Genomic DNA, 57,671 nt, shown 5'->3' with positions numbered 1-57,671 from the left:
CCATGGGCGCTGCAATTTGATGAGTGGCTGGAAACCCACTTAAAAACTTGGGATACAGACTCTTTATTCCAATATGAAAAGCTTGCTCCTTCTGCACAGTTGGCAGTTCCACCATATGGAAGTGAGCATTTTATCCCGATTTTTTATGCAATGGGGGCAGCGGATGATGAGCAGACAGCCACTTTGCTGCACCGCAGTTATCGATATGGAAGTTTAAGTCATAGCATTTGGCAATTTGGTTGATAAAAAAATGATGAAAAAATAGTTGGAGGTAATGAAGAATGAAAAACAAATTAGCATGGAGCACATTGATTTTACGAGTGGTACTAGGGATTACCTTTTTCCTACACGGGTTAGATAAATTTTCTGCAGGTATCGGAAACACAGTAAGGTGGTTTGAAAGCATTGGACTCCCAGGAAGCTTAGCGTACGCAGTGGCCGTGATTGAGTTAGTTGGTGGATTATTAGTAGTCGTTGGTTTAGGTTCAAAAATTGTATCGGCACTTTTAGCAGTGATCATGCTTGGTGCAATCTTTACCGCTAAATTGTCCATGGGCTTCTTAAATGGCTATGAGTTTGATATCGCATTATTGGCAATGGCTGTATTTATCGCCGTTAACGGAAGTCAAATGTTAGCAATCGATTCTGTGATAAAAGGCAAAAAAGAACAAAACCATTCACAAGCAGCGTAATATAGAGAAAGCATCCAAAATTTGGGTGCTTTTTTATGTTGTAAAATAAAAAATGGGACAAGGGGACAGGTCTATTGTCCTAGTTCAATTTAAGCATGGGATGATGTACCCTTTCCCTGTTTCCTACCAATTGGAAGTCTTAAGTTAATTCGTTACAAAACAAGTAACTTCCGATTATTTGAATGTATCACTATTGCTCCAGCCCAATGCAGACTATAATAGTAGAGTATTATACATACAATTTTCCATTAGGAGGAATACAGGATGAAAATGGAACATGTGGGGATTATGGTCAAAAACATGGACGAGTCTTTGGCGTTCTATCAGAATATTCTCGGGTTAGAATTAAGGGATCGAGAGTGGTTAAACGATAAAGTTGAGCTGGCCTTCCTATTCTTCCCAGAGCAGCCAAGTGCCGAGGTGGAATTGGTATACGGCGGTCCAGTTGAAAACGAAGGAATTGTGAATCACCTGGCCTTTAGGGTTGAAAACATCGAAAGTGAACTATTGCGATTGAAGGAAGCAGGTGTCAAGTTAGTAGACGAAGAACCTCGAACCATTTTAAACGGTACCGTTAAAATTGCATTCTTCCAAGGTCCGAATGGGGAGAAGCTAGAATTGGTGGAAAGATAAGGGGTCCAAGCGGTCTACATTTGAACACAAACAACTTCATCACTACAGGAAAAGACGTTGGAGCCAACGTCTTTTTGTAGTTGAGAAGCCTTTGCTTGTGAAAATCTTTTTTATTACAACAAGATCGTTCATCAAAAAGCATATATCCAGTCGATTTCTACGTATACTAAAAATAATGACGGAGACAAGGGTTGAGGGTAATTAGATAGAAAAAGGTAGCGGTAAAATCCGCTGCCTTTTTCTATCTAATGATCTACCGCCGACCGAAATAACTGATTTAAATCATCTTTGTTATAAATCATGTCTTCTAATGTATATCCATTGAGGACGTTTAAAAATGCGAGAAAGGCTTCATAGAGTGCGTGCTTTAGTTTGCAAGCCGGAGAAATGGCACAATAGCCGCCTTCCTGAAAACAATCAACAATATGGAAATCTTCTTCGGTTTTAGAAACAACCTCTCCAATATTGATCTCCTTTGGCTTCTTGGCGAGCTTGATGCCGCCGTTCCGACCGCGAATCGTCTCAATATAACCTAGTTGGCCGAGCTGGTGAATAATCTTCATTAGGTGGTTTTTCGATATATTGTAAGCTTCCGAAATCTCTTTTATCGTACTTAATTCTTCTTCCTTTTTTAATGCTAAGAAGATTAATACCCGTAAGGAATAATCGGTATAGTTCGTTAGCCTCATGCTAAATATCCCCTTAATTGACCTTGAAATGTCTAGTTGGTTCTATTATATCACTTTTAAAAAAATGTGGTGATAGTGATTGAAATCTCTGATTCTGCTCTATTTGTGACAATTTTATGAAAGATGTATTTGAAATGTATCTTTTGTTGGCACTGTTATTATATTATAAACATGTAAATGAAATATATCTTTTAACCAATAAACGATTCTTTGAAAAAAGGGGACATAATCATGCTAAATGAGAAAACGATTGCAATTATTAAGAGTACAGTGCCAGTTTTAGAAAAACACGGAAAAGACATCACAAGCCATTTCTATCAGCGGATGTTCAGTAATCACTCGGAACTTCTGAATATTTTTAACCATGCGAATCAAAGACAAGGACGTCAGCAAACGGCATTGGCGAACGCTGTTTATGCAGCTGCAGCGAATATTGACAATTTAGGAGCCATCATTCCGGTTGTGAAACAAATTGGTCAGAAACACCGTGCATTAGGAATTCTACCAGAGCATTATCCAATCGTTGGCGAGAATCTTTTAGGTGCCATCAAGGAAGTATTAGGGGATGCAGCGACAGATGAGATTATCGATGCTTGGGCAGAAGCATACGGGGTAATCGCAGATGCATTCATTGGCGTTGAAGCGGAGATGTATAAAGAAGCGAAAGAGCAAAAAGGTGGTTGGGAAGGATTTAGAACCTTTGTGGTAGATAAAAAGATTGAAGAAAGCGATGTTATCACTTCTTTCTACTTAAAACCTGAAGATGGAAAAGTGATTGCTTCTTATCAACCAGGACAATATCTCACTGTAAAAGTTCAGCCAGAAGGAGAAAATTATACACATATTCGCCACTACAGCTTATCAGATGCGCCAGGAAAAGAGTTTTATCGCATCAGTGTCAAACGCGAAGACAAGGGCGTTGTTTCAAACTACCTACATCAATCTCTTCAAGAAGGCGATAAAATTCTGGCGAGTGCGCCTGCTGGTGATTTTGTTCTTGAAACAAAAGAAGCTCCAGCTGTTTTAATCAGTGGTGGAGTTGGATTAACGCCGATGGTTAGCATGGCGAAAACGATCGTTGAACAGCAGCCAGAGCGTGAAGTAACGTTCATTCACGGTGCATTAAACAGCAATGTGCATGCACTAAAAGAAGAAATCGCGCAAGTAGCGTCTGAAAATAAAAATGTCACCAGCTTTGTCGCGTATTCTGAACCAACGGCAGAAGACCGTGCTGCGAAGAATTTCGATAAAGAAGGATTCATTGATTTAGAGTGGTTAAAATCCATTGTTCCTAGCAATCAAGCAGACTTCTATTTCTGCGGACCACTGCCATTTATGCAAGTCGTTTACCGTGCGCTTAATGAATGGGGGGTACCAGCAGAAAACATTCATTTCGAATTCTTTGGCCCTGCAAGTCAATTAGAAGCAGAACCTGTTTCTGCATCATCTGCTAAATAAGATCGCCTTATCTCTAGCTCGCCTTATGGCGGGCTTTTTTTAGTCTTACTCTTGTGCGGTACCTGTTTGGAATACTAGGCAGCGTTATTCATTTTTTTATTGGGAGTTGTTCAGTAATCTTGTTTTCTCTTTTGCTATGATTTCGTTCATGAAGTATGATGGTTTTATAGGAAATGGAAGTGAAGGAAATATTTTCATACTTTCATGGTTTGTAAAGGAGGATTTTTATGTTGACTAAATCTGTTTATTTAGATGCAAAAAATCGTACTCTCGAGCTATTAAATATTGCCGGTATCGCTTTAACCAATGCCGAAAAGGACGCAATTGAGGTAGCTGATTTTGGGTTAAAACAAGTAGAAATTCAAGGCTTACAATTAATCACATATATCAACAATGACCATTATTGTGCGAAGGAATTAGTTTTGTTTCCTCATCAAACTTGTCCAGAGCATAAGCACCCACCCATTAATCAGTTTGATGGAAAAACAGAAACCTTTCGCTGCCGTCTTGGCAAAGTGTTTTTATATGTAGAAGGGAGCGCGACAGAAAAAATCAGCGCGACCATTCCTGAGTCAAGCAAAGAGTATTATACCGTTTTCCACGAAATTGAATTGAATCCAGGTGACCAATACACCATCCCTCCTAACACCCTTCATTGGTTTCAGGCAGGTGAAGAAGGGGCCATCGTATCTGAATTTTCAACAACCAGTAGCGATGAATATGACATTTTTACAGATCCAAATATTAATAGAATTTCGGAAATAGAAGAATGAAGAGGGGAATTTAAAAAAACAGCTTCAGCTCCTGTCTTGTGGGTAGCGAGATGGGAAGGAAGTTCTAAATCTTTTAATATTTCTTGAATTCCTTTCTGTTCCGTGCTATCATCTTTTTGTTCTATAAAACTATATATCTGTTTGTAAATATCCGTGGGACAATGGACCTGTCCCCTTGTCCCACGGTGGAGGTTCTAGCACCCCTCTTGAAAAAAACTAGATGAAGCGGTACTTCCATCTGGGGGTACCGCTTTTTCGATTTGAAGGGAGATTTTTTTACAAATGTTAAAAGATGAAAAAGCGATTGTGGTGTTTAGTGGTGGTCAAGATAGTACAACGTGTTTACTTTGGGCGTTGAAACAGTTTAAAGAAGTTGAAGCTGTGACATTTGACTATAACCAGAGGCATAGTCTAGAGATTGAGTGCGCGAAAAATATCGCAAACGAACTTGGGGTGAAGCACCACATTTTAGACATGTCGTTATTAAACCAACTAGCGCCTAACGCTTTAACGCGTTCAGATATTGAAGTGACAGATGGGGGGGAAGGAGAGCTTCCGTCCACATTTGTTCCGGGTCGAAATCTGTTATTTCTTACCTTTGCCGGGGTACTGGCAAACCAGGTAGGAGCGAAACATTTAGTGACCGGTGTATGTGAAACCGACTTTAGCGGCTATCCTGACTGCCGCGATGTTTTTATAAAATCCTTAAATGTTACCTTAAATCTATCGATGGATTATAACTTTGTCATCCATACTCCTCTTATGTGGTTAAACAAGGCAGAAACATGGAAATTAGCGGATGAATTAGATGCCTTTGACTTTGTTCGGGAAAAGACCCTTACCTGTTATAACGGTGTGATTTCCGATGGGTGTGGTGAATGTCCTGCTTGTAAACTTAGACAAAATGGTCTCGACGACTACATGAAGGAGAGAATCTAATGACTGAGTTTCGCATTGTAGATAAACTTCAAAAAATCGATGTTGATATTGATCGCAATCAATTAAAATATCATTCAAAACGTGTGCTTGTCAGCAAGGAGTTCACCTTTGACGCCTCCCATCATCTTCACAATTATGAAGGCAAATGTAAAAATCTTCACGGCCATACGTACCGAGTGATTTTTGGAATTAGCGGCTATGTCGATGACCGTGGATTAATGATTGACTTCGGGGATATCAAAGAGATCTGGAAATCGGATATTGAAATCTATTTGGATCATCGATATTTAAATGAAACGCTCCCACCTATGAATACAACAGCTGAAAATATGGTGGTTTGGATTTATGAGAAAATGGTAGCAGCTCTTACTACAGAAGAGAATCTGAAAAAATATAAAGGAGCAAGAGTTGAATTTGTTCGACTCTACGAAACTCCAACAAGCTATGCTGAAGCAAGACGGGAGTGGATGATCCTTGACTAAAATCCCGGTAATGGAGATTTTCGGCCCAACGATTCAAGGGGAAGGAATGGTCATTGGCCAAAAAACCATGTTTGTGCGAACAGCAGGATGTGATTATTCTTGTTCATGGTGTGACTCAGCGTTCACGTGGGATGGCTCTGGTAAACATTTAATCAAACAAATGGATGCGGAAGAGATATGGAAAGAGCTAACAACGCTAGGTGGAGACCGGTTTTCCTTTGTCACCATTTCAGGAGGAAATCCAGCCTTATTAAAAAATCTAGACTCATTGATCTCGTTGTTGAGTGAAAAAGGAATCAAGATTGGCTTGGAAACACAGGGAAGCAAGTGGCAAGACTGGTTTTATCACATTGATGAACTAACCTTGTCACCCAAACCTCCTAGTTCAGGCATGGTCACGAATTTTGAGATGCTGGACACCATTACTCAGAGGTTAGAATCCTTCAAGAACTTCAGCTTAAAAATTGTTGTTTTTAATGATAAGGATTTTGATTATGCAAAAGAGATGCATAAAAGATATCCTAATGTGCCTTTCTTTTTACAGGTAGGCAATCCTGATAGCACGACAGTTGATCAAGATACATTAGTTCAAGACCTGATTCAGCAATATGAATGGCTCATCAATCTGGTGGTCGAAGATTCAGAGCTGAATGATGTGAAGGTCCTTCCTCAACTCCATACATATGTATGGGGGAACAAAAGAGGAGTCTAGGTAGGACGCGGGAGCGAAGGGAGGTACCCTTTGCTTCTTCTTTTTATAAGTAATTTTTAATGGAAGCATTTAGGCACGTCCTCATGCTTGTCTTTATGCTAAAATGTGTAAGGATGAGATTTAAGGGAGAGGAGCTGGGGATATTTGATACATAACCCGACAGGTAAGGAACGTTTGGGGTTGGCGTTTCTTCTCAGCATGCTGGGAATTCTAGGGCCTCTTAATATTGATATGTATTTGCCGAGTTTCCCTGAGATTGCCGATGATCTAGGAGTTCGTGCTTCGCTTGTGCAACTAAGTTTAACGACTTGTTTGATTGGCCTTGCGGTAGGTCAGATTGTCGTTGGACCAATTAGTGATGCCAGGGGGAGAAGGCAACCATTATTGGTTTGTATTTCTTTGTTTGCTGTATCTTCACTATTTTGTGCGCTTGCACCGAATATCGCGACCTTGGTTGTCGCAAGGTTTTTACAAGGGTTTACGGCTTCAGCGGGGATCGTGCTTTCACGTGCGGTAGTCCGTGATGTTTTTAGTGGCCGAGAATTAACGAAATTCTTTGCGCTCTTAATGGTCATCAATGCAACTGCGCCGTTAATCGCACCCATGGCTGGAGGAGCCATCTTGCTTCTGCCATTTGCAAAATGGAATACGATTTTTTACTTTTTAACGTTAATCGGAGTACTAATCGTTTTGACGACTGCCTTGAAGTTAAAAGAAACCTTGCCACCTGAAAAGCGGACACCGAGCTCGGTTTCGCATTCAGTTCGCACAATGGGAAGTTTGATCAAGGATCGCTCGTTTATCGGGTATGCGTTGACCGTTGGATTCATTCATGGCGGAAGCTTTGCGTATGTAGCGGGTACCCCGTTTGTGTATCAGGGGATTTATGAAGTTTCTCCACAGATGTTTAGTATTTTATTTGGAATAAATGGTCTAGCGATTATCACAGGGAGTTTTATGATTGGACGCTTTAGTGCGTTCGTCCATGAAAGAAGCTTGCTAAGAATTGCGGTTATTGTAGCCGTAAGTGCAACTTCTGTACTCCTAATTATGACGATGATTAAAGGACCACTTGCGTCGCTTGTCATCCCTATTTTTATCTACATGACCACCATGGGAATGATCCTTACAAGTTCCTTTACACTGGCCATGGAGAAACAAGGTCACCGAGCAGGAAGTGCGAGCGCCTTATTAGGTTTGCTGCCTCTGTTAATCGGTTCATTTGTCTCACCACTCGTTGGAATCAACGAAACCACCGCCGTACCGATGGGGGCAACGATGTTTATCACCTCATGTATCGGGGCAATCTCCTTTTTCACATTAACAAAACCGGAGAAGGTAAAATCTATCCTAAAATTAAAGATGGAGAACTGATGCAAGCAAAGGGGATGTGTACCCTTTGCTTCTTCTTTGTTTTTCATTCAATAAGGAGTTTTGTATGTATTGAGCAAAGTGGTTTTCGGTTTTCTTATTACTCCTTTGGATAGTTATATAATGTGTTTGTTTTTTTATATTCAAAATGATAGAGAATAAAGAAATTAGTAAGTGAATTGATTTAATGGTAACTGTGAGGCGAATTTAAGGTGAGGGAATATAGGTGGGAAATTGGATTAATTATGTAGTCGTTCCACCCCGACGAATTCTTCTCTGATATTTTGTATATTCTACTAGTACTCTGTTAAAATCGAAGTCTTCTAATTTTCCTCTAGGAGTTACATCTCCAGTAAAACGAATCGGGATTTCTGAATCAATTTCTACAAAAGATTCATTATCAAGACCCGCTTTAGCCCATTCCCAAATAGGAATTCTTAAAGGGAAAATTTTGCTTGGTCCCGAGCTGGTGATTTTAATAGCCACTGCAGTGGCAGTTCCATCTTCAGATACTGACAAAATAAGAGCCGGGCGATATTTACCAGGTTGTTGTCCAGGCAATATCGGCGGCTTAAAAGGAAACCATATGTCGTAAATTTGTCCTGCCTTTATCATATGTTAATCCTCCAACCATTTTAAGTGTTGAGGATTGTTATAATCTAAGTCGATGGCCACTCCATCTTTAACTTTTATGACTGGATATTGATCTAGAATTTTTTGAGGGTCTACTTGCTTTGACAGAATCTGGTTAATGTTTGAAGTGTTTTTTCTTGTTATTCTTCCCCGATTTCCGCGACCAGACGATAATACCATTCTTTTGCTTTTAGTTGGCATTTTACATCTCCTTTTTCTATTCATTTGCTCACCATCCCGTTTTATTTATTTGAGTTGATGCTAGTATATGCAAATGAAGGTTCCATATATAATCATAATACCCAAATAAAGAGAACCCAGTCAATATGGATTACTTACCTCATCAGCGTAGCAAAGGGGACTTCCCCTTTGCTTTTTTGTTTTGGATAAAAAACGGAGCATAGGGTCGTCCCCACGCTCCCGCTTCCATCTAATTCGTCTCACTTACTCTAACTCTCTTTCTATAAAAACTGAATACGATACCAGCCAAAATAATCACAAAGGAAAAGCAGAGGTAAATACTTCGATAAAGCATTTCGAAAGGTAGAGCTTCATTGATGGTTAGAAGTAAAGCTGAAATGGTTACTCCGAGTCCAGCTCCGAAAAATTGCATTAATTGCAGCACTCCTATTCCTGATCCAATTTGACTCAGTGGCAGGATTCTTGTAATCTCGTTTGAAACACTCGATGAAAGTGCTGTGAAGCCAACGCTTGCAAACATATAGATGAAAAGGATGAAATACGGACTTACCGTAGAAAACCATGCAAACAGCAGGGTGGCACATAAAAAGAAAAACTGTCCAAATAGAATTAAAGGTGCATTCCCAAAGCGATCAATCAGTCGCCCAATAAATTGACCCGCCACCACGGCGATAATCGCTCCAGGAAAGATCATCATCCCGACCTCTATCGGTTCTTTTCCGAAAACGGTTGTGAGAATGATTGGCAATAAAAACAGGTTTGAAAAGTTCATGAAAAAGGCGATACACCCAATAAAAAGAAGCTTGGTGAATTGTGAATTCTTGAGGAGGATGGGTGGAATAAACGGTTCTTTGGTTCTACTTAGATATTTCCACCAAATCGTAAAAAGAACCACTGTAGCAAGGAACATCCAATACGAAAAGGTCGTTAAATACAGTAACAATCCTGTGACACTAAGTCCTGTAAGGATTGCACCTGATAAATCGAATTTCCCTTTTTTGATTTCTTCAGGAGGCAATAGCTTTTGGAAAAAAGGAATAGATAAGACAGGAATGATTGTGACAACGAAAAGATAATTCCAGCCTAAGTATTGAGTAATCACTCCGCCTAATACAGGCCCTAATCCAAAAGCCAATGAGGCAGCCGACGCAATCACAGCCATCGCTTTCCCACGCCTTGATAGAGGGATATACCGTCCGGCCATGATCATGCTTAAGCCCATAACCGCTCCTGCACCAGCTGCTTGAAGGATTCGAGCTCCTAAAAGAACAATAAAGTGTGTTGAAAAGAACCCGATTGCTGATGATAGTCCAAATAAGATCAGTCCATAAAGTATCAGTCTGGAGAGGGGAACAAAATCGGATAATCGCCCAAAAGTTAACGATGAAATCGCAAAGATAATCGAATAACCAGAAACCAGCCAAGAAGCCATAGATGAGTTTAAGCTAAGGTCTTCAATGATAAACGGCAAAGCAACATTAAACATGGTTGTATTCATGACCACCAGCAACGTGGTGATACTCCAAACTAAGATGAGTTTATTCTCTTGAAAGGGCACAGTACTTTCCGGCTTAGAATGCGCCGTTAGGATCGAAGGCATTTCATCCCACCTTCCTTTAAATTATTAATAGAATCGCAATTTTACTATTCAGGTATTTTAATTGTATGGAAAACCATAAAAGACTATTTCTTCCCGCAGCCCCCTATAAAAAAACTAAACTAAAATCGCTAAGTGGCCTCTCATAATCTATCTCCGATTCCCCAATAAATAAATTGAGTTACTCTAACTAAATCAAGTTTATCGGATAACCCTTTTAAAAATCTTACCATTATTAGAACAAATGTTAAAGAATATTCTGAATAATAAAGCGAGAGGGGGTGTTTCCTTTAATCAAAGGGATGCACCCTTGGCTTCCTTTACGCGTTCATGGAAGTGTGCTCGTTACACAACGAAAAGACACAGTATCGTTACTGTGCCTTGGAAGTATTTTTATAAAATGCAGAACACATAAATCAAACTAGTTAATAGACTACACCAAAGTGTTCAGTCGCACACCCATGGCATGTTTTTTTATTAAAAAGATGCTCAGGAGAAACCTTTTCCCCGCAAAACTGACACGTTTGGTATTGTCTTTTTCGGGAAGTAATTGTTTTTAACAATACCTCCACTACTTGTTCTTCTTGCTGTTCATGTGGTAAAGAGGCAAGAGATTCCCAGGATAGAAGCTGTTTCTTCATTAAAGTAGGGATAGGCTCATGTCCTTCCCAATAGATGCTATGATAGCCGAACTGAATACCATCCATAGTCGGTTGTACATAAATGGATGGTTCATCCGCAAAACCCATTAAAGGAAAAGAAAATAAGTTTTGATCATCAAATTCAAAGAGAGTGAGTTGCTCGTAATCGATGACCTTATGCTTTTCCAGTAAATCGGCATTTGCGATTAACTCTTTTATCCAGAGAGTGGCTCGCTCCTTTGTGCTGTGCTCAGCGGGCTCATCCTTTTTTTCCAACAAATGCTTAAGGTGGTGGATTAGCTTTAACGTTTCTACTAAACGAATTCCCCACCCTTCCTGATCGTGAAAAGATTGATAGGTTTGAAACACCATACCAGCTGTGAACAGAGAATTTTCTTCCTCAGAAATAAGGTTAAATTTAGCATTTTTATTAAAAATAAAGCAGATATTCTCCTGGATTTGTTGGACTTTTTTCTCGTAGTGCGGCATATTTACGAACCATGTCCTTGGAAATGGTTCGTATGCTTCGTCTTCTGTCCTATTTAGATGAAGATTGATCCCTTTAGGCAACTGTGTTGCGATTGTATAGAGTTCAGAAAGAATGGTTGATAGTTTGGATAAGCATTCTTCCACGTCTTGATACTCAACAGGGATTGAACAAAAACGGGCTAGGTAAGCCAAGTTCTCTTCTAAAACGCGAATAACTTGATTATGTAAAAACTCGTTTTCTTTCGAATCAATGATCAAAGAATAAAGGTACTTTGCGGCTTCGAGCTGTGCTATCGGAACTTTTATACATAACTGAGCTACGTATTTATTGTCAGATTGTAGAATCTTCTCTTCCCCAACAATCCAATTTATTTGCGGAGCTTTGTATTTTAACTCTTGAGCGATATGATATAAGTCGTCAAATAGGTTGAGTTGATTACCTAAAGTAAGAATTGCGTATGTTTCCACGTTGTGAATAAACCTCCAAAATAAACAAGGATCTGTGATTATTATAGCAGTAGAGGATTGAAAAATCGTATAAAAGTTTTCATTTTTACTAGTTTTCTTTTAATCACTTAAAGTCTTACTAGGCTGTACACACCTTTCTTTCACGTAAAGTACCCACTTCCTATCTCCAAAAATGTTAAAATAGTGATGGATGTAATGTTAGAAAAAAAGCCGAATTTATTCTTGCAGACTAGATGAAATGTAAAAGGAGATAAGATGCTACCTGAAATAAAGCTCTCTGTACGCTCATTAGTTGAATATGTGTTCAAAAGTGGAAGTATTGATAATAAATTTCGAACGGCGACCACGATGACCGAGGGAACGAAAGTGCATAAGGCGATTCAAAACACATATGCCGAAACCGATCAGAAGGAAGTTTTCCTTAAAACAGAGATTGAGTTTGATTCAATGAATTTCGTCATTGAGGGACGCTGTGACGGGTTGATTTTTCATGGTGATGAAATTCTAATTGATGAAATTAAGTCGACTTCGAGAAACTTGGATATGATTCAAGAGGACAGTTATCCTGTGCACTGGGCTCAGGCGAAGGTGTATGCCTATATTTATGCAAAAGATCATGACCAGCAAAACATGAGTGTGCTAGTAACGTACGTGCAGGTTGTGACCGATGAGCAAAAGAAATTTAAAAAAGAATTTACTTTTCAGGAACTAGAACAATTTGTGAATGAGTTGGTAGGGAAGTATTCGCCATATGCATCGTTGTTAACGAGGCATCGGTTGCGTAGAGATCAAAGTATTCAAGAATTAGCGTTTCCTTTTGAGAGCTATCGAGAAGGGCAACGCAAGCTTGCGGGTGCTATATACAAAACGATTAATGATGAAAAGAATATCTTTGCCAATGCACCGACAGGAATTGGAAAAACCATTTCCACCATCTTTCCAACGATAAAGGCGATGGGGGAAGGAAAGCTTGAACGCTTGTTTTATTTAACAGCTAAGACGATTACAAGACAAAGCGCAGAAGATGCTTTCTCTCATATGAAAAAGAAAGGCTTATGTATGAGCGCAGTCACGATAACGGCGAAGGAAAAAGCTTGTTTCAAGGAAGAAACCATTTGCCAGAAAGAATATTGTGAGTTTGCCAATGGCTATTATGACCGCATCAATGATGCAGTTTTGGATATTTTCTCTCATGAAACGTTTATTAATCGAAGTACGATTGAAGAATACGCAAGAAAGCATACACTTTGTCCATTTGAGTTTTCATTGGATTTAGCGTTTATCGCCGATGCGATTATTTGCGATTATAACTATATTTTTGACCCAAAGGTATCGTTGAAACGGTTTTTCGATGAGCATAAAAAACAATCGGTTATATTAATCGACGAAGCGCATAACCTAGTTGATCGAGCTCGAGAGATGTTTTCAGCAGATTTGTCTAAGTCAAACTTTCTTATCCTGAAACGGGAATTTAAAGGGTCTCCCATCTACGACTCTGTAACGAAACTGAATAAATATTTTATTGAACTAAAGAAAAAGTGTTCGGAAAAAGGGCAACTTGTGCGAAGGGAATTACAAGTGGATCTGGTAGAGATGCTTGAGGAGTTTATTCGTCATGCCGAGATTCAATTATTACAACAAACGCAGTCCGACCATCAGCAAGAGCTAGTAGATACGTATTATGCCGCAACAGGTTTTGTTCGAATCTCTAAACTCTATGATGAACGGTATGTGACCTATGTGGAAGCAGCGAAAAATGAGGTTTCTCTAAAAATGTTTTGTTTAGATCCGTCTTACTTGCTGCAGCAGGTTCGGAAAAAGTTTCGCAGCACTGTCTATTTTTCGGCCACTCTGTTGCCTCTTCCGTATTTTGCGGATATGCTTGGCGGCACAGGGGAGGATTATTCGATAAAAATTCCTTCGTTATTTTCAAAAGAACAAGCAGACGTATTCATTCAACCATTATCTACGCGTTATCATGACCGAGATCATACGAAAAAACCATTGGTTGAGATGCTTTCAAAGCTCGTTCAGGAGCGAAGCGGAAATTACCTCATTTTCTTTCCTTCCTACCATTATATGAAAACTGTCTATGAAGAACTTTCAACACACTACCCAGATCTTCCTACCATCATCCAAAATAAAAAAATGGATGAGGAGGAAAGGGAGCAATTCTTGGAGAATTTTAAAGAAGGAAAGAACCAAACTCTCCTCGGTTTTGCTGTTTTAGGTGGAATATTCTCTGAAGGGATTGACTTAAAAGGAGACAGGCTAAACGGCGTGGTTGTAGTAGGGGTTGGACTTCCACAAGTTTGTCTAGAACGGAACATTATGAAGGATTATTTTCAATCAACTGGAAAGAATGGATATGATTACGCCTATACCTACCCAGGAATCAATAAGGTGATTCAAGCTGGAGGAAGATTAATTCGGTCTGAGACCGATTCAGGCACGATTGTCCTAGTCGATGACCGGTTTCTTACCCCAAATTACAAACAACTTTTACCAGTAGAATGGGAAGATTTTAAGACGATATGAAGGGAAGTGGAGGCGAAGTCATCTTTAAGCAAAAAGGCACGCCCCCACGCTTCCAATTAGGAGGAATAGTATGACGTATGAAGAAATCATGCAGAAGCTTGAAGAATTAGGTTCTGAGCAAACAAAGAAAATTTATCACAATCATGGGGTAAAGGAACCTTATTTCGGCGTGAAGATCGGCGATTTGAAAAAGCTTGTGAAATACGTGAAAAAGGATCATGAATTGGCGCTGAAATTATATGATTCTGGTAATCATGATGCGATGTATTTAGCTGGACTTTCTGTTAAACCAAAAGTAATTTCAAAAGAGACGCTACAAGATTGGGTAAAAAAGGCTTACTGGTATATGATTGCTGAATATACGGTTGCCCAAGTTGCAGCGGAGAGTGAGTATGCCCTTGAATTGGCAAGAGAATGGATGAATGCAGAAGACGAAATGGTTGCAGTCGCAGGCTGGAGTGCGTATGCTAACTATTTATCTATTACCCCTGATGATGAGATGGACATCGACGAAATTAGGAGCTTGTTGGAGAAAGTGAAGAATACAATCCATACGGAGCGTAATCGCGTTCGCTATGTAATGAATTCGTTTGTGATTTCGGTAGGTTCTTATGTACCTGTTTTAACAGAAGAAGCAAAACAAGTAGGAGAAGAGATTGGAAAGGTGCATGTAGACGTTGGAAACACCGCATGTAAGGTTCCCGTAGCGAAGGATTATATTAACAAGGTAGAGAAGATGAACCGTGTTGGGCTAAAGCGGAAGACATGTATTTGTTAGCACAGAAGGAAGCAAAGGGAATCCCCTTTGCTTCTTTTCATGTCGCAAGGGTACGTCCCCACGCTTCCATTCTGCATTTAAACGTTCACTAAATCAGGTTTCTTCTTGTAATGATAAAACCCTTCGCCAGTTGCAATTCCGAGTTTTCCTTTGTCGATATACTCCGTTTTTAATAACTCTGCTACTTTTACAAATTGTGGATTTCCTGTTTCTGCTTTTGCTTTTGCGATGTTATAAGCAGTTGTAATCCCAATGATATCTAAAGTCGCAAAAGGTCCTTTTGGTGCACCTGTGGCAATCTGCCATGTTTTATCGATGGATTCCACATCGGAAATTTCGTTTACTAGAAGGAGCTCGGCGGCTTCTAACAACGGCACCAATAGGGAGTTTAAAATATACCCTGGTTGTTCTTTATGTAACGGTAAAGCAACCATGCCGATTGCCTTGGCAAACTCTAGCATATCGTCAAACACTTCTGGATCTGTTCCAGGGTGTTTCATGACTTCAGCTGTGTTGCTTACCCAAATTTGGTTGGCAAAATGTAAGGCCAAGAACTTTTCAGGACGGCCGGTATCTTCCGCAAATTGACTAGGCAGTAAGGTAGAAGAATTAGTCGCAAAAATGGTTTTTTCAGGCGCAACTTGTCCTAGTTTCTTGTAAAAATCAGATTTAATTTGAACAACTTCTGGAACGGCTTCGATCACAAGGTCTGCTTCTGCGACCGCAAGTGATAAGTCGTTGTAGAAAGAAAGGCGGTTAAAAGCTTGATCGACTTCTTCCTCGGAAACCTTGAAATGTTTTTGGTAGCGCGGCTTTAGTTTTGAAATTCGTTCTTGTGCTTTCGCCACTGCTACCTCGTTCACATCGTATACTGCTACATCAAATCCTTTGAACGCAATTTGGAAAGCGATTTGACTCCCTAAAACGCCACATCCAGCAACAGTAATATTTTTGTAATTCATATCCATTCTCCCCCTTTGAAAACGATTACTTTCGTAAAATATTATTGCATTAAATTGGAAAAAAATGAAGAGGTTTACAGAAATCTATTTTACTATTTTGAAATTTATCTATTTTTGGGGTTGCTTTGGTTTGAGGTTGAGAAAAGATTTTACCATTGTTTCACAATCTGAATTTGAAAATAGACCGAAAAAGAGACAGTTCACACTTTTAAAGAATGAACTATCTCAATTTCTTTACCTCCAATATCCATTTGGTCTAAGTGAAATAGGAACAGTGGGATTTGAATAGGGAAAAGCTTGCGGAAAAGTTTGGCCTAACGGTTGGATGTTGTAGTGAGTGCCTCCGATATTATAATACTGAGGATTCCCTGGGTAAATTGGTTGACCCCACGCCCCAACTGAAGCCGGCGGATACCCTTGATACGTAACGGTCCCATTCACTCCAGTAATAATTGTGTACATGATCTCCTCCTCCTTCTCATCACTCCCATATTTTATGCGAGAGAGACAAGGAAAAGAGTTTGTCCCCAGCGAAAATAGTCGATTGAACTAATGGAAGAAAAATACATCATTTTGAGGTTGAGGCTTTATTTGATTCTATCTGTTCCTTTAGAATAGAAGTATCTAACTTTAAGGGAGAGAAGAAGCATGAAAAGAATGACGTTTTGGGGTAGAGATGAGAATGATGAAAGGCTGTTGGTAGAGTGTTTGTTAGAAGTGAAAACCGCTACATGTACGCCTAAGGTATGGTACGATGCTCTCCCAGAGGAAGAAGAAGGTGGGGTAGGAACTCAGTTTGAGGTACATACCAAAAAAGGCGTTCCTGCCTGCACAATTGAAATCACTGAAACATTGGAAATTCCTTTCGGGGAGATCAAAGGAGAAATCGGAGAAAAAATTGCCGCTGCGGAAAACTCGACATTGGATCAATTTATCAAGGACCATATCTTTTCCTGGAAAGAAGCACTTTCAGCAGAAGGCATTGAATTAAACCAAGATACAGTCATTGTTGTTGAATACTTTAAACTAGTAAACACCAAAATAGACTTTAAGGAGCTAGGTCATAAAATTGAGGTACTGCTTTAGGGGGAGAGGACCTCTTCCTAGTTTATTTTTTCGATTTTGTAATGAGTGAGTGTAATAGATATGCTGATCTCGCACCCCGCGGACCGCTTTGATGAAACGATGGTGTTGTGGCTAGGGGAAATTAGTAGGTTAGGAGCAAGTTTGGTAAGATTACTTGGTACCGTTGGGGGTATATATTCTTACTTTGGGAATATATATTCCCATTTTAGGAAATATAACGTCTCTAACGGGGAATATAATGTCCCGCCACAGGGAATATATTTTCTCCCACGGGGAATATAGCGACGATACTGAATAAAAAACCCCCCCAGCAGGCTTTTAAACCGTTCCTTAAGATAAAAATACCCCTCTAATAAGCGCGAAAAAGCCTCGTTTAGTTAAAAACGGGGCTTTTTTAACGCTGTTTATACGTAATTCGCTCTTTAATTCCTACATTTGAACACAACAACCATTGCTGTGCACCAAGTTTGCGGTAGGAGACCAGCCTCAGCCACTCATATCCTAAAAGTCGATAAATACCGCAAAAACTCTTGTTGATTCGTATGCTCGTATTTCATAATCGCGTAGGTGGAAGCATCAGGCAAGGCAATGTGCTGGCAAGGGATTTCGACGAGCCTCCCTTCCAGCAATTCACGACGGACGGTCGAGATAGGAAGAAACGAGACGCCTAACCCCTCGGCAATAAACCGTTTGGTGATATGCACTTGTGACACCTTCATCATTCGAACGCTCGGATACTTTCTTTTGATGACAGTACTCAGCGAGTCCCAGTAGGCAGGGTGGTTATGTGTGAGTAAGTAAGAAGAGGTTAATATTTCTTCTTCATCATAAGGCGGAGCGGTTTCTTCGTCTCGTCCATCATGAGGGGCAACAAAGATAACACGGTCCTTATATAAAAGTTCAGAAACCAGCTGTTCATGGTGACTCGGCAAACAAGACAAGCCAATATCCACTTCTTCCTTCCACACAGCGTCCTCAATTTTATCTGACTCAAGAATTTTCACTTCGATTTCTACTTCTGGATGTTGATCTAAGTAGGTTTTCAATACATAAGGCAAGATAGTATCGGCAATCAGTGGGGAGATGGCAATCGAAAATTTGGTGGAGTAGCCTTGCGTATAAGCATTTAAATCTTCTAGCCCCTTTTCATATGCGGTTATCACGCGCCGGGCATGAAGCAGAAACTTTCTTCCTTCTTCCGTCAATTTCACCCGCTTTCCTTCTCTCAGAAAAAGCTCCACCCCTAATTCTTTTTCTAGTAGTTTAATATGAACCGAAACAGAAGGCTGTGAGATGTATAATTGCTCGGCCGATTTACGAAAGTTTCCTAGTTCGGCAGCGGTAATAAAGGTGGTTAACCAACTAAACTCCATATAGATCACCCTAATTAAAATAATGAATGATTTCGTTTAAAATCATTTAATGTTCTTAATTATCTTAATTGTATATGATAATAACAAAAGATGGAAGGAGAGGAGTTATATGATCCAACCAGGGTTAAAAGGGGTCGTTGCAACTGAAACCAAGATTAGTCATATTGACGGAGAGAAAGGGAGATTAATCTATCGAGGGTACGACGTGAAGGAACTAACGGAACACGATTCATTCGAAGAAGTCGCCTATTTATTATGGTTTGGCGTACTACCTACAGCAAAGGAACTCACCAAATTTAATGAGGAACTAAAAAGCCATCGTACACTATCATCCTATTTAAAAACTATTCTTGATTCCCTGCCGAGGGAGATGGATATGATGAGTGTCCTGCGAACCGTTGTCTCTGCGGAAGGCAGTTTACACTATACATCGAAACCAACCATTCAACAATGTATGAAACTCACATCGATGATGCCGACGATGATTGCCTATCGAAATCACTCTCTTCAAGGAACACCGTTTGTAGAACCACGTCAGGATTTGGGGCATGTTGAAAATTATCTTTACATGCTACATGGGGTATTGCCAACAAAAGCTCAAACCAATGCGTTAGAAACCTATATGATTTTAACGATGGAGCATGGCATGAATGCTTCTACCTTTTCGGCAAGAGTCACGGCTTCGACCGAGTCTGATCTCATCTCTGCTGTGACCTCTGCAATCGGCACCATGAAGGGGCCACTCCATGGCGGAGCACCGTCAGAGGTGATTCACTTATTAGAGGAAATTGGCTGTACCGCAAATACAGAACAAGTTCTTAGACGTAAGTTAGAAAATCGGGAGAAATTGATGGGTTTCGGTCACCGTGTGTATAAAACTCATGACCCGCGTGCCGTTGCATTGAAAAGTACCTTGCTAAAGCAAGTAGGGGAAGATGAATGGCTGGACCTTGCACTATATGTAGAAAACACCGCAGTCGAACTATTAGAAGAGTATAAACCTGGTAGAAGTCTTTATACGAATGTTGAATTCTATGCAGCAGCGATTATGAAGGCAATCCACATGGACCCTAGCCTTTTCACGCCAACCTTCACAGCAAGTCGAATCGTAGGGTGGACTGCCCACATTCTCGAACAATCGCAAAACAATACAATCTATCGACCTGAATCGAAATATACTGGCAGGATCCTCTAGAGCATCCAATATTGTCTTTTCGTTTTATCTGTGATATGATTCCTTTTGTACTAAATGACTAAATTTATCATCCGGTCAGTTTTAGGGAAAAGGGGTGAAGAAATTGGCGATTGATCGTAGGCAGTTGATAGTAGAAGCCGCTCATAAATCATTTTCTTTATTTGGATACAAAGCCACGACCATGGATCAAGTTGCGAAAGTAGCCAATGTCGGCAAAGGGACGATTTACACCTTCTTTAAAAATAAAGAAGAGTTGTTTGACGAAATCATTTCTTCGCTCATTCGGGAAATGAGGGCCGCTGCTGAAGAAGTCATGGATGAGCAGAATACGTTCCATGAGAACGCCAACCATGTGCTTTTTACCTTGTTGGAGTATCAAAAAGAGCATCAACTAACCATCAAGCTCCTTCAAGAAGGAAGAGAAATGGGTACACGTGAAGTGGTCGATGTGTTGAATCGACTTGAAGAAATGATTGTTCAATATGTGAAAGAAATCGTGCAAAAAGCGGTCGATAAAGGGGAAATTGAACGGTGTAATCCTGAACTAACAGCGTTTGTGATGTTGAAATTATATGTAGCGCTGATTTTTGATTGGGAAAAATCCCACAAGCCACTAAATCAGGATGAGATTTTCAAGGTGTTTCAGCAATATTTAATCAATGGATTGTCCACCTAGTACAATCCCATTTTTTCACCTAGCAATGACCACTTGGCTAAAATGGTCACTTTGAACCCTTCATGATGGAAAAGGTGCTAGCTCTTTTTTTTACATTTAAAATGACTAGTTGGCTAAAACGGTCACTTTTCATCCTTACGATGGAAGAGAAACCAACTCTTTTTTCACACCAAAAATGACTAGTTGGCTAAAACAGTCACTTTTTCATTCGAAACGATCGAAAAGACGCCAACACTTATTCATCAAAAATTGACCAATTGATTCTAATAGTCAAACAGTAAAAGGTGGGAGAATAAAAAATGAAGAACTCATTATTTGTATCAGAATGGAAACAGATTTTTAGCAACCGCAAAGTGTTGATTCCCATTCTTGCTGTGATTTGCGTTCCAATTTTATATGCGGGGATGTTTCTTTGGGCCTTTTGGGATCCGTACGCACAGCTAGAAGATTTACCGGTAGCGGTCATTAATCAGGACCAAGGCGCTGATTTTGAAGGAGAACAGTTGGCTTTAGGGGATCGACTCGTTGATAATTTGAGAGAGAATGATAGTTTTCAATTTCATTTTGTGTCAAAAGAAGAAGGCTATCAGGATTTAGAAAACAATGAGTATTATATGGTGATTGAAATTCCAGATAACTTTTCAGAAAATGCAACAACCTTACTGGATCAAGAGCCAGAGAAATTATCATTAAAATACGTACCAAACGAAAGCCACAATTTCTTATCTGCCCAAATCGGCGAAACAGCTATTAGCGAGATCAAAAGTGTCATCTCGAAGGAAGTAACCGCAACTTATGCGGAGACGATTTTTGACAAAGTCACAGAAATGGCAGATGGCTTTGCTCAAGCAAGTGATGGAGCAGGAGAACTGAATGATGGTGTGTCAAAGCTGAATGATGGCGCAAATACGCTAACGGAAAACCTCGAAACGCTTGCCTCCAAGTCGATTGAGTTTAATGAAGGATTAGGAAAAGTAAAAACAGGTTCAGGCGATGTTGCAAATGGGGTAGATGAGCTAGCTACAGGAGTAAATCAATTATCACAAGGCAGCAACAAGCTGTTAGCGGCATCAAAACAATTGCAAACTGGATCTGACCAGTTGGTTTCAGGGCTTGCCGAGGCGAATGCTGGAATAAGTGAAATGGATTCGAAACTTCCAGAACTAGTTGCTGGAACGAACCAAGTGCAATCAGGGCTTAAAGAGTTTCAAAAAGAGCTACCAGGGCAACTAGCTACAGCCATTGGTGGACAAATGGAGGATAGTGTAAATCAGATGAGTGCTGGGCTGGATCAGCTTGAAACAGAATTAAGTTCCCAGTTATCTGCCGGAATTGCTGCGCAAATTTCAAGTCAACAAACCGCACAAATGACCCAACTGTTTGAAGCGCTCCAAAAGGCGAATGTTGACCCAGCTACGCTTCAAGCAATTCAACAGCAACTTGCAGCAAGTGCACCTTCACAAGCAGAGTTGGAAAAACAGCTGAAGACTGGGATCTCACAAGGTTTAAATCAAGGTTTTAGTCAATATAAAACAGCGGTTGGTGAACAGTTTGAAGGATCCACAAGCACAATCGAAACAAAAATTAAAGCTGCCGTTGACCCGACTTTTAACAAATTAGTACAGGGTGTTACAACGATTAATGAAAATCAAGTGAAGCTCCAAGACGGTGTTCATCAGCTTGCGTCTGGCTCTAGTCAGTTAAGTGAGGGAGCATCGAAACTAGCAGCAGGACAAAATGAATATGTAAGCAACTTTGCACAATTCGATGGAAAACTAGCTTCCGCCAATGCCGGGGCAACAAAATTGGCGACGGGAGCAAATGACTTGAACAGTGGTATGAACCAACTAGCAGACGGTTCAAGTAAAATCAGTGATGGAACGAATCAGCTTGCGGATGGGTCCAAACAGCTAGTAGACGGAACGTCACAAGTAGAAGATGGAACGAATGAGTTAAAAGATAAACTAGCTGATGCTGCAGGACAGGCAGGTTCAGTAAAAGCCGATGAAAAGACGTACGACATGATGGGTGAACCTGTAAAGGTCGAGAAGGAAGCCATCAATGAAGTACCAAACTATGGAACTGGGTTTGCTCCTTACTTCCTATCATTAGGCTTGTTTGTTGGGGCATTATTGATTTCGATTGTGTATCAATTGAAAATGCCATCTGTTCAACCTAAAAATGGCTTTGCCTGGTTTATCGGCAAATTCGGTGTCCTTGCGATCATCGGAGCGATTCAAGCGGTGATTGCGGATATCATCTTGTTGCTAGGATTAGGATTGGAAGTACAAAGCATTCCACTCTTTATCCTAACGTCGATGATCATTAGTTTTACCTTTATGGCATTGGTTCAATTCTTTGTTACATTGTTTGGGGACCCAGGACGTTTCATGGCAATCCTCGTTTTGATTTTCCAATTAACCACAAGTGCTGGAACTTTCCCACTTGAGTTAATTCCTAGAGCATTACAACCAATTAATGCGCTGTTACCAATGACGTATTCCGTTCAAGCCTTAAAAGCAGTCGTATCAAGTGGAGATTATGCCTACATGTGGCAAAATAACGCCATTCTCCTTGCGTTCATGCTCGGATTCGCCGTTCTAACAACAATTTATTTTATGATCCAACATAAAAGCAAACGTGACCTACTTCCAGAACAAAACGCAGCGGCATGAGACAGAGGGACAGGCACTTTGTCCCAGGGCAAATTGAATAAGGTGCCCAACTCCTAGTGCGTCCATTCTTTAGTGGACGGGTGGAATAGCATCAAACAACATAAAAAGCTTCCGGTAAAAACCGGAAGCTTTTATCATTTTCTCTTTATTAAAGCACCAACTGAACAGTTTCAGCTTCTTTCTCCAACTTGAAGCTTCCTTTTTTATCCTCACAAACCAGATCATACTCCCCAAGGAATCCTTCAAAGGTAACCATTCCGTTGTCGTCTGTTTTAGCACTCACATTGGTATTCCAGTCACCTTTAATCAGTTTCTTTAAAGTTTCGTAAGCTGGTTTTGGACTATTATCGGCTCTGATAAAACCAGCAGGTGCACCTAGCCATGCACCATCATCACTGAAGGACCAGCTCGTAATGGCTTCAACCAAAGGATGTTTAAACAGAATCGAATACATTTCTTCGACTTCCTTCGCCTGGCGTTCTTCGAATTCAGGAGTCGATGGCCATTCAGCTAACTGATAGTCATTTAGATCTTCAATATCAGCTGGCATCAGATGACCAGACGTCAAGGTGTTTTCTGTAAAATGAATCGGGAGACCAAATTGTGAGAAGCGCTCTAACACTTCTTCTAATTTCTCTCGTCCCCAATAGCCTTGATGTTGATGGGACTGAATGCCAATCGCGTCAATTGAAACACCTGCATTCAAACAGCCGTCAATTAGAATTTCATAGTTAATGGACGTATTAAAGTCATTTAATAATAGAGTTGCGCCAGGGTTTGCTTCGCGTGTTTTCGCAAACATTTCTTTGACCATCCCGACACGGCCAAGGTCTTTCGAAATTCTAGTAATGCCGTTGTCATATTTATCAAAGATTGGCATGATGACCACTTCGTTGATCACATCCCACATATCGATCAATCCTTTAAAATCAGAAACTTCACGTTCAATTCTAGCAAACTGTGTTTTCAGAATTTCTTCATTGCTCATGTCTAGTAGCCATGGAGCCGTTACGGTGTGCCAGCAAAGAGGATGGCCTTTCACGGCAATGTTTCGGTCTTTTAACCATTGTGCTGCCGCTTTTAATTCTTTAGTCTGTGGTTTGCCTTTTTCAGGCTCGAAACGACCCCAGTAGAAAGGGAGAGTACCAAAGTTAAACACTTCTAAAAATCGATCCATTTTCTCTTCTAAAAAAACCAGTCTGTCTGCAGGTACACTCTTGTTTGCAACCTCAACTGCATCAAATGCACCACAACCAAATAAGAATTGATGGTTCGTCTGATTGAACGTTACTTCCTTGCCTGCAAGAGGATGTCCAGATGCATCGACAAGTTTCATTTTCTTGCTCCCGATACGATGGTTTAACTCATTTGTCTGTTTCATTTTATAACCTCCAGAATAAAATGATTGCAAAACTTCTATTATAGAAAACGCTTTCTTTTCCCTACCTTCATTTTACTAAACTTTGTTCGTCTAGGGAACTAACTAACTAGAAAATAAAGGAATTTTTGGACTCAAATATTTTTTATAAAATAATATAATGGAAAGTTCTACCAAGAGTGTCGCCTCTTTGTTACTATAAAAGAGTCTGTATGTAAAAAAGGAAAATAAAAGAGGTTCTGATATGAGCGTATTTGAGGGGAATAAAGCGAGTAAAACAATCAATGGAAGTGTGATTCTAGAGGATCTTACTCTGACCATTTCTCAAGGTGAGAGGGTAGCAATTACCGGTGAAAATGGTTCAGGGAAAAGCACGCTCCTCAAGCTGATTGCTGGAATCTATGAGAATACATCAGGCGAAGTGAAGCGTGCACACTTAGAAAAAGGGTATGTACCTGAACACTTTCCAGAAACTATAAAACTTAAACTTCAAGAGTACTTGATGCTGGTAGGAAAAATGAGTGGGAAATCTAAAGAAGAGTTAACAAGCGAGATCAGCGAATATGCCAAACTGTTCAATGTTACGGAATTCCTCCACACCCCTTTAAAAAATTGTTCAAAAGGGACAAAGCAGAAAGCAGGCATTATCCAGGCATTGTTAAAGGAACCTGATGTGTTACTTATGGACGAGCCACTGACGGGGTTAGATGACAAAGCACAAACAGAGTTGTTAACGCAGTTACAATCCCTTCAAAAGAACCAAACGGTCATTTTTACAGCCCACGAATCCTATCTGATCGACGCATTTGCAGAGAGGGTTTTACAAATAAAGAGTGGCAGATTAGTCTATGATTCTACTAAACTTAACCAAGAGAAAGTAAGAATCATAAAAGCAACGGTCCCCACTAGAGAATACATTTCCGGTATCCAAGCCATGAGCAAAAAATGGCACGGGGAAAGTCTCGTTGAACTAACGGTTTCCGCTAATGAATCCGATCGCGTGTTAACTTTGTTGCTCAAACAAGGCTGTTCCATTATTGAAGTTTCAGAGAAGAGGTAGTTCTGTGTTACCATTTGTTGTTTACCAATTAAAAAGCTTTGGATTATCGTTAAAATTCATTCCACCAGCCACTCTTTATTTCGCATGGGTGTTCATTTCCTATGCTTATAAAAATGTCCCCATTCTTAGTAGCTACGGGGGCACGGCCATGGTGTTGTACCCAATTATGGTATGGATGACAATGGCGCTCTTTCACTTAGAAGAGGAAAGTGAAAAGCATATTCTATTTTCGCATCTTGGGAATAAAAGAAGATATTTGCTTGGGAAGTGGCTCACCCTCATAATAACGATGACTCCTTTATTGTTGTTTTCCATCTTTTATCCGATTGTCACCTCTAGCTTTAAAGGCACGATGAGCTTTGAATTGTTTTTCATTGGAGTGTATGTCCACGTTGTTTTCGCTGCCTTTGGAATGGTAGTCGGAACTTTGTTTTCAACCACGAATCTTGCAAGTAAAAAGTATAGTTGGCTAAGTGCAGCTTTGGTGGTAGTGGTTTCATTTTCAGCCAAATCGATGATTGAAGCTGCAGCATTTCTAAAATGGATGTTGTGGATTTTTCCACCTGTGTTTGATGTGTTGAGTTTAGTAGGAAACGGAGAGGGAATATTCTTAAACACAAGCTCAATCATGAACGATGTTTGGGTGATCTTTTATCTGATGATCGGATTTACATTATTGGTTCCTCTTTTTAGAAAAAAAGAGAGTTAAGTGAGCCTAGAGCTGTAACAAGATCGACTAGGCTTCACCGTGCTAGCTGGCCTTGCTGCTTTTCAAAAGGATTATCGATATGTAGGTGTAAAAAAGGGAGAGAACTCTAAATCCATTGTCATGGTCAAGGCCAGGCAAGTTCTAACTTGAAACTGAAATTGAGCGATTTCCTCTCTATCAGGATCGAACCTATATTAGATTGATATTGACTATCGAAACCAGACAGATTTATGATGGGGTAAAATATGGAGTATGATTGTAAATGTCATTCAGATGAAGTATAAACTAGACCATTTTATGGGCTATCGTTTTCGTTATTTACCTATGCAGAAACAACAACGGTTGGATTCGTAGATTGTGATTATTTTAGAGTGAAGAGGAAATACATCTGGCATAAACTTACTTGTCTAGAAATTATCAAACGAAGGAAGCAGGGGAGGATAACCTGCTTCCTTTGCTTTCTTCTCCAAAATGGTCTTGAGACTCGCTCTCAAGGACAAAACCAGCTGCCACCCCCAGCAAAATGTCTATGAGCCGCTTCCTCAAGGACAAAACCTACTGCCACCATCATTAAAATGTCTATGAGCCCCGCGCTCAAGGACAAAACTAGCTGTCACCCCCAGCAAAATGTCTATGAGCCGCGCGTTCAAGGACAAAACCAGCTGCCACCCTCAGCAAAATGTCTATGAGCCGCTTCCTCAAAGACAAAACCAGCTGCCACCCTCAGCAAAATGTCTATGAGCCGCTCCCTCAAAGACAAAACATGCTGCCAACCTCAGCAAAATGTCTATGAGCCGCACCCTCAAGGACAAAACATGCTGCTAACCTCAGCAAAATGTCTATGAGACCCTCCCTCAAGGACAAAACATGCTGCCACCTCAGCAAAATGTCTATGAGCCGCACCCTCAAGGACAAAACATGCTGCCAACCTCAGCAAAATGTCTATGAGGCGCTTCCTCAAAGACAAAACATGCTGCTAACCTCAGCAAAATGTCCATGAGAAGTTCCCTCAAAGACAAAACAGACTGCCACCACAGCAAAATGTCTTTGAGTGTTTATCTATCATGCACTGAACTTCACTAATTCATGGGAGAAGTTAGAAATAGAAGACTCTCAATAAGAAGTGTATAATTCAGAATAGAAAAAGATTTATAGAAAAGGGATGGAAAATGACATTACAACAATTAAAATATGTGATTGAAGTAGCAAGAAGCCGGTCAATTAATAAAGCTGCACAAAGTTTGTTTATTAGTCAGCCTAGTCTTTCAAACGCTCTAAAAGAACTGGAAGAGGAAATCGGGATTACGATTTTTCTGAGAACCAATAAGGGAATCGTGATTACCCAAGAAGGCTCGGAATTTTTAGGATACGCCAGGCAGGTCGTGGAACAGGCGGAACTTCTTGAAAATCGTTACACCAAAACCCGGTCGCTGCAACAGAATTTCTCTGTATCTGGTCAGCATTACGCGTTTGCGGTCAGTGCTTTTGTTCGTTTATTAAAAGAGTATGACCGTGAGGAATACGAGTTTACTCTTCGCGAAACCAGGACCTATGAAATCATTGATGATGTGAAAAACCTGCGTAGTGAGATTGGGATCTTATATATGAATGATTTTAATAAACATGTGATTTCCAAGTTTCTAAGAGAAGGAAATTTAAAGTTTCATGAGTTATTTGAAGCGAAACCACATATTTTTATTAGCTCAAGCAATCCTCTCGCGAAACAAGACTATGTCACCTTAGATGATTTAGATCCTTATCCATACTTGTCCTACGAGCAGGGGGAGTATAACTCTTTTTACTTTTCAGAGGAAATTCTGAGCACATTGACGCGCCCAAAGAATATCAAGGTGAGTGACCGGGCAACCTTATTTAACTTATTGATCGGTTTAAATGGGTATACGATTTCAACCGGGGTGATCAGCCATAAGTTAAACAGCAAAGACATTATTGCCGTACCGTTAAAGGTGGATGAGCGGATTCATGTTGGCTATATTACCCATAAAAATGTTACGACCAGTAAGTTAGGCAATATCTACATCCAATATTTAAAAGAGTCCATCGATGAGGAATTACGATAGTTATAGCTTAAGACTATAACAAGGAATAGATTTTATGTGTTACGTTATAATGATTTCCTATGCTACACTTACGTTATACCAAATCAACAATATTCTTAATTTTTATTAAAAGGGTAAGAGCAAATAAAAAGGATAGAAAGTAGGAGATTCATAATGACAAAGACACTTGTAAAAGCACCTTTTAAAGCCGACCATGTAGGAAGTTTATTGCGTCCAGAAAGAATTCATCAAGCAAGAAAGGACTTCCAAGCAGGAAATCTTACAGCTGAAGAACTTTATAGTATTGAAACAGAAGAAATTACGAAAGTCGTCGATAAGCAGATCGAAGTTGGGCTACAAGCTGTTACAGATGGCGAATTCCGTCGTCGTTTCTGGCACACTGATTTCCTAGAACACCTTACTGGAGTAGAAGGATATGTTCCAGAATCTGGATTTTCTTTTAAAGGAGAAGAAACAGAGCGCTATGATGTACGTGTGACTGGCAAAATCTCGTTTAACCAAGATCACCCACATATTAAAGATTTTAAACTTTTTAAAGAAATAGTTGGTGATCGTGCGGTTGCAAAGCAAACCATTCCAAGTCCAAACCAAATGTTTAATGCGGGTATTCGCAATCTAGAAATTTATCCGGATCTTGAAGAATACGCAAACGATGTCATCCAAACTTACAGAGATGCAATCAAAGCGTTTTATGATGCTGGTTGCCGTTATTTACAATTAGATGATGTGTATATTGCTGGATTGAATGCACCAGAAATTCCATTTAACGATAGTGGTTCTACTCGTGAACAACTAATCGATTTGGCCCTTCGTGTGGCAAATGGCGTTCTAGAAGATAAGCCTGAAGATCTTGTGATTACAACGCACCTTTGCCGTGGGAACTACCGTTCAAAATGGGCATTCGAAGGCAGCTACGCAAAAATTGCGCCAACTCTATTTGCCAAAGAAAAGGTTAACGGCTTTTTCCTAGAATACGATGATGACCGTTCTGGTGATTTCGGACCATTAGAATACATTCCAAATGGAGGCGCACAAGTCGTGCTAGGTGTGTTCACATCAAAACATGGAACACTAGAAGACAAGGAAAATATCAAAGCGCGTGTAGAAGAAGCAACAAAATACGTGCCATTAGAGCAATTATGCATCAGCCCACAATGCGGCTTCGCTTCCACTCACCATGGAAATATCTTAACGGAAGATGAGCAATGGGCGAAATTGAAATATATCGTAGATATCTCAAAAGAGATTTGGGGATAAGAAAGAAAGTAAGCGAACAGCTAGAGATGGCTGTTCGCTTTTAATGTGTAAAAATAGATGATATTAGATCCCGAGAGCGTTTATATAGATGCGAAAAAAAGACACCCGATAATTATTCGGATGCATACTTCATGATTCCATGTATAAAAACGGAGCCTTCTCGCTGGACACATTCTCTTATCTTGATTTTCCCTTCACGTTCTAACTCTCCCAGCCATTCATTGATCTTATTTTCTTCCTCTTTTGACGCTTTCGAAATCTCTGTAGAAAATAAATTACTTCGACTTGCATTACGCAGACTTTTAAATAGTTCAATTTTATTCATTCGACACCCCTTTTCTTTTTTATTTCGACATAAGGGGGCTATTCTCCTTTCAATCCCCATCATTTCTTCGTGGGACAAGGGGACAGGTACCTTGTCTCACATTTTTGCGAGGAAAAGTGGGAAGGGGGACTATGGCTACCGGAAATCCTTATTTTTCTTCTGCAAAGCAAGGTATCGGGGAAAGCAGTTTTTATTAATATAAAGGTTAATTTTAAATGAAGGTTTAGGAAAAAGGTATTGTTCAATTTATCTGTCACTGAACTTATGAAATAACCATGGTACCCCAACAAAAACGATTATTCCCGAAATGATTGAGAACAAAATAAACTCATCAATAACATTTGCTAGATAGAGGGTAAATAACAAGACGAAAAAGATTATTCTCCAATACAACACGAGCCTTCGCATAGTAGTCCCTCCTATTCTATTTAAATTTTTTGGATAAAATAAATGACCTTACCAAATGTTACCTTATTGAATAATTCAGTACAATGGGATATGGGAGTAGGTCCGATGACTTATTTCTGATTGATCTTTTTTTTCATTTTGGCCAGTATCATTGACAAGCACATAGAAAAAAAGGGAATATCCCCCAAAAAGTGAGAGCACTTTTTGGGGGATAATTCCTTATGTAAGAGGGACAAGGAGAAGAATTTGTCCCACTTTTATTTCATCAAGAATGATTATACCTGTCCTAAAATTCGTCTTTATATCTGCTTTTAGTGATTGAAGTTATTTAATTTTGCAACAACATTTTGAATCAGCGCTTTCACGCTTTGTTTTTTAGCTAGCCGTGGACTTTGCCCAGACCAAAGCGACATAGAATCACGATTTTGTTGTGAAGAAGCCGCTCTTCTCAGGTTTTGTGTTAACGTGTTTTGTACCGGAAAGGGTGGAAATGAGTCTTCAAAAGGCTCCATGTCTGAAATGAATTTGTTTTTAATTCCTCTTGCATACTTTCCTGAAAAAGAACGAGTGAGAACAATCTGATCTTCCTTAGCGTGCAGAATTTCTTCTTTATGTCGCTCATTTGCGCCACTTTCCAGACAGGTTAGAAAGGCCGTACCCATTTGGACGCCTTGTGCGCCTAAGTATAGGGAAGCAGTTAAGCCTCTCCCGTCCATAATTCCACCAGCAGACACAACAGGAATTGTCACCTGATCCGCCACTTGAGGAATGAGGGACATGAGGCCGACTAAACTTTCTTGATGGCCATCTAAAAAGTTTCCGCGATGCCCACCAGCTTCACTGCCCTGAACGACGACAAGGTCCATTCCACTTTTCTCAACTTCAATCGCTTCTTGAACGGTTGTTGCTGTGCCAAGCAAAATGACGTCATGTTGTTTTAAAGTCTCAATAATCTCTTTAGAAGGAATCCCAAAGGTAAAAGAACAAATAGGAACCTGTTCGTCGATCACTACTTTTAGCTGTTCGTGGAAGGTTGCTTGTACTTCATTATAGTCAGGGATTTTTACGGGTTCTTCTTGAATATGCAATTCCTCTCGTATAGGCTCTAAGAGCTGGTTGGCACGTTCAATCTCCTTTTCTTTTACATCAAATGGTGCTGGAACAAACAAATTGATTCCGAACGAGTTGGATGTTAACTCTTTCATTTCGCTAATTTGTTTCCGCATTTGCATTGGCGTCATATACCCTGCACCAATCATGCCTAAAGCTCCACTATTCGAAACCTCCGCGACCAACTTTGAAGTGGTTATCCCACCTGCCATTGGTGCTTGAATTATCGGATACTGTATCATCAATCGTTCAGTCATCTCATTCTTAAACATTTTTACACCTCTATTTTTTTTGCTTGTATTCCTACATTAATTCTTTGCTTTTTCTTAAATTCCTCTATTGGGCTAGGGGAGAGGCTCCGCAAATCAACGGTTGAAACGAAAAATAAGTTTTACTAGAGTAAAGATATAAAAATAGCGAAAAGAGGAGCTAATTTCCAAACTAATAGTTCAACCATGCTGGATGCGTTCGGTCTTTTCCCATCTGCAATGATCTTATTGGTGACGGCTTTTATCATTGGATTCATTCTTACGGTTTTGAGGGTTTATTATCGAATAAGGGGGAGGGGACACACTTAATACGAAAAACGCCTCGTTTATTTATGAACGAGGCGTTTTTTGCATTCCTAATCCTATAGCTCCTTTGTCATAAAAACGCTGTTTGAATCTTTCACGTAATCTGCAAAAGGCAAACAATAGGTAAAGCTGAATGTTTCATATAGTTTTCTTGCTGGTTCAAAAGAAGCCATCGAGCCAGTCTCCAAACTGAGCCGTCTATAGCCTCGCGCTTTTGCTTCTTCAAGAATGTACTGAAGCATTGTTCTAGCAACGCCTTTTCTCAGGTAGGAGGAGGAAGTTCTCATCGATTTAATCTCTCCATGAGCGGGATCAAGTTCTTTTAGTGCGCCCATGCCAGCTAATTCAGTGCCTTCCCAAGCAGTCCAAAAGGTGATGTTTGGTTGCCTTAATTCTTCTACATTTAGGGCATGTATGCTCTCAGGAGGAGAACTCAAAGTCATCCCATGAAGATGTTCTTTTATTAATTCGGCCACTTCTATTCCAGATAAATCATCTTTTTTGATTTCCATAATTAAACCTCCCATTTATCTACCATTAAAATAAAAAGGGGCAAAAAATGCCCCTCTGTGTTTTTCCTATTTTAATAAATCTCTAAGCTCGGGGTCTCTGATTTCAACAGCATAATCGTAAGCTGTTTTCCCTTCAGAGTCTTCTAGCGTTTTATCCGCTCCGTTTGTTAGCAATAGTTCGACAAGTTCAACGTCTGCTACGTTATAAACGGCATTCATTAAAGGAGTGGAGCCCCAATTGTCGGTGGAATTGACATTCGAACCATTTTCAATTAACCACTTTGCAGTCTCGATATCTCCCCAACTTACCGCATATTGAAGGGCTGTATAGCCTTCTGCATCTTTTTCATCAATATCTGCTCCTTCAGCAACAAGTTGTTCAAGCTTTTTCTTGTCTTCTTCCATCACAGCTTGAATAACAGGAGGGGAGTCCACCAAATCCTCTTCATATATATACTCGTCATCCTCATAAGAATAGCTGTCTTCGTATAAATATGGATCTTCTAAAAAAGAGGTGAGAGCTTTGGATCCTTGTACAAGGAGGACCATAGCACCTGTAAGGGAAGCGGCTATTACAATAGAAGCAATCGATCCTAACACAATGATCCCTGTTTTCTTTTCACGAACAAGCGGATAAAGCTCTGGATTCACCCAATGCTCCAATGCATTGATTCGCTTCGGTAAATCGGGGTGACTTGAAAGCTTTTCACTCATCCAAGCAAAAAACCCTGATTCCTCCCTTAATTGTTGAACATAAGCCTCTTTATTCATTTTTCCTGAAAGCTTCTTGCCGATTGCCAGCATTGACAAAGTCTCTTTGGCTGTATTGACGTTGCCAACATAATAAGCCGCATAGCGGTCACAGGTATATTCACAAGCACGTAAATAGGCTTCTCCTAGAAAAGGAACAAACATTGCCGGAAGAAGGAGAAGATGAATCAACACATGACGGCGTTTCAAATGAGCAAACTCATGGGCTAAAACAAACAGTACTTCCTCTTCACGGTTCTCTTCTACTAAATCAAAAATTTCGGAATAGACAACCACCATATTTTTACCAAAAAAGCGGGTCGCAAAGGCATTCAACATTCCCATTGATTCCATGACATAAATGGCGGGCATTTTCACTAATTCCATGTCCTCGGCAAGCTTTACCGCTTTCTGATAAAGGTAAGGAAATTGCTGTTCACTTATGCGAACTCCATTTCGACGAATCGATGCCATAGATAAGGCATGAAAAAAATAAGAAACCAACATCAAACCCAAAATAATGAGGATCCCAACAAGCGAAAAAACGAGAACCACATATGCCAAAATACTAAAGAGTAAGGTTATGGCAAAATAAATATTCTCCTTACGATAAACCAACCTATTTTTCAAACTTTCCTCAAGCACCCAATTTCCCCCTGTAGCTATATTCTATTTTCAAAATATATATAACAATAAGATTATAGGGGAAATGTGTAGGAATAGGAATAAGTATTTTTTTCAAAATGGTAGGAAGATTTAACTAGAGTATGAGGAATGAGTACCAATTGATTAATAAAGTAGGAAGGGGCAGGGACGGAGACAAAACTCCTGTTTGATAGGATGATACATAAAAAGCAACCATCGCAATGACGATTGCCTTCATTTGGGCCTATCTTCTGTTATTTCAATAGTGCTTTTTTAGTGGCAGGTCCGACGATCCCGTCGGCCTTAAGTTTATTGGCTTTTTGGAACTTTTTGACGGCTGCTTCTGTGTTTGATCCGAAGATTCCGTCCGTTCCTTTTGTACTATAGCCTTTATTTGTAAGGATTTGCTGAAGTTTCTTTACATCAGCACCTTTCATTCCTTTTTTTAGCAGAGTGCTTGAAAAGGATGTATCCACAGAAACCGATTTTGTAGCTGTTTTCGCGGTGGTAGTGGATTTTTTGGCTGTAGATTTAGGTGCCGGAGTATTGCTACTTAATGCCTTTTTAGTAGACTCTCCGACAACACCGTCCGCCTTAATATTATGAGCTTTCTGGAATTTCTTAACGGCAGCTTCTGTATTTGAACCGAAGATTCCGTCAATTCCTTTTGTACTATATCCCTTGTTGGTAAGGGTTTGTTGAAGTTTTTTAACTTCTGTCCCTTTCATGCCCTTTTTCAGGGGCTTACTTGAAAAGGTAGGGTTATCTTTTACAGTCTTCTTAGATGTTTCTTTTTTGGCAGGTGTCTTAGAAACAGAGGTTTTCTTTGCGAGTGCCTTTTTAGTAGACTCTCCAACAACACCATCGGCCTTAATATTATGGGCTTTCTGGAACTTCTTAACAGCGGCTTCTGTATTAGAACCGAAGACTCCATCAATCCCTTTTGTGCTGTAACCCTTGTTAGTGAGATCCTGTTGTAACTTCCTAACTTCTGCCCCTTTCATGCCCTTTTTAAGGACCGAGCTTTTAGGAGCGGTAGTTACAGGAACCGCATCTCCGCCAGAAACTTTATACCCATTGGCTGCTGCAATCGCTTGGAATGATTTCTTTGAAGATGTGATAATAACAGGGGTGTTCACCTTCACCTTGCTATACAGCCATTCTACTTCGTCATCGTACATCCGCACACAGCCGGCACTAACATATCCGCCAATCGAACTAGGATTATTGTTGCCATGGATGGCGTAAGTAGTTCCCCAAGTTCCTCGAGCATTTATGCCTAGCCATCTGTTCCCAAGTGGATTCCTTGGGTCACCGCCAGGGATGTTCCCGCTATAATAAGGGCGATTCTTAATTTTATTGACGATTTTAAACTTGCCCTCCGGCGTATAAGAAGGCTGTCGACCGGTTCCCACCTTAAAGGTTCTAACCAGTTTACTATTACTATAATAAGCCAGTTGATTATTCGACTTATTGATAATAATAAAATCGCTGCCTGCAGCCTGAGCTGGTACCTCAAAGAACACGATGGATACAAGCAGCATCAATCCAATAAAGATTTTCTTCATTCCCATCCTCCCCTAAGTCCAAAAACAATTCTCCTACATAAAGCCCATTCACTAGAATTTTATTCTTGAACTTTACTAGATTTTATCTACTCTAATCGTTACATATCTCACCCTTATTTGGTAATATTTTCTTTCAACTTTTTGCGACAAAAGAACTATATAAATGTCGAATTTTAGAATTTTTACTTATTTCTAGTTAAATAGTGCTAGTTATTAATGTTGGATCAGGTGCCGGTATTAGGAGAGGATTTGGAAAAGGATTGTTATGTTAGAGAATCCAGCGTGCCCGAAAAGAGGAGAGAATCATCAAAAAGGGAACGTTGGAGAATCCAGCGTGCCCGAAAAGAGGAGAGAATCATGCAAAAGGGAACGGTGGAAATTCCAGGTGCCCAAAAAGAGGAGAGAATCAACCAAAAAGGAACGGTGGAGAATCCAGCGTGCCCGAAAAGAGGAGAGGATCATCAAAAAGGAACGGTGGAGTAGCCAGCGTGCCCAAAGTGAGGAGAGTATCATCCAAAAGGGAACGGTGGGAAGTCTAGCGTGCCCGAAATAAGGGGAGAACGTCAAAAAGGGTACGCTGGAAATTTCAACGTGCCCAAAGGAGGTTTATTTACTAGAATACAGGAATAGTGCCTGACCACATTTAACAAACGCATTACCGCACCCAGAAGGACAGGCACCATCAATCCCAATTCCTACTGTTTTGGCATGCCAGGGGGATAGTAGTAGGGAGGGACTTTGATCCACCCTCGTTTTCTCATTGTCTCGCGTAAAGAGACGCCAAATTTCATTTTTTCTAGCAAACAATGTGTAAAATGAGCGCCGATGTCGGCTCTGATTGCTTCACTAGCAGCAGTTGCACAATGGACCACGGCTGTTGCCGTTTTCAAACTTAATCCGTTCATAATTTCTTCATCTGTTAGTTTCACTCCTAATGGTACGGCATTAGGATCTGAATTTGGCCGATTCTCACTTGTGGGTGGGAAATGGATTCCTTCTTTTTTCATTAATTCTTTAAAGCGGTTTACCTGTGTTTCACATTGCTTTAAACTCTCTGTTAACTGTTGCCTTACTTCATCGTCATTCGTTGTGTTAAGGCCAACTTGAATGTAGATGGTTGCTTCATCCATTAACGCAAGGTACATCCAACAACTCATCACTTCTCCAACATGTAAGGGATTTTTAGGTTCATCATCGAGATTCATTTGTAAAAAATCTTTCACTGCTTCAAAAATGGTTGTCACTTTCTTCACCTCCTACCGTTCCTAGTAGATTTAGTGTTTACATACAATCATAAGTTTATGTTCAAATTAAGAACAACTGTGACCAGTCGAGCGAATGACGCTTCCGTTCACGACTATAAGTATTTGAAGGTTAGCAAATCTTCTACAAAACAGAAATTAGCCCACGGACCCGAGTGATTGACCTAAACGACAATAAAAAAAGTTGGAAGAGCAATCTCTCCCAACGTACCAACCAATTATCCATTATAAAGATGACATGCCGTAAAATGCCCATCTCTCACTTCTTTCCACTCAGGAGCAGATACACGACAAATGTCCATTGCCTGTTTGCATCTTGTTCGGAAAACGCAGCCGGAAGGGGGATTGATGGGACTTGGGACATCTCCTTCAAGAACCATTTTGTCTGTTTTGATGTCAGGGTCCGGGATGGGAACAGCCGATAATAAGGCTTGAGTATATGGATGCAATGGTTCTCGATAAAGAGAGTCACTGTCCGTTAATTCCACCATATGGCCAAGGTACATCACCAAAATTCGGTCTGAAATGTATTTCACCATGGAAAGATCATGGGCAATAAATAAGTAAGTTAAGCCTAATTTTTCTTGCAATGATTTTAAAAGATTCACGATTTGCGCTTGAACAGAAACGTCCAAGGCAGAGATAGGCTCATCACACACAATGAATTTTGGGTTTAAGGCGAGTGCCCTAGCAATCCCGATGCGCTGCATTTGTCCGCCGCTGAATTCATGTGGGAACCTGTGAAGATGCTCGGGGTTTAGCCCAACTAATTCTAATAATTCCACGACGCGTTCTCTGCGTTTTTTCCCTTTCAACACACCGTGGATATCAAGTGGTTCCGCAATAATGTCTTCAACGGTCATCCGCGGATTTAAGGATGCATATGGGTCCTGAAAGATAATTTGGACGTCTTTGCGAAGTTTTTTCATTCCTGCCTTATTTAACTCATAAATATTGGTTCCGTTGTACAACACTTCTCCCTCTGTTGGGTCAAGAAGGCGGATGATGGTTTTCCCCGCAGTTGATTTTCCGCAACCGCTCTCTCCAACGAGTCCCACCGTTTCGCCTTCAAAAATAGTTAAAGATAGGTGATCAACCGCTTTTAAAGGCTGCTTTTTAAAAAAGAAATATTTTTTTAAATCGTTGATTTCCAGAAGTGGTCTCTTTTCTGATACTGTCAAAGTCATCCCTCCTTTACTTTGCGTTTTCGACTTCTTTTCTCATTGGATGATGCAACCAACAGGCAGCGTGCTGATCCCCTCTAATAAAATCTAGAGAAGGGGAGTGGTCCTTGCAGACTCTCATTGCTTTTTCACAGCGAGGAAAGAAGGAGCAGCCTTTTGGAGGATCGAGTAAATCGGGTGGTGTCCCAATAATAGGTTTTAATTTCTTGGTCCGATCCATGTCTAACCGCGGGACGGATTTCAGCAGACTTTCGGTATAGGGGTGAGAGGGGCTAGAGAAAATTTCCCGAACCGAGCCGCTTTCGACCACCTGTCCGGCATACATGACGACCACACGATCACACATTTCGGCAACAACGCCAAGGTCATGGGTAATTAGAATAATCGACGTATCCATCTGTTCTTGTAGTTGTTTCATCAGTTTTAAAATTTGCGCCTGGATGGTGACATCAAGTGCCGTTGTTGGTTCATCTGCAATCAATAGTTTCGGCTGACAAGCCAAGGCGATGGCAATCATAACGCGTTGCCTCATTCCGCCTGAAAATTCATGCGGATATTGATTGATTCTTTTATCTGGTTGAGGAATGCCGACCGTTTCAAGCATGTGTACCGCCTGGTCGATGGCTGCCTTTTTATTGATGTTTTTATGCTTCATTAATCCTTCGGCAATCTGATAGCCAACCTTACTTGTAGGATTCAGCGAGGTCATCGGATCCTGAAAAATCATGCCAATGTCATTGCCTCTAATCCCCAGCATTTCTTTTTCCTTTTTATCTACTAAGTTATCTCCGTTTAATAAAATTTCCCCCTGTTTTATTTCTGCTTGTTGGGGAAGTAACTTCATAATCGTTTTCGCTGTTACACTTTTCCCGCAACCAGATTCACCTACAATCGCAATCGTCTCTCCATGTTTGACATGAAAGGAAACGTCTCGCACCGCTTGAACCTCGCCGCCATAGGTTTTAAAGGAAACTTGTAGATGATTGATTTCTAGTAAATGACCCATCAAACCCCTCTTTCTACTAGGCTGTTTTCTCGTACTTGTGTATTTGAATAATAATAAAGGATAGTAAACTTAGTCTCACGGCCAAATAAGCTAGTTCATTTAGAGAAAAGAGCTTGCTAAATAAAATATATTGCACCAAATAGCTTTTCCTTGCGTTAAAATCGGCTTTAGGATTTTAACAACAATATTTACAAAACCCCTATCTATTTTCTTAATTTCGGATCAAGCGCATCTCTGAGCCCATCGCCAAACACGTTAAAAGCAAACATCGTCAGTGAGATCAGCGCAGCTGGAATCATCAATTGATAAAAGTTGCCGATTAAAATACTGCCGAGTGCATCGCTGGCCATCGTTCCCCAACTCGCTTGTGGGGCAGGGATGCCTAGGCCTAAAAAGCTCAGCGTCGCTTCAACAAAGATCGCGGTAGGGACAGATAAGGTAATATTAACTAAAATGGGACCCATCGTATTTGGAATCATATGCTTTCGCAAGATCCAAGAGGTGGAGGCACCCATGGCAGTGGCCGCCTGCACAAACTCATTTTCTTTTAGCTGCAATACTTGACCTCTCACAAGTCGGGCCATTTGAATCCAGCCTGTAATAGACATCGCAATGATAATCGACCATAACCCACGTTCAAGAACAATCATGATTAAAATCACCATTAACAGGAAAGGAATCGCATAAAGAACCTCGGCAATCCGCATCATGATGTTATCGGTTTTTCCTCCGCGAATCCCAGAAATCCCACCGTAAAAAACACCAATCACAAAATCAATAAAGGCCGCCATAAACCCAATAAATAAGGAGATTCTAGCTCCGTACCAAGCCCTGGTAAAAAGATCGCGACCGGAGGAGTCCGTCCCAAACCAATGCTCCGCATTCGGGCGTAAATTCTTTTTTGTAAAATCTTGTTCGTAAAAGGTGTAGCTGTTTAAGTAGGGACCAATGATGGCCATGATGATTAACACGATAATCGTAATGAGTCCGATCATCGCTAACCTGTTTTCTCTTAACCGAATCCAAACATCTGCCCAATAGGAGAGACTAGGCCGGGCAATTTTTTCAGCTTCTTTAAAATCATTGTCAACAGGCAGAAACATGTCCTTTGTCAGCTTTGGCTTCTTGTTCATTTTCGGCCTCCCGGAACCTTGATTCTTGGGTCAATCCATGTATAAGCAAGATCAACGATTAAGATTAAAAAGATAAGGATGGCACTGTAAAAAATCGTGGAACCAAGAATCACTGGATAGTCACGATTAAAGATTCCTTTTACAAACATTTCACCCATCCCCGGGATTCCAAAAATACTCTCGATAATGAAGCTTCCAGTTACAAGGTTCGCAATTAAGATTCCTAACACCGTTACAATTGGAAGCATCGCATTTCGAATTGCGTGTTTAAAAATGACCGAATATCTGGATAACCCTTTTGATTTTGCTGTTAAAATATAATCTTGGCTTAACACTTCAAGCATGCTCGAGCGCATGAGTCGCGCAATGTAAGCCATTGGCATCATCGCAAGCGCAATCGATGGCAATACAGTATGAGACCACGACTTCCAAGTCGCAACCGGAAACAGGTGCCACTCGACGGCTAGATAGTTAATTAGAATGGTAGCTAAAATAAAGTTCGGCACCGAAATTCCGATAATCGCAAGGACCATGGCAACATAGTCTGGCCATTTGTTTCGGTTTAGTGAAGCAATCACACCGAATATCAACCCAAACGTAATCGCAATTACCATCGCTTGCGCTCCTAAATGCAAGGAAATCGGAAATCCATTTTTAATATAATCATTGACTGAGATGGAAGAGGACTTTAGTGATGGTCCAAAATCTAGTTGAAGTAAGGATTGCAAATACAGTCCATACTGTGTGAGCAATGGTTTATCAAGATTATAATAGCTTTGGAGATTGTCATAGACAGCCTTTGGCATGCTTCCTTCTTGGGCAAAAGGGTTTCCGGGGATGCTGTGCATCAAGAGAAACGTTAACGTGATGATCACCCAAAGCGTAACCAAGGCTAGGCATATTCTTTTCAATGAATATTTGAGCACCGTTCTCCCTCCATTTCTATGAAGATATCAGTAGAAAATCGGGGTATGCTCAAAGAGCATACCGCCGATTCAGATGAGCGTTTATTCGATATCTGCATAGATGAACTGAGGATAACGGTTAATTGGTGTATAGATTCCTGTTACATTTGGTTTAACGGTAAATGGTTTCGTATAGAAATAAATCGGGAGGATTGGCATTTCATCCATGAGAATTTTCTCGGCATCATGCATCGCCTTCATGCGAACTTCTTGGTCCATCGTGGTTTTGGCTGTCTGAACCAATTTGTCGTATTCAGCATTGCTCCAATCGGCATCATTATATGGACCATCTGTTACCCAAAGATCCATAAAGGTCATTGGATCAACATAGTCGCCAACCCAACCAGCACGTGAAATTGTATAATCACCTGCTTTTTCACGGTCAAGTTTTACTTGGAACTCTACGTTTTCAAGTGTCATTTCAATGCCAAGGTTTTTCCGCCACATTTCTTGAACGGCTTCGGCAATCGCTTTATGACCTTCGGAGGTGTTATACGTCAACGTGAAGTTCGGAATCTGATCCATGCCTTCTTCCGCTAAGCCTTCTTCAAGGAGCTTTTTCGCTTCATCTAGGTTTTCCTCGAACAACTTGCCCGTATTTTCTTGGTAATCACCGTTCACATCTGGAATTCCAGGTGGGACGACGGAATAGGCAGGAGGTTGCCCACCTTGTGCCACATGGTCAACAATGGTTTGTCTTTCAATCGCCATTGATAGTGCTTTACGAACCTTTGGATTATTAAAAGGTTTGACGTTGTTGTTGATATTGTAATAGTAAACGGATAGATCTGGTCCTGCGACAAACTCAGGGTCATTATTGGCCATCAATTGACCTTGAACGTCTTGTGGAAGTGGATAAACTAAATCTAGTTCGCCGGCTTGATACATCTGCCATGCGGTATTTTCATCATCAATGATAACAAAATGGACTTCATCCAAGTTGATTTTATCTTGCTCATAATAATGTTCATTTTTCGCAAGCTTAATGCTTTCTTTGTGCTTCCATTCTGTCAATTTAAACGCACCATTGGATACATACGTATCTGCTTCTTGATACCATTCTGGGTTATCTTCTTGGACCTTTTGATTAATAGGATAATAGGTATAAAAAGAAGTAAGATCCAGGAAGTATGGTGTTGGTTGGGCAAGTTTCACTTCTAATGTTTTCTCATCTGTTGCGGTTACGCCAACTCCATCTTCGCCAGCTTTGCCTTCATTAAATTCTTGACCGCCTTCTAGATAATAGAGCTGGTAGGCATAAGTCGACGCTGACTCTGGATTCAAGGCATATTTCCACGCATATTCAAAATCAGTTGCGGTCACCGGGTCGCCGTTTGACCAATGAATACCATCGCGTAAATGGAACGTCCAGGTAAGGCCGTCTTCACTTGTTTCCCATTCTTCAGCCATCCCCTGAATAATTTCACCTTCTGGCGTTTTCTTGGTTAGCCCCTCAAAGGCATGCTCTAATATCCATGAGTCATGCGTTCCTTGCGCGGTTCCAGGGTGCAGGGAACCAGGTTCCGAACTATTATTGAGTCGTAAAACTTTCGGAGCTGTTTCCTCTGTTTCGTCGCTCGGTTTTCCTGAATCATTTGATGCAGGCTCCTTCGTCGTGCCGCCACCAAAACAGCCAGACAACACAAAAAAAGTACTGAGTATGAGTATAAGAGTGCTACCCAACTTCTTTTTCAATCCAATCCCCCCTAGAATGGTTATAAGTGGAAATCACTGTTTCCATCTCTATCATATAGAGAGGCTTGTAAAAATATTACAAAGTTATTAATTTCTCACTAAAAAGGAATAATCCATTGATAAAGGGATTTATCGCTTTAAATCAGTGAGGTAGGGGATTGAAAATGGGGGAAACTAGTATTTTTTCTATTAGCATATAAAAATAGACTTTCTGACTTTATCGTGACAATCTAAAAGAGCAACAAGCAGCTAATCAGTCGTACCGATCATGACCAAATACCCCCTTGATAGAGCTCAAGGAGTTTCATAGAGGGACGAAAAATGATAAGGGAGAAATCCTTTTCACAATAAACCTATCATTGGTACCAAACTGTATCACAAGATCCATACAAAGTAACAAGGGAGCAACTGGCCTTCCAATGCTCCCTTCCCAGCTTATTTAAATATGCTCAAATATTCCTTCCATGGCCCAACATCTGTGCGATACCTTTTCGCCATAACCCGCACAATTTGAGCGATATGGGTGAAATCATGAACAGTCCATGTGGAAAGCAATTCTCGCACCCTTACTACACCAAAGGCTGGATGGAAACCGGTCTGTTCGAGATGTAGCTCGGGGTCAATAAGTTTTCTTAGTTTCGTGATATTTTCAGTTCTTAGCGTTTTAAATTCCTTCAATTTTTCTTCGATGGAGACTTCAGTTGATAAGCGTAAATGTGCAAAGCGATCAAAAGGAGGCAAGTGTTGGTTTTTCCTCTCCTGAAGCATTGTCTCCAGTCTCGGCATCCAGTTGGTTTTTTCACATTCGATCAGATGATTCACCACTTCAAACGCATTCCAGGTTCCTTCGCCTTCATTGGATTGCAACCACCCATCAGATAAACCAGTTAACAGCTGCTCTAATGTTTGGGGTGTCCGTTCGAGGATTTCAATGCTTTCTTCAAGGTTAAAATTCATTTTTACCAACCATCCTTTCTATAGAGCGGACGACTTCTATACTCCTTCGTGGGGAATTCATTACAATCTACATCATAATCAAGGTAGTAAAATAGATTTACCCAAGGAATAATTGTGGCCGGTTATCAAGTACACGAAAAAACATCTACGCTGTCATTCTATTTTATGATGATACTGTTTGTACCAATTTACAAAATGACGTAACCCATCCTTTAGGGATGTTCTCGGGGAGAATCCAAAATCCTTCTGTAAGTCGGTCATGTCTGCATAAGTCTCCTTGACGTCGCCAGGTGGCATCGGCAACAATTCAAGTTGCGCTTTTTTCCCAATGAGTTCTTCTAAAATCTGAATAAAATCAAGGAGCTTTACTGGCTGATGGTTTCCGATATTATAAATTTTGTAAGGCGCATCACTTGAACTAGGTTCAGGATGTTCTCGGTCATAATGAGTGTTGCGTTTCGGCGGGGAATGAAGCAAGTGCAGGACGCCTTCTACAATATCATCAATAAAAGTAAAATCCCTGCTCATCTCCCCATAATTAAATACTGTCACTGGATTTCCTTCCATGATAGATTTTGTAAAAGTGTAATAGGCCATATCGGGCCTTCCCCAAGGTCCATACACGGTAAAGAAACGCAGACCAGTTGTTGGGATCCCGTATAGATGGCTATATGAATGGGCCATTAATTCATTCGCCTTCTTAGTGGCAGCATACAAACTAACTGGATGATCAACCGAGTCCTTCGTTGAGAATGGTATTTTCGTATTGGCTCCATACACTGAACTCGATGAGGCATAGATCAAGTGTTTGACTTTATAGATTCTGCAAGCCTCTAACACATTGGTAAACCCCACGAGATTGGAAGAAACATAGGAATAGGGGTTCTTCATGCTATATCGAACGCCGGCTTGAGCGGCAAGGTTGAGCACAATCATGATGGAATGATTTTCAAATATTGAGTGAAAAGCAGGTTGGTTGTCAATGTCGACAGGATAAAATTGAAAATTTGGCTCCTTTTCAAGAATTGTTAACCTGTCTCTTTTTAATTGGCGATCATAATAGTCATTCAGATTATCTACACCAATCACATGATCCCCTCTGGCTAGTAGCTCTTTTGCAAGGTGGAAGCCGATAAACCCAGCAGCTCCTGTCACTAAAATGCTCATTTTTTATTTGTTCTCACTTTTTTTCTTTTTTTCGCTCGCTTTGGTGGTTGTTGATTGCTAAATTCTAGCGTAATTACTTCGTCCTCATTTTGTAGTGGAATATGTGTTTTTGTCCAGTGAGCATGGGTGTTTGGGTCCAGTTTCTTCACTTGGTCAAGAAAAGAGTTTAGAAAGCCTCGTTCGTGAAGGTTTTGAAATAATTCGATTGGTCGATCTTGTTCGCGAGCGTACGAATACACATGGTCGACTAGTTTAAACCCTTGGTTGGTTACAAATATATGTCGAAGAGGGGCATCAATTTGTTTAAAACCAGCATTTTTCATCTCTAGCAAAATATCTAACAGGCGCCGAGTAATTTCCTCTGAAAGGTGAGATTGTTTTTTTAAATACTGATTTAAGTTGGGGCCAAGTAAATATTCCATTCGTACATAGTTAGCGCCAGTTTCATGGACCTTTGGGATAAAAGACAAATGTTGATTGGATAAGAGCACATCTTTTTCTTGTTTACAATGTTCGGGTTTCCCATAGATTTTTACACATTGATCTTCAGCAATTCGGTAAACTGCTCCTTGATGTCCTTTGCCGATAAGTGGTTGCGTAACAGAGCTCTCAACCTTCACGCCTTTTCCTGACCCGCCGGAGGTAACAGGAATATTTTTATAATCAAAACGGTTTTCAGTAAAATAGCGATCCCATCGTTTATACGTATCTGGCTCTAATTGTTTTACTCGAGATAAAAAAGAGTCTTTTAATAGGATAATATTTAAGTCCCTGAGCAACTTTAGCGGGACTGGATGGATTCTTTTGAACGCATTTACGTGGTCAACGACTTTCAGTTCCTCATTTTCAAGCACAAAAATATGTCTAAGTGGAGCATCAATCATTGTGAATTTTGCCTTTTGCATGTCCCTAAGCATACTTAAAAGTTTTCGGGTAATTGATTCTGGGATATAGGTGCAATTTCGAAGGTACTCCTTTAGTGTTGGAGCATCAAAATATTCCATCACAATATAGTTATGGCCAGTTTCAAATAATTTCGGTAAAAAGGGTAGGTGTTGTCCAGCGCGAAGGGCTTCTGCTTCCATTTTTGCTTGAATAGGGTCCGTATAGATTTTGACACACTTTTCGTCTGAAAGTTTAAATACAGCTCCTTGTGAGCCCATGCCAATTAACGGATAAGAAGTAGGGTTATCGATGGCTAGAGTTTTGATGCCTTTTGTGACAGTAATGGTTTTAAAATCTTCCATGATTTCTACCTCCTAACAGATCATTATAATAGTTTGCTTGTACCAGCAGTTGTTTCTTCAAATCAAAAGACTGTTCGACTTTTCTCCTTGCAGCAAGGGTGAACGATTCCCAAAGATCCTGGCGGGTAAGCATAAATTCAAGTCCCTCCACAAGTTCGTCTACATCATTTTCTCGAACCAAAATCCCTTCTTTTTGATGAGTAATCAATTCAGGGATACCGGCATGTGTGGTCGAGAGGACAGGAACGCCAAGAGCCATCGCTTCTTTTAAAGTATTAGGAATTCCTTCTACATCTCCATTCGTCGCTTCTAAACTAGCCGCACAAAAGACATCAGCCTTTTTCATATACTCTCGTACCTGTTCTTTAGGTAAGTGTTGCAACAGTTGGAAGGACCCTCCTAAATTTAGTTGAGTCGCCAATGAAGTAAGTTCATGTTGAAGTTCTCCACGGCCAATAATGGTCAAAGTTGCGTCTGGAAATTTCATTTTAATTTTTTGAAATGCCTTCATTAAAAGATGGTGGCCCTTTTTTTCTACTAATCTACCGACTGAAAGAATATGATGGCTACCTGACGATACTGGTTTGCTGTAAGGATACTGATCTAGGTCAACGCCTCCATAAAGAACTTTGATTTTCTCCGGTGGACAGCCCCAAGCTAGAATCCGATCAGCTAAATACTGACAGACTGGATAAAATTCCTCGCCTTGGTCAAAGAGCATTTTCATATTTTCTAAATATCCAACAGGTTGATTCGCTAGGGTCGCATCTCTGCCACGAATACTGGTCACTAACGGAAGGTTGGTCTTTTCTTTAAAAGGGAGTAACAGAATACCTAATTGCCCATGGTGGGCATGTAAAAGAGAAACGTTGTTTTTTTTCACAAATTCAGCAGGCTGGAAAATTTCATTGAGATAATGAACCTTCTCATTTAGCAATGCGAGGTCAATCATATACTTTGGTTGACGAACTAAATGGATGTAGTCATACATAGGGACCTGTCGGATTTGGGGAATGTATTGAGTGGGGTCGACTCTTAAATTCAAATGCATAACGGTTGCCAATGCACTCGCTCCTTTCCAAAAAATACAGTGCTAGTGTAGGATATTCGAGCGAAAGAAAAAGCGTGGTGGACAAAGTGGCAATGAATTTATAACATGGATACGACTAGTAACAAACCCCGTTAGAATTAGTCACAATGACTGCTTTAAACATAGGTAAGTAAACCCTGTTACACGTTCTCCTTTTATTTCTCCAGTTGCTCAATCAATTTTATATCAATAGTCATATGGAGACCTAAACAACGTTTGTCATGGTATCATATAATTGGAGTGAAAATTTCTACTCATTTAATACTAGTAGTTGTGGAAAGGTCGTAGTTAGATGGATTCAAGAGATAAAGTTGTAGAAATGATTATTGAACAAGGACAAAATGTTCTTGCGAGTATGAAGGATTTGAAGCGGAGTGCGCATAAAAAGGGGAGAGAACGTTCTAAATTATACGAACGATTTGTGGCAAACGAACATTCGTTTAATGTGTATCTGTATATTGATGCCGAGAATGAGCAATTAACAGAGGTCCAACATTTCCAACACAAAGTAGAATTGTTTCGGGAGCTCTTTACGGGGGTACAGACTGACTTTGATAAAGAGGTTGACGTGAAAACAGTGGAACCTATTTATGAAGAAACGAATTTTGCCTATAAATCTTTGAAGAATGTTCTTGAGGGGTAAGTCTACACTCTCATGGATAAGTGGCAAATAGGGGATGTCCTTTGGTTTTTGTTCGGGAGGATTTGCTCTTTTTTGTACTCATAATCCATAATGGCTACATGCCAGTCACTCATAATAAAAAAAGTCGCTAGATTATCCATCAGATAATGTAGCGACTTTCTTTATGAGGCAAGGAACCTATGTCTTATCTATGAGAATAGCGCATTGAAAAAACCCAACTGAAGGAAAAGTCCCTCAGTTGGGTAAGGTTATTGCGCTTTTACCAAGTCAACAAAGTCATGTAACTTAGCTAATGTAGTGATATTTTGATTGCACTTTTGGCTGTCTTTGCAAATATAATTTCCTCTACTTGTATAGGTCTCTCGTCCGCTTTTCACTTTTGCCATGAAAAGTCCAACTTCTTCCACTTTGCTACAGATGGAACAGATACCTTTTTTGCTTTCCCTGAATGTTCCATGTACTCCTATTAACTGATGATTGTTTTCAAAAATGAGGAATTTCCGATCTAAACGGATATCGTACCAACCCAAATAGGAAATTTCCTTGAAATCAAGTTCTTCTAGGTGTGTAACCTTTAATTTCTTGATTTTAGGAAAGAGCTTGGTGGCTGTTTTTTCCGTCACTTTTTTGAACGGAATAACATAGGTTCTTAGTTCTTCTAGGAAGTGTCTTGCCTGGACGTCTTCTTTGATATCCAATAGTGTATTTAGGATTGTCTGCTGATTTGCAGTTAAATCAGGAAACAGGGCTTCTATTTTAACATGAGAACTTGACTTTAGCGCCTCAAGAATATCTTTGTCTTTACTCGTTCCATGAGCAAGTACTAGGTTAGTTACTTGGGCTTTAATGAAGTTAAATTGATCATTTCTCATGAAGGCTTCTATCTTTATTCCTGCATCTTTTTGGGTTTTCATTTCTTCCAGCTCCTTATTTTATAAAAAATATACGTTGAAAATAAGGTGCAAAGCCTTTTTATCAGAAATGTGATAATCGATTGGCGATTGTTTTACCCATTATACCCCATGCAAAGAATCGCCTTTCCAATACCAGGCTTTGCATGAGTAGACACGAATAATGGCGAATGGTTTTGCATTCTTACCATTATTTATCACCTCCAAATCAGTTTTCATTATACACCAAATTGTGTTGAGCTCAATAGAGATTTAGAAGACTTGTTAGTTTCCAACAAGGTTATAGTAAATAGGGGACAAACAGTCTTGAATTTTCTTGAAACAAGTTAAATCATTGAGCATGGATATGGGAACGTGTATACTTGCCCAAGAACTCATTTTTGAAATAGGAGGATAAGAAGTGCATTTTAAACCAAAAGCAATCTTTTTAGATATGGATGGGACAATTTTAACTCATCAAAATCTGGTTAGTATACATACAAAACAAGTGATAGATGAACTCAGAGAACAGGGAATCTTCGTCTTTCTTGCAACCGGTCGTGCGTTTGATGAAATAGAGGGAGTCGTACCAGAAGGGTTTAAGGTAGATGGATACATAACATCAAATGGAATGGCGGGGTATGTCGGACGGGAGGCCGTCTTTCAACATTCGCTCTCGCGTAAACTGGTAGAGATTATCATTGAAAAAGCAAGAGAAAACAAGGTTTACTATGAGCTTTTCCCATACGGAACAAACCGTGTTACCTTAAAGCAAGATCAACCTTATGTGGAAAATGAAATTCGAGACCCAAAGCCTGAAACAGTTGGAATCAACGAATGGCTATCACGAAAACAAGCGATTAAAGATGAAATTGACTGGAAGGAAGAGGTCGAAGGAACTAGGTTTTCAAAGTTTTATTTTTTTGCCAGAACAAAAGAGCATATCAATCAATGGAAGCATGAACTTGACGTTTTAAAACATGAAATCCCGTTTAGCACCTCAATCTCTTCTGACCATAATGTCGAAGTGATGGTCGCAAACGTGAATAAAGCAACAGGCATTCAACAGATGTTAAACCATTTTGAGTTATCGGCAGAAGAAACCCTTGCCATTGGAGATAGTGACAATGATTTACCAATGTTAGAGTTCGTAAGCTATTCCGTTGCGATGAAGAATGCGTCCGATGAGGTTAAAGAAGTGGTTGATGACGTAACACAGTTTACTTGTGATGAAGATGGCGTTTATCATTATCTTAAAGAGAAAATAAGACTATAGGTAGCAGGGGGGAGGGGAAAGAACATAATCGTATCCCCCCTGAAACTGTTTGATGATGCTAAATGTCGAAACAGTGTTGAAATGGGCCTATGAAAAAAAGTCGCTAGATGATTATCAATCAGATAATCTAGCGACTTTTTTACTGAGACAGGGGATCTGTCCCTATGTTTTATTTCCTTAGTTTCTGATGAGATAGTCAAATGCACCTAATGCTGCGGTTGCACCTGATCCCATAGAAATGATGATTTGGTTATATGCGCTATCTGTACAATCTCCTGCAGCAAATACTCCAGGAATAGTAGTAGCTCCGTTTTTCTCCGTGATGATTTCACCAATGCGGTTACGCTCAAGTGTTCCTTCTAACCATTCTGTGTTTGGAACAAGACCGATTTGGACAAATACCCCTTGAAGTTCAACATGATGATCTTCGCCTGTTTCACGATCTTGATACGTAATCCCAGTTACATTATCTGTACCTGTAATTTCTTGAGTCGCTGCGTTTGTCACAACTGTTACGTTTGGTAGGCTATGAAGACGTTCTTGAAGAACTTGGTCTGCTTTTAATTCAGGAGCAAACTCAAGAACTGTTACGTGTTTCACAATCCCAGCCAAGTCAATCGCTGCTTCAATACCAGAGTTTCCGCCACCAATGACAGCAACGTCTTTTCCTGCAAACAATGGACCGTCACAATGTGGGCAATAGGCAACACCTTTGTTTTTCAGTTCTTGTTCACCAGGAACGTTCACATTGCGCCAGCGAGCACCTGTTGAAATGATCACAGATTTACTCTTTAGAACAGCACCGTTTTCAAGTTCAAGCTCGAAAAGTTCTTTCTTTTCTAAGCCCTTTGCACGTACTAAGTCCATGACATCAATGTCATATTCTTTTACATGCTCTTCAAGAGCCATCGCAAGCTTAGGACCTTCCGTTGCTTTTACAGAAATAAAGTTTTCGATGCTAAGGGTATCAAGGATTTGACCACCAAAGCGTTCAGCAACAATTCCTGTTTTAATTCCTTTACGTGCCGCGTAAATCGCTGCACTTGCTCCAGCTGGACCACCGCCAACAACAAGAACATCGAATGGACCTTTATCAGAGAAATCTTCTGCACTTGGACCTTCACCAAGTTTCGCAAGGATTTCTTGAAGGGTAATGCGACCACCATTAAAGAATTCACCATTTAAGTAAACAGCTGGAACAGCCAATACGTCTTTCGCTTCAACTTCTTCTTTAAACGCTGCGCCATCGATCATCGTATGCGTAATACCAGGGTTAAGCACACTCATGATGTTCAATGCTTGGACAACGTCAGGACAGTTGTGGCATGTAAGACTCACATACGTTTCAAAGTTGAATTCACCTTTAATGTTTTTAATCTGGTCAATCACACTTTGATCAACTTTTGGAGCACGACCACTCACTTGAAGTAGGGCTAAAACTAATGAAGTAAATTCATGTCCTAGAGGAACACCAGCGAAAGTAACTCCAGTTTCTTCGCCGACACGATTAATGCTGAAGCTTGGAGTACGTTTTAGTTCTGCTTTTTCTACAGTGATTTTAGATGACATAGATGCTAGCTCTTCTACAAGAGCTAGCATCTCCTTTGAAACGTCATCTGAACCTGCACTGACTTTAAGCAGAATATCTTTTTCTAAAAGTTGTAGATACTGGTTTAATTGGGATTTAATTTCTGCGTCAAGTGCCATTTTTATCGCTCTCCTTAAATCTTTCCTACAAGGTCAAGGCTTGGCTTAAGTGTTTCAGAACCTTCTTCCCATTTCGCTGGGCAAACTTCACCTGGGTTGTTACGTACATATTGTGCTGCTTTGATTTTGTTTACAAGTGTGCTTGCGTCACGGCCAATTCCGCCAGCGTTGATTTCAACAGCTTGTACAACACCGTCTGGGTCGATGATGAAAGTACCACGGTCAGCAACACCATCTTCTTCAATTAGAACATCGAAGTTACGAGAAATCACGTGAGCAGGGTCACCGATCATTGTGTAAGTGATTTTACCAATCGCTTCTGAAGAATCATGCCATGCTTTATGAACAAAGTGAGTATCTGTAGAAACTGAATATACTTCAACGCCAAGATCTTTTAGAGTTGCATATTGGTTTTGTAGATCTTCAAGCTCAGTTGGGCAAACGAATGTAAAGTCTGCAGGGTAGAAGCAAACAACACTCCATTGACCTTTTAAGTTTTCTTCTGTTACTTCAACGAAATCTCCGTTTTTGAATGCTTGTGCTTTGAATGGTAGAATTTCTTTTCCAACTAATGACATAGTTTAGTTCCTCCTAAAAGATATGTATTATTGAATTACTACTAGAGTGTTCTACTCTATAATAATTCTAATTCAATATAAATTATTATATTAGAGTTATTTATATTGGTCAAGCGAAAGCAATGATTTTCTATTTAAATTATAGTCCTTTCTGTGAACGACGGTCAATTTATTCGCATTAAGAGCTTTTCATTCTCATCTATGGGACAAGGGGACAGGCACCTTGTCCCACATTCATGAATAGCATGGAAATTGATTCTATCTCAATATAGTAGAGGTGTGAGCTGATTTCTTTTCACGACTTACCCTTTCTTCAAATCCTTTTTCATCTTTATTATTTCCAATGTTCAGAATAATATAACCTTGTTTTACTCTATAATGAATCGGAAAAAAGGAGAGTCAGATTCTCCTTCTACAATTCGAGCATATTCCTCGCTTTTATCCTCCTAAAGTCCTGTAACTTTCTCTCTGGTTCTTTTTTAACATGTAACTTATTTACTGTTTTCATATATATAGGAAAATACGTGGAGCAAATACAGTAAGATGGAATCATTGTGATAAATTACCCCGTTAATAATAGGAAGGAGAGGGTTCGATGAAGAGGTTTTATCTTGGATTGTTTCTATTGACTGTTATGCTAACAGCATGTTCGTCGAATGAAAGTCAGCCAGTAGAATCTGCTGCGGAAGAACCAAAGCAGGTGGAACAAGAAAGTGAACAAGAAGGAACGTATACACCAAAGGAAGCTTTATATGTTGAAATGGAAAATCTTGATCGAGAGTTATCTGATCTTGAAAAAGAAATGCTACGACAGCCAGGGGTTTTTAGTGGGGAACAGTATGATGAAGTGAAAGTGAAAGAAACGCTAGACCAATTACCTGATGACCTAACAAAGGAACAATACTTAGAAGAACTAATCTACTTATTTGCAGAGGATTATCAGGAGGAAATGAAAACCCTCCTTCAGTTTGATTCTACGGTGGACGTTTCGATTGAACGGCCAGATGAAACCGTCAATGAACCTACATTAAAAAAAGCTCACTACGCAATTTTGGTGGATGCAAGTGGAAGTATGGCAGCAAAGGTAGGGAATAAAACGAGAATGGACGCGGCCAAGGAAGCGGTGATGGAATTTGCGGAACAAGTTCCAGAGAATGCAACCATTTCGTTACGTGTCTACGGGCACAAAGGGTCAAACCAGGAAGCAGATAAGAATGCTTCATGTGGGAGTACCGAAAATCTATTCAATGCTAGTTTTGATGAAGGTGCCTTCCAACAGGCATTGTCTCAAGTGAAGCCAGTTGGCTGGACGCCGATTGCCCTTGGCTTGGAAGCGGTCAAGGAAGATATCCCTGAGAATGCAGATGATGTTGTGGTATACGTTGTCAGTGATGGAATTGAAACCTGTAACGGTGACCCCGTTAAAGAAGCCAAGAATCTGGTTTCAGCAGACATTCAAGCAGTCGTGAATATCATTGGTTTTGATGTAGACAATGAAGGACAAAAATTATTAAAAGAAGTAGCGACTGCAGGAAATGGAGAGTTTACCTATGTAAACTCTGAAGTTGAATTGAAAAAGTATATGAGAGCTCAATACGAAGAAATCCAGAAAAAGTGGTATGAGTGGAAAGAAGCTGGAAAAGAGCAGGCCTACAAACTAAAGGAAGAGAAAAAGGAGTTAGCCTACAGCACGAAAGAAAGCATGAAAGAAAAAAGCAACCGTGAGAAAGAGCGGATGAAAGAGGCTCAGGCCTACTTGAAAGAACGATTTGATGACTACGATCATCCTGTCTCAAAAATGTTTTCAGATGTTGTTGATTACGGAAATGCCAAGTGGCGCTATGCAGTGGATACAGGAAACCAAATGTGGAGAGAAAGTGTCGACAGCGGAAACGAGGAATGGCGCGAATACGTGGACGAAGGAAACAAAAAAATAAATGAAACAATCGACAAGAAAAATGAGTGAGACAAGGGGGAACCTTGTCTCATTTTCTTTAAGTATTTTAGTAGAATAATAAATTTCTGAATATTATAAAATTAACTCCAAACTATTGCTAGTTTTCGTTATAATAAAACTAACAGTCTATTAGATAGAAAGCTTTCTCGAGTTTAATAAGCTTGTTTCACCAAAAATTGTTGCTAGATTCAAGTGCGAAGTAGCTTAAGAACAGTTGCTAGTATTGAATGCGTTTACAATCCCTTTTCTCATCATTCTTTTGGTGAACATAACGAAACCGATCGAAGGCTGAGAAAAGAGCTTATTATCATAAAAGGAGTTGAAAAGGTTGAATATTACCGATTTAACGGCAACACAACTAGTCAATCGAATCAAAAATAAGGAACTTTCACCTGTAGAAGTCACAAACGCCTTCCTCGAGCGAATTGAGACACATAATTCTAAATGGAATGCTTTTGTAACGGTGAATGAGCAAGCGATTGAAGAAGCGAAAAAAGTAGAAGACAAAATGATGAAGGGGGAAGAGGTTGGCAAACTTCAGGGGATTCCAGTTGCAATCAAGGATTTAACCCCAACGAAAGGGTTGCTTACGACATACGGATCACCAGCATTTAAAGACAATATTCCAGACAAAGACCCTGTATTCTTAAGTAGGATAAAAAAGGCGGGCGGGATTGTCTTAGGGAAAACCAATACTCCTGAATTTGGACACAAAGGAGTCACCGATAACCCTTTATTTGGTGTAACGAAAAATCCTTGGGACGTGAACTTAACCCCTGGTGGTTCAAGTGGTGGTTCCGCTGCTGCAGTAGCTGCAAAGCTTGCTCCTTTTGCTGAGGGAAGTGATGGGGGAGGTTCGATTCGAATTCCGGCTGCACTCACCGGAATCTTTGGATTTAAGCCAACCTTTGGAGTTATTCCTCATGAAGGAGAAGAGAATTTATACGGTTCAGAGCATCCTTACCTACATAACGGACCGATGGCAAGAACCGTTGAAGATGCCGCCTTGTTATTTTCTGTCATGCAGGGCTATGATGCCAATATCCCAAATGCTGTTCCGACATTAAAAGATGATTTTACGAATTTAGGTCGTGAGATGAAAGGCTTGAAAATCGCCTATACGCGCAATTTTGGTTTGTATGAAATCTCGGAGGATGTCGCTCAGGTAGTCGATCAAGCGGTTAAGCATTACGAGGCTCTTGGTTGCCAGGTGGAAGAGGTGGACGTTGATCTACACATGAGCCTCAAAGAGCTGACTCGTGCATTTTCAGGAATGTGGTGTGTGAAATTTGCAGGTACTTATGGAAAACTCTACGACCAAGACCCAGACAGTTTTTCCGAGGGTATGGCCAAAATGATTCAGATTGGCAGAAAATTAAGTGCTGTGGATTATAAAGAAATTGAAGTCAAACGGACTCTTGTTTGGAAAGAAATCCAGAACATCTTGAACAACTACGACCTAATCCTTTCGCCTGTATTGGCGACGACAGCGTTTGACCACCAGTTAGCAGGTCCATCCTTGATCAATGGGAAAAGTGTAAACCCTGCAACCGATTGGATGCTAACACAAATCTATAACTTTACGGGTCACCCTGCTGCCTCTTTGCCAGTAGGCTTAACGAAAGCGGGACTACCAGTGGGTCTACAAGTCGCAGGCAAGCGATTTGCGGATAAGCTCGTGCTAGATGCATGTCATGCGTATGAACAAGTTTTTCCAACCTACTTAGAACCGTTAGAGGGAAATTTAAGTAAAAATTAATAAGGGAAAACCACCAGAATGCAAGGGTTGTATTCTGGTGGTTTTATTATGTACCTCTACTTGATAGGGATGGATGAAAAAACTGAGAGTAGAACCATACCTAAAAGAGATTCTTAGGTAACAAGGTTTTAGCGACAAAATCACCGCCAACATATAATAGAAGAATTTTTTTAAAGAAAAAATGAACTTTCTCCTTTCTCCATTTGTATAGTCAGTAAAAGGAACAATGAGGAGAGGATAAAATGAATACTGGCTGGATTGTTTCATTAATCGTTGCAGGTATTATCATGGTTGTGATCATTGCGATTATGATTCCAATGGATCGCAAACATGTGGTGCGTGAATATGGGAAGATCAATTTTAAGAAAACGAAAATCTATTTAAGATGGAATGTGTTTGACACCGTTACGCTCATTTTAGCGATATATAGCATCATCTGTGTTCAAACCCTTAATATGTTGATTTCCTTCGGTTACACAGTGGAAAATGGGTTTGTGCAATTTTTTACCAATCAAGCACAGGTATGGACGCTTGTTTCCATGATTTATTTAATCACCCGGGTTTCGCTTACGTTAAAATCTATTAAGGAACGTTGGGGAGATGAACTTGATTGAACGTGAAGACCAACTCATGATTGCTTTTCAAAATGGAGATGACACAGCATTGGAGAAGATTTACACGCTTTTAAAACCATCTCTTTATTCGTTCGTTTACCGCTATACGCGAGACGAGCAATTAAGCATTGACCTTGTTCAAGATTCGTTTATGAAGCTTCACCGGTACAAACAGTATTATGATCCTAATAAAGGAAAGCTAAAATCCTATCTCTTTCAAACAGCGTATCGGTTAATGATCACAAAACTAAACCGAAGAAAGAAATGGCGGTCTTTCCTTCCGTTTCTTACTCCGATTGAGAAAGGCGAAATTGATCATGCTGATCGTTTGACGATTCGGGATGCAGTTGCCAGACTCCCTGACAAACAACGAGCTGTTATTTTGCTTTTTTATTATCATGATATGACCCAAGAGGATATTGCAGAGATACTAGATATCCCTAAAGGCACTGTTAAATCACGCTTACACAAGGCAATCCAAAGTTTAAAAGATGAATTGGGGGGTGAATTTCATGAATCAGGATCCATTTAAAAAGGAAACTTACTTGGGAATGAAATTAGATGAAGATCACGTCGAAGTGCCTGATTTTCCGATGAATCCCAAAATGAAAAGGTGGGACCGGTTAGTCAATGTTCTAGCTTCGCCAGCAAAGAACCCTGTAGAGCCTGTCATTTCAACCACTACTGGTTTTTTAGTATTGAAGGTTGCCCCCATTTTGGCTGGCACAGCACTTACGTTTATCCAATTGATCTTTTTTCTTTAGGAGAGTAGAGGTTTTTGTCCTTGAGGGAGTGTCTCAAGGACATTTTTTGTATCAATCCTTCGTATTTGTTCTTGAGGGTGCGGCTCAAGGACATAATTTAGAATTCAGTCTTGGTTTTGTCTATGAGAGAGCATCTCAAGGACATAATTTAGAATTCAGTCTTGGTTTTGTCTCTGAGAGAGCATCTCAAGGACAAAATTTAGAATCCAGTCTTGGTTTTTGTCCATGAAGAAGCTCCTCAAGGACATATTACAGATACCAGTCTTGGTTTTGTCTATGAGAGACCGCCTCAAGGACATTTAAGTGGATCTCCCTTAGTAATTGTCCATGAGAGATCT

At 40.2% G+C, this 57,671-nt stretch carries 55 protein-coding genes (1 of these 55 running past the window's edge); 27 read left to right on the top strand and 28 right to left on the bottom strand.

Annotated features, from left to right (window positions below; translation table 11 throughout):
- The 3 genes from H0185_RS15290 to H0185_RS15280 form a co-directional block, all read left to right on the top strand.
- A protein-coding gene (locus H0185_RS15290) for a DODA-type extradiol aromatic ring-opening family dioxygenase (RefSeq protein WP_221874378.1) crosses the window boundary here: on the top strand, nucleotides 1–243 show its 3' end. The gene continues 537 nt to the left of window position 1, outside the view; only the last 243 of its 780 coding nucleotides appear in the window; its start codon lies off the left edge, out of view; its stop codon occupies nucleotides 241–243.
- A gap of 38 nt (nucleotides 244–281) precedes the next feature.
- A complete protein-coding gene (locus H0185_RS15285; RefSeq protein WP_221874377.1) occupies nucleotides 282–692 on the top strand; it encodes a DoxX family protein in 411 nt (136 codons plus the stop codon).
- Between the two features lie 264 nt (nucleotides 693–956).
- Nucleotides 957–1,325, top strand: coding sequence for a VOC family protein (locus H0185_RS15280; protein ID WP_221874376.1), 369 nt, complete (start codon nucleotides 957–959; stop codon nucleotides 1,323–1,325).
- 245 nt (nucleotides 1,326–1,570) lie between these two features.
- Here H0185_RS15280 and H0185_RS15275 read toward each other — a convergent pair whose 3' ends face one another.
- The gene (locus H0185_RS15275; protein ID WP_221874375.1) at nucleotides 1,571–2,014 is read right to left on the bottom strand and encodes an Rrf2 family transcriptional regulator; all 444 of its coding nucleotides are present in this window, start codon (nucleotides 2,012–2,014) and stop codon (nucleotides 1,571–1,573) included.
- Between the two features lie 231 nt (nucleotides 2,015–2,245).
- On the opposite strand from H0185_RS15275, the gene hmpA reads away from it, so the two are divergent.
- The 6 genes from hmpA (at nucleotide 2,246) to H0185_RS15245 (ending at nucleotide 7,752) form a co-directional block, all read left to right on the top strand.
- The gene (hmpA, locus tag H0185_RS15270) at nucleotides 2,246–3,472 is read left to right on the top strand and encodes an NO-inducible flavohemoprotein (protein ID WP_221874374.1); all 1,227 of its coding nucleotides are present in this window, start codon (nucleotides 2,246–2,248) and stop codon (nucleotides 3,470–3,472) included.
- A gap of 227 nt (nucleotides 3,473–3,699) precedes the next feature.
- Nucleotides 3,700–4,245: a D-lyxose/D-mannose family sugar isomerase gene (locus H0185_RS15265; RefSeq protein WP_221874373.1), complete on the top strand. Its 546-nt coding sequence runs from the start codon at nucleotides 3,700–3,702 to the stop codon at nucleotides 4,243–4,245.
- Nucleotides 4,246–4,527: 282 nt separating this feature from the next.
- Nucleotides 4,528–5,184 carry a 7-cyano-7-deazaguanine synthase QueC gene (gene queC / locus H0185_RS15260; protein WP_221874372.1) on the top strand — a complete coding sequence of 219 codons (657 nt, stop codon included), beginning with the start codon at nucleotides 4,528–4,530 and terminating at the stop codon, nucleotides 5,182–5,184.
- Nucleotides 5,184–5,666, top strand: coding sequence for a 6-carboxytetrahydropterin synthase QueD (gene queD, locus H0185_RS15255; protein ID WP_221874371.1), 483 nt, complete (start codon nucleotides 5,184–5,186; stop codon nucleotides 5,664–5,666). Before queC ends, queD begins: the two co-directional genes overlap by 1 nt.
- On the top strand, nucleotides 5,659–6,378 hold the full coding sequence (queE, locus tag H0185_RS15250) for a 7-carboxy-7-deazaguanine synthase QueE (RefSeq protein ID WP_221874370.1): 720 nt from the start codon (nucleotides 5,659–5,661) through the stop codon (nucleotides 6,376–6,378). The genes queD and queE overlap by 8 nt, the downstream gene beginning before the upstream one ends.
- Before the next feature lie 144 nt (nucleotides 6,379–6,522).
- Nucleotides 6,523–7,752, top strand: a complete 1,230-nt coding sequence (locus H0185_RS15245) for a Bcr/CflA family efflux MFS transporter (RefSeq protein ID WP_221874369.1) — start codon at nucleotides 6,523–6,525, stop codon at nucleotides 7,750–7,752.
- Nucleotides 7,753–7,992: 240 nt separating this feature from the next.
- Here the strand turns inward: H0185_RS15245 and H0185_RS15240 are convergent, their stop codons facing one another.
- The 4 genes from H0185_RS15240 to H0185_RS15225 all read right to left on the bottom strand — a co-directional run bounded on the left by H0185_RS15240 (nucleotide 7,993) and on the right by H0185_RS15225 (nucleotide 11,778).
- The gene (locus H0185_RS15240) at nucleotides 7,993–8,364 is read right to left on the bottom strand and encodes a type II toxin-antitoxin system PemK/MazF family toxin (protein ID WP_221874368.1); all 372 of its coding nucleotides are present in this window, start codon (nucleotides 8,362–8,364) and stop codon (nucleotides 7,993–7,995) included.
- Between the two features lie 3 nt (nucleotides 8,365–8,367).
- A complete protein-coding gene (locus H0185_RS15235; RefSeq protein ID WP_221874367.1) occupies nucleotides 8,368–8,583 on the bottom strand; it encodes a PspA/IM30 family protein in 216 nt (71 codons plus the stop codon).
- Between the two features lie 229 nt (nucleotides 8,584–8,812).
- Nucleotides 8,813–10,183: an MFS transporter gene (locus tag H0185_RS15230; protein WP_221874366.1), complete on the bottom strand. Its 1,371-nt coding sequence runs from the start codon at nucleotides 10,181–10,183 to the stop codon at nucleotides 8,813–8,815.
- Between the two features lie 422 nt (nucleotides 10,184–10,605).
- Nucleotides 10,606–11,778 (bottom strand): hypothetical protein, encoded by a 1,173-nt coding sequence (locus tag H0185_RS15225; protein ID WP_221874365.1) that lies wholly within the window; start codon nucleotides 11,776–11,778, stop codon nucleotides 10,606–10,608.
- Between the two features lie 255 nt (nucleotides 11,779–12,033).
- Between H0185_RS15225 and H0185_RS15220 the strand changes: the two genes are divergently transcribed.
- Nucleotides 12,034–14,316 (top strand): helicase C-terminal domain-containing protein, encoded by a 2,283-nt coding sequence (locus H0185_RS15220; protein WP_221874364.1) that lies wholly within the window; start codon nucleotides 12,034–12,036, stop codon nucleotides 14,314–14,316.
- Between the two features lie 70 nt (nucleotides 14,317–14,386).
- Complete coding sequence (locus H0185_RS15215; RefSeq protein WP_221874363.1) at nucleotides 14,387–15,094, top strand: DNA alkylation repair protein; 708 nt, start codon at nucleotides 14,387–14,389, stop codon at nucleotides 15,092–15,094.
- A gap of 77 nt (nucleotides 15,095–15,171) precedes the next feature.
- On the opposite strand, the gene H0185_RS15210 is transcribed toward H0185_RS15215, so the two are convergent.
- Both H0185_RS15210 and H0185_RS15205 read right to left on the bottom strand, forming a co-directional pair.
- On the bottom strand, nucleotides 15,172–16,056 hold the full coding sequence (locus H0185_RS15210; protein ID WP_221874362.1) for a 3-hydroxyacyl-CoA dehydrogenase: 885 nt from the start codon (nucleotides 16,054–16,056) through the stop codon (nucleotides 15,172–15,174).
- 234 nt (nucleotides 16,057–16,290) lie between these two features.
- Nucleotides 16,291–16,518 (bottom strand): hypothetical protein, encoded by a 228-nt coding sequence (locus tag H0185_RS15205; RefSeq protein WP_221874361.1) that lies wholly within the window; start codon nucleotides 16,516–16,518, stop codon nucleotides 16,291–16,293.
- A gap of 186 nt (nucleotides 16,519–16,704) precedes the next feature.
- On the opposite strand from H0185_RS15205, the gene H0185_RS15200 reads away from it, so the two are divergent.
- Nucleotides 16,705–17,142 carry a hypothetical protein gene (locus H0185_RS15200; RefSeq protein WP_221874360.1) on the top strand — a complete coding sequence of 146 codons (438 nt, stop codon included), beginning with the start codon at nucleotides 16,705–16,707 and terminating at the stop codon, nucleotides 17,140–17,142.
- Between the two features lie 494 nt (nucleotides 17,143–17,636).
- On the opposite strand, the gene H0185_RS15195 is transcribed toward H0185_RS15200, so the two are convergent.
- Nucleotides 17,637–18,515 (bottom strand): LysR family transcriptional regulator, encoded by an 879-nt coding sequence (locus H0185_RS15195; protein ID WP_221874359.1) that lies wholly within the window; start codon nucleotides 18,513–18,515, stop codon nucleotides 17,637–17,639.
- A gap of 109 nt (nucleotides 18,516–18,624) precedes the next feature.
- On the opposite strand from H0185_RS15195, the gene H0185_RS15190 reads away from it, so the two are divergent.
- The 3 genes from H0185_RS15190 to H0185_RS15180 all read left to right on the top strand — a co-directional run bounded on the left by H0185_RS15190 (nucleotide 18,625) and on the right by H0185_RS15180 (nucleotide 23,061).
- Nucleotides 18,625–19,710 (top strand): citrate synthase/methylcitrate synthase, encoded by a 1,086-nt coding sequence (locus H0185_RS15190; RefSeq protein ID WP_221874358.1) that lies wholly within the window; start codon nucleotides 18,625–18,627, stop codon nucleotides 19,708–19,710.
- Between the two features lie 103 nt (nucleotides 19,711–19,813).
- Entirely contained in the window at nucleotides 19,814–20,386 is a 573-nt protein-coding gene (locus tag H0185_RS15185) for a TetR/AcrR family transcriptional regulator (RefSeq protein WP_221874357.1), read from the top strand.
- A 299-nt stretch (nucleotides 20,387–20,685) separates the two neighbouring features.
- Nucleotides 20,686–23,061: a YhgE/Pip domain-containing protein gene (locus H0185_RS15180; protein ID WP_221874356.1), complete on the top strand. Its 2,376-nt coding sequence runs from the start codon at nucleotides 20,686–20,688 to the stop codon at nucleotides 23,059–23,061.
- Between the two features lie 148 nt (nucleotides 23,062–23,209).
- Here the strand turns inward: H0185_RS15180 and H0185_RS15175 are convergent, their stop codons facing one another.
- Nucleotides 23,210–24,442 (bottom strand): endo-1,4-beta-xylanase, encoded by a 1,233-nt coding sequence (locus tag H0185_RS15175; protein ID WP_221874355.1) that lies wholly within the window; start codon nucleotides 24,440–24,442, stop codon nucleotides 23,210–23,212.
- A gap of 241 nt (nucleotides 24,443–24,683) precedes the next feature.
- Here H0185_RS15175 and H0185_RS15170 point away from each other — a divergent pair, with 241 nt between their 5' ends.
- The 4 genes from H0185_RS15170 to H0185_RS15155 all read left to right on the top strand — a co-directional run bounded on the left by H0185_RS15170 (nucleotide 24,684) and on the right by H0185_RS15155 (nucleotide 29,546).
- Nucleotides 24,684–25,499 (top strand): ATP-binding cassette domain-containing protein, encoded by an 816-nt coding sequence (locus tag H0185_RS15170; protein ID WP_221874354.1) that lies wholly within the window; start codon nucleotides 24,684–24,686, stop codon nucleotides 25,497–25,499.
- A 4-nt stretch (nucleotides 25,500–25,503) separates the two neighbouring features.
- A complete protein-coding gene (locus H0185_RS15165; protein WP_221874353.1) occupies nucleotides 25,504–26,208 on the top strand; it encodes a hypothetical protein in 705 nt (234 codons plus the stop codon).
- Nucleotides 26,209–27,377: 1,169 nt separating this feature from the next.
- Nucleotides 27,378–28,289 (top strand): LysR family transcriptional regulator, encoded by a 912-nt coding sequence (locus H0185_RS15160; RefSeq protein WP_221874352.1) that lies wholly within the window; start codon nucleotides 27,378–27,380, stop codon nucleotides 28,287–28,289.
- A 153-nt stretch (nucleotides 28,290–28,442) separates the two neighbouring features.
- Nucleotides 28,443–29,546 (top strand): 5-methyltetrahydropteroyltriglutamate--homocysteine S-methyltransferase, encoded by a 1,104-nt coding sequence (locus tag H0185_RS15155; protein WP_221874351.1) that lies wholly within the window; start codon nucleotides 28,443–28,445, stop codon nucleotides 29,544–29,546.
- A 112-nt stretch (nucleotides 29,547–29,658) separates the two neighbouring features.
- Here the strand turns inward: H0185_RS15155 and H0185_RS15150 are convergent, their stop codons facing one another.
- The 6 genes from H0185_RS15150 to H0185_RS15120 all read right to left on the bottom strand — a co-directional run bounded on the left by H0185_RS15150 (nucleotide 29,659) and on the right by H0185_RS15120 (nucleotide 35,439).
- Nucleotides 29,659–29,871, bottom strand: a complete 213-nt coding sequence (locus H0185_RS15150; protein WP_221874350.1) for a hypothetical protein — start codon at nucleotides 29,869–29,871, stop codon at nucleotides 29,659–29,661.
- Between the two features lie 246 nt (nucleotides 29,872–30,117).
- Nucleotides 30,118–30,279: a hypothetical protein gene (locus H0185_RS15145; RefSeq protein ID WP_221874349.1), complete on the bottom strand. Its 162-nt coding sequence runs from the start codon at nucleotides 30,277–30,279 to the stop codon at nucleotides 30,118–30,120.
- Nucleotides 30,280–30,590: 311 nt separating this feature from the next.
- Nucleotides 30,591–31,661, bottom strand: coding sequence for an NAD(P)H-dependent flavin oxidoreductase (locus tag H0185_RS15140; protein WP_221874348.1), 1,071 nt, complete (start codon nucleotides 31,659–31,661; stop codon nucleotides 30,591–30,593).
- A gap of 359 nt (nucleotides 31,662–32,020) precedes the next feature.
- Nucleotides 32,021–32,476, bottom strand: coding sequence for a GNAT family N-acetyltransferase (locus tag H0185_RS15135; RefSeq protein ID WP_221874347.1), 456 nt, complete (start codon nucleotides 32,474–32,476; stop codon nucleotides 32,021–32,023).
- Nucleotides 32,477–32,542: 66 nt separating this feature from the next.
- Entirely contained in the window at nucleotides 32,543–33,871 is a 1,329-nt protein-coding gene (locus tag H0185_RS15130; protein ID WP_221874346.1) for a M48 family metalloprotease, read from the bottom strand.
- 254 nt (nucleotides 33,872–34,125) lie between these two features.
- Nucleotides 34,126–35,439, bottom strand: coding sequence for a L,D-transpeptidase family protein (locus tag H0185_RS15120; RefSeq protein WP_246629219.1), 1,314 nt, complete (start codon nucleotides 35,437–35,439; stop codon nucleotides 34,126–34,128).
- A gap of 357 nt (nucleotides 35,440–35,796) precedes the next feature.
- Between H0185_RS15120 and H0185_RS24315 the strand changes: the two genes are divergently transcribed.
- Nucleotides 35,797–35,922, top strand: a complete 126-nt coding sequence (locus H0185_RS24315) for a hypothetical protein (RefSeq protein WP_281427629.1) — start codon at nucleotides 35,797–35,799, stop codon at nucleotides 35,920–35,922.
- A gap of 212 nt (nucleotides 35,923–36,134) precedes the next feature.
- On the opposite strand, the gene H0185_RS15115 is transcribed toward H0185_RS24315, so the two are convergent.
- From H0185_RS15115 to H0185_RS15070, 10 genes are all read right to left on the bottom strand, one after another.
- Complete coding sequence (locus H0185_RS15115) at nucleotides 36,135–36,683, bottom strand: DUF3231 family protein (RefSeq protein WP_221874345.1); 549 nt, start codon at nucleotides 36,681–36,683, stop codon at nucleotides 36,135–36,137.
- 236 nt (nucleotides 36,684–36,919) lie between these two features.
- Nucleotides 36,920–37,882 carry an ABC transporter ATP-binding protein gene (locus H0185_RS15110; RefSeq protein ID WP_246629218.1) on the bottom strand — a complete coding sequence of 321 codons (963 nt, stop codon included), beginning with the start codon at nucleotides 37,880–37,882 and terminating at the stop codon, nucleotides 36,920–36,922.
- Between the two features lie 13 nt (nucleotides 37,883–37,895).
- Entirely contained in the window at nucleotides 37,896–38,891 is a 996-nt protein-coding gene (locus tag H0185_RS15105) for an ABC transporter ATP-binding protein (protein ID WP_221874343.1), read from the bottom strand.
- Between the two features lie 203 nt (nucleotides 38,892–39,094).
- Nucleotides 39,095–40,024 (bottom strand): ABC transporter permease, encoded by a 930-nt coding sequence (locus H0185_RS15100; RefSeq protein ID WP_221874342.1) that lies wholly within the window; start codon nucleotides 40,022–40,024, stop codon nucleotides 39,095–39,097.
- Nucleotides 40,021–40,950, bottom strand: a complete 930-nt coding sequence (locus tag H0185_RS15095) for an ABC transporter permease (RefSeq protein ID WP_221874341.1) — start codon at nucleotides 40,948–40,950, stop codon at nucleotides 40,021–40,023. The genes H0185_RS15100 and H0185_RS15095 overlap by 4 nt, the downstream gene beginning before the upstream one ends.
- 81 nt (nucleotides 40,951–41,031) lie before the next feature.
- Nucleotides 41,032–42,684 carry a peptide ABC transporter substrate-binding protein gene (locus tag H0185_RS15090; protein WP_221874340.1) on the bottom strand — a complete coding sequence of 551 codons (1,653 nt, stop codon included), beginning with the start codon at nucleotides 42,682–42,684 and terminating at the stop codon, nucleotides 41,032–41,034.
- A gap of 435 nt (nucleotides 42,685–43,119) precedes the next feature.
- Nucleotides 43,120–43,641: a DinB family protein gene (locus H0185_RS15085; protein WP_221874339.1), complete on the bottom strand. Its 522-nt coding sequence runs from the start codon at nucleotides 43,639–43,641 to the stop codon at nucleotides 43,120–43,122.
- 153 nt (nucleotides 43,642–43,794) lie between these two features.
- On the bottom strand, nucleotides 43,795–44,808 hold the full coding sequence (locus H0185_RS15080) for an NAD-dependent epimerase (RefSeq protein ID WP_221874338.1): 1,014 nt from the start codon (nucleotides 44,806–44,808) through the stop codon (nucleotides 43,795–43,797).
- Nucleotides 44,805–46,055 carry a hypothetical protein gene (locus H0185_RS15075; RefSeq protein ID WP_246629217.1) on the bottom strand — a complete coding sequence of 417 codons (1,251 nt, stop codon included), beginning with the start codon at nucleotides 46,053–46,055 and terminating at the stop codon, nucleotides 44,805–44,807. The genes H0185_RS15080 and H0185_RS15075 overlap by 4 nt, the downstream gene beginning before the upstream one ends.
- Entirely contained in the window at nucleotides 46,042–47,118 is a 1,077-nt protein-coding gene (locus H0185_RS15070) for a glycosyltransferase (RefSeq protein WP_221874337.1), read from the bottom strand. The genes H0185_RS15075 and H0185_RS15070 overlap by 14 nt, the downstream gene beginning before the upstream one ends.
- A gap of 319 nt (nucleotides 47,119–47,437) precedes the next feature.
- Here H0185_RS15070 and H0185_RS15065 point away from each other — a divergent pair, with 319 nt between their 5' ends.
- Nucleotides 47,438–47,788, top strand: coding sequence for a hypothetical protein (locus tag H0185_RS15065; protein WP_221874336.1), 351 nt, complete (start codon nucleotides 47,438–47,440; stop codon nucleotides 47,786–47,788).
- A 248-nt stretch (nucleotides 47,789–48,036) separates the two neighbouring features.
- Here H0185_RS15065 and H0185_RS15060 read toward each other — a convergent pair whose 3' ends face one another.
- Nucleotides 48,037–48,702, bottom strand: coding sequence for a FusB/FusC family EF-G-binding protein (locus tag H0185_RS15060; protein WP_221874335.1), 666 nt, complete (start codon nucleotides 48,700–48,702; stop codon nucleotides 48,037–48,039).
- 397 nt (nucleotides 48,703–49,099) lie between these two features.
- Here H0185_RS15060 and H0185_RS15055 point away from each other — a divergent pair, with 397 nt between their 5' ends.
- Nucleotides 49,100–49,954 carry an HAD family hydrolase gene (locus H0185_RS15055; protein ID WP_221874334.1) on the top strand — a complete coding sequence of 285 codons (855 nt, stop codon included), beginning with the start codon at nucleotides 49,100–49,102 and terminating at the stop codon, nucleotides 49,952–49,954.
- Between the two features lie 177 nt (nucleotides 49,955–50,131).
- On the opposite strand, the gene ahpF is transcribed toward H0185_RS15055, so the two are convergent.
- Together ahpF and ahpC are read right to left on the bottom strand one after the other, a co-directional pair.
- Entirely contained in the window at nucleotides 50,132–51,661 is a 1,530-nt protein-coding gene (ahpF, locus tag H0185_RS15050) for an alkyl hydroperoxide reductase subunit F (protein ID WP_221874333.1), read from the bottom strand.
- Nucleotides 51,662–51,675: 14 nt separating this feature from the next.
- Nucleotides 51,676–52,239 (bottom strand): alkyl hydroperoxide reductase subunit C, encoded by a 564-nt coding sequence (gene ahpC, locus H0185_RS15045; protein WP_221874332.1) that lies wholly within the window; start codon nucleotides 52,237–52,239, stop codon nucleotides 51,676–51,678.
- Nucleotides 52,240–52,834: 595 nt separating this feature from the next.
- Between ahpC and H0185_RS15040 the strand changes: the two genes are divergently transcribed.
- From H0185_RS15040 to H0185_RS15020, 5 genes are all read left to right on the top strand, one after another.
- Entirely contained in the window at nucleotides 52,835–54,205 is a 1,371-nt protein-coding gene (locus H0185_RS15040; protein ID WP_221874331.1) for a VWA domain-containing protein, read from the top strand.
- 319 nt (nucleotides 54,206–54,524) lie between these two features.
- Nucleotides 54,525–55,955: an amidase gene (locus H0185_RS15035; protein WP_221874330.1), complete on the top strand. Its 1,431-nt coding sequence runs from the start codon at nucleotides 54,525–54,527 to the stop codon at nucleotides 55,953–55,955.
- A 242-nt stretch (nucleotides 55,956–56,197) separates the two neighbouring features.
- The gene (locus H0185_RS15030; RefSeq protein WP_221874329.1) at nucleotides 56,198–56,569 is read left to right on the top strand and encodes a group-specific protein; all 372 of its coding nucleotides are present in this window, start codon (nucleotides 56,198–56,200) and stop codon (nucleotides 56,567–56,569) included.
- Nucleotides 56,570–56,585: 16 nt separating this feature from the next.
- Nucleotides 56,586–57,101, top strand: a complete 516-nt coding sequence (locus H0185_RS15025) for an RNA polymerase sigma factor (protein ID WP_221874387.1) — start codon at nucleotides 56,586–56,588, stop codon at nucleotides 57,099–57,101.
- A complete protein-coding gene (locus H0185_RS15020) occupies nucleotides 57,082–57,333 on the top strand; it encodes a hypothetical protein (RefSeq protein ID WP_221874328.1) in 252 nt (83 codons plus the stop codon). The genes H0185_RS15025 and H0185_RS15020 overlap by 20 nt, the downstream gene beginning before the upstream one ends.
- Nucleotides 57,334–57,671 lie beyond the last annotated feature (338 nt).

Origin of the sequence: Mesobacillus maritimus (assembly GCF_019749255.1) — a bacterium.
GTDB classification, from domain to species: domain Bacteria; phylum Bacillota; class Bacilli; order Bacillales; family Cytobacillaceae; genus Mesobacillus_B; species Mesobacillus_B maritimus_A.
The sequence above is the reverse complement of the archived record's forward strand: the minus strand, read 5'-3'. Positions and strand labels throughout refer to the sequence as shown.

What these genes read in the sequence shown, in the direction of transcription:
- queC (WP_221874372.1), top strand. Translation starts at nt 4,528, where the DNA reads ATGTTAAAAGATGAAAAAGCGATTGTGGTGTTTAGTGGTGGTCAAGAT.
- H0185_RS15155 (WP_221874351.1), top strand. Translation starts at nt 28,443, where the DNA reads ATGACAAAGACACTTGTAAAAGCACCTTTTAAAGCCGACCATGTAGGA.
- H0185_RS15065 (WP_221874336.1), top strand. Translation starts at nt 47,438, where the DNA reads ATGGATTCAAGAGATAAAGTTGTAGAAATGATTATTGAACAAGGACAA.
- H0185_RS15230 (WP_221874366.1), bottom strand. Translation starts at nt 10,183, where the DNA reads ATGCCTTCGATCCTAACGGCGCATTCTAAGCCGGAAAGTACTGTGCCC.
- H0185_RS15215 (WP_221874363.1), top strand. Translation starts at nt 14,387, where the DNA reads ATGACGTATGAAGAAATCATGCAGAAGCTTGAAGAATTAGGTTCTGAG.
- H0185_RS15140 (WP_221874348.1), bottom strand. Translation starts at nt 31,661, where the DNA reads ATGTTTAAGAATGAGATGACTGAACGATTGATGATACAGTATCCGATA.
- H0185_RS15020 (WP_221874328.1), top strand. Translation starts at nt 57,082, where the DNA reads ATGAATCAGGATCCATTTAAAAAGGAAACTTACTTGGGAATGAAATTA.
- H0185_RS15060 (WP_221874335.1), bottom strand. Translation starts at nt 48,702, where the DNA reads ATGAAAACCCAAAAAGATGCAGGAATAAAGATAGAAGCCTTCATGAGA.
- H0185_RS15285 (WP_221874377.1), top strand. Translation starts at nt 282, where the DNA reads ATGAAAAACAAATTAGCATGGAGCACATTGATTTTACGAGTGGTACTA.
- H0185_RS15235 (WP_221874367.1), bottom strand. Translation starts at nt 8,583, where the DNA reads ATGCCAACTAAAAGCAAAAGAATGGTATTATCGTCTGGTCGCGGAAAT.
- H0185_RS15135 (WP_221874347.1), bottom strand. Translation starts at nt 32,476, where the DNA reads ATGGAAATCAAAAAAGATGATTTATCTGGAATAGAAGTGGCCGAATTA.
- H0185_RS15200 (WP_221874360.1), top strand. Translation starts at nt 16,705, where the DNA reads ATGAAAAGAATGACGTTTTGGGGTAGAGATGAGAATGATGAAAGGCTG.
- H0185_RS15145 (WP_221874349.1), bottom strand. Translation starts at nt 30,279, where the DNA reads ATGCGAAGGCTCGTGTTGTATTGGAGAATAATCTTTTTCGTCTTGTTA.
- queD (WP_221874371.1), top strand. Translation starts at nt 5,184, where the DNA reads ATGACTGAGTTTCGCATTGTAGATAAACTTCAAAAAATCGATGTTGAT.
- H0185_RS15100 (WP_221874342.1), bottom strand. Translation starts at nt 40,024, where the DNA reads ATGAACAAGAAGCCAAAGCTGACAAAGGACATGTTTCTGCCTGTTGAC.
- H0185_RS15160 (WP_221874352.1), top strand. Translation starts at nt 27,378, where the DNA reads ATGACATTACAACAATTAAAATATGTGATTGAAGTAGCAAGAAGCCGG.
- H0185_RS15150 (WP_221874350.1), bottom strand. Translation starts at nt 29,871, where the DNA reads ATGAATAAAATTGAACTATTTAAAAGTCTGCGTAATGCAAGTCGAAGT.
- H0185_RS15180 (WP_221874356.1), top strand. Translation starts at nt 20,686, where the DNA reads ATGAAGAACTCATTATTTGTATCAGAATGGAAACAGATTTTTAGCAAC.
- ahpC (WP_221874332.1), bottom strand. Translation starts at nt 52,239, where the DNA reads ATGTCATTAGTTGGAAAAGAAATTCTACCATTCAAAGCACAAGCATTC.
- H0185_RS15030 (WP_221874329.1), top strand. Translation starts at nt 56,198, where the DNA reads ATGAATACTGGCTGGATTGTTTCATTAATCGTTGCAGGTATTATCATG.
- H0185_RS15120 (WP_246629219.1), bottom strand. Translation starts at nt 35,439, where the DNA reads ATGAAGAAAATCTTTATTGGATTGATGCTGCTTGTATCCATCGTGTTC.
- H0185_RS15170 (WP_221874354.1), top strand. Translation starts at nt 24,684, where the DNA reads ATGAGCGTATTTGAGGGGAATAAAGCGAGTAAAACAATCAATGGAAGT.
- H0185_RS15040 (WP_221874331.1), top strand. Translation starts at nt 52,835, where the DNA reads ATGAAGAGGTTTTATCTTGGATTGTTTCTATTGACTGTTATGCTAACA.
- ahpF (WP_221874333.1), bottom strand. Translation starts at nt 51,661, where the DNA reads ATGGCACTTGACGCAGAAATTAAATCCCAATTAAACCAGTATCTACAA.
- H0185_RS15280 (WP_221874376.1), top strand. Translation starts at nt 957, where the DNA reads ATGAAAATGGAACATGTGGGGATTATGGTCAAAAACATGGACGAGTCT.
- H0185_RS15275 (WP_221874375.1), bottom strand. Translation starts at nt 2,014, where the DNA reads ATGAGGCTAACGAACTATACCGATTATTCCTTACGGGTATTAATCTTC.
- H0185_RS15240 (WP_221874368.1), bottom strand. Translation starts at nt 8,364, where the DNA reads ATGATAAAGGCAGGACAAATTTACGACATATGGTTTCCTTTTAAGCCG.
- H0185_RS15025 (WP_221874387.1), top strand. Translation starts at nt 56,586, where the DNA reads ATGATTGCTTTTCAAAATGGAGATGACACAGCATTGGAGAAGATTTAC.
- H0185_RS15075 (WP_246629217.1), bottom strand. Translation starts at nt 46,055, where the DNA reads ATGGAAGATTTTAAAACCATTACTGTCACAAAAGGCATCAAAACTCTA.
- H0185_RS15105 (WP_221874343.1), bottom strand. Translation starts at nt 38,891, where the DNA reads ATGGGTCATTTACTAGAAATCAATCATCTACAAGTTTCCTTTAAAACC.
- hmpA (WP_221874374.1), top strand. Translation starts at nt 2,246, where the DNA reads ATGCTAAATGAGAAAACGATTGCAATTATTAAGAGTACAGTGCCAGTT.
- H0185_RS15190 (WP_221874358.1), top strand. Translation starts at nt 18,625, where the DNA reads ATGATCCAACCAGGGTTAAAAGGGGTCGTTGCAACTGAAACCAAGATT.
- H0185_RS15210 (WP_221874362.1), bottom strand. Translation starts at nt 16,056, where the DNA reads ATGAATTACAAAAATATTACTGTTGCTGGATGTGGCGTTTTAGGGAGT.
- H0185_RS15175 (WP_221874355.1), bottom strand. Translation starts at nt 24,442, where the DNA reads ATGAAACAGACAAATGAGTTAAACCATCGTATCGGGAGCAAGAAAATG.
- H0185_RS15195 (WP_221874359.1), bottom strand. Translation starts at nt 18,515, where the DNA reads ATGGAGTTTAGTTGGTTAACCACCTTTATTACCGCTGCCGAACTAGGA.
- H0185_RS15220 (WP_221874364.1), top strand. Translation starts at nt 12,034, where the DNA reads ATGCTACCTGAAATAAAGCTCTCTGTACGCTCATTAGTTGAATATGTG.
- H0185_RS15205 (WP_221874361.1), bottom strand. Translation starts at nt 16,518, where the DNA reads ATGTACACAATTATTACTGGAGTGAATGGGACCGTTACGTATCAAGGG.
- H0185_RS24315 (WP_281427629.1), top strand. Translation starts at nt 35,797, where the DNA reads ATGCAAAAGGGAACGGTGGAAATTCCAGGTGCCCAAAAAGAGGAGAGA.
- H0185_RS15265 (WP_221874373.1), top strand. Translation starts at nt 3,700, where the DNA reads ATGTTGACTAAATCTGTTTATTTAGATGCAAAAAATCGTACTCTCGAG.
- H0185_RS15085 (WP_221874339.1), bottom strand. Translation starts at nt 43,641, where the DNA reads ATGAATTTTAACCTTGAAGAAAGCATTGAAATCCTCGAACGGACACCC.
- H0185_RS15080 (WP_221874338.1), bottom strand. Translation starts at nt 44,808, where the DNA reads ATGAGCATTTTAGTGACAGGAGCTGCTGGGTTTATCGGCTTCCACCTT.